Source organism: Bradyrhizobium sp. 139, assembly GCF_023074175.1.
Classification (GTDB): Bacteria; Pseudomonadota; Alphaproteobacteria; order Rhizobiales; family Xanthobacteraceae; genus Bradyrhizobium.
Genome location: NZ_JADPKS010000073.1, coordinates 56575 through 112095 on the forward strand (window position 1 = coordinate 56575; position 55521 = coordinate 112095).

Here is a 55521-nt window from a genome sequence, read left to right on the forward strand (position 1 = left end):
ACGCGCCAGAGCCGCAACTTCTCGATCGGCGGCTCGGTGATCGCCGTGTTCGGCCTGCGCATGGCGGGGTTTGCCTGCTCGGTGATGGCGGTGAAGTCGCCGGTCGCGGCACTGGTCCAATATGCAATGCTGACGGCCGCCATCGGTGCCGGCATGTGGCTGATCGTCGGCGGCGTCGTGGTCGAGCCGCCTGCCCGCCTCATGGAGGCCATCAACAGGTCGAACGCGCGCATCGCGCGGCTGTTCGGACGGCCGGCCACCGCATGAGCATGCTCACCAACACACTCGGGCGCTATTTCGCCGGTCGCTTCGTCGTCGCGGCGCTCGGCGTGTTCGCGAGCATCTTCCTGCTGCTTGTGCTGGTCGACTACATCGAGATGGTGCGCAAGACCTCCGGCCTTGCATCCGCCTCCGCGATCATGGTGGCCGAAACGTCGCTGTTCCGGGTGCCGCAACTGCTGGAGAAGCTGACGCCGTTCTGCATGCTGATCGGCGCCATGACCTGCTATCTCGCCCTCTCACGCCGGCTCGAACTCGTGGTCGCGCGCGCCGCCGGCATCTCGGCATGGCAGTTCATCTCGCCCGCGCTCGGCAGCGCGCTCCTGATCGGGGTGATTGCCACCGCCGCCTACAATCCGATGTCGGCTAATTTGCGCGAGCTGTCCAAGCGCATGGAAGCCGAGCTGTTCGGCTCGGCGCCCGGCGGCGGCATCCAGGACGCCTCCGGCTTCTGGCTCAACCAGGTCACCAATGACGGCCAGGTCATCATCAACGCGGCACGCAGCGAGCAGCAGGGCATCCGGCTGACCGGCCTGACCCTGTTCCGATTCGATACGGACTGGCATTTCAAGGAGCGGATCGAGGCACGCGAGGCGGCGCTGGAGGCCGGCCACTGGCTGTTCAAATCGGTGCGCCGCTTCTCGCTGGATTCGCCGCCGATCGACCAGGCGACGTTGGAGATTCCGACGACGCTGAGCGAGGCCCAGATTCGCAACAGCTTTTCCACACCCGAGACTGTGTCTTTTTGGCAACTACCGAGCTACATCCGCTCCTCCGAAAGCTCGGGCTTCGCGACAGCCGGCTATCGACTCCAGTATCACAAGCTTCTGGCGCAGCCGTTTTTGCTGGCTGCCATGGTGATGCTCGCGGCCTCCGTGTCGTTGCGCTTCTTCCGGATGGGCGGCGTGCAGAAGATGGTTTTGAGTGGCGTGGGCGCAGGCTTTCTGCTCTACGTTTTGTCGAAAGTGACTGAAGACTTGAGCAAGGCTGAGTTGATGCATCCGATCGCTGCGGCGTGGTTGCCCGTGGTGGTGGGCGGCCTCACCGGCTTTTTGGCCTTGCTGTATCAGGAGGACGGTTAGTGACTGCCGTCCATCGAGGGCTCGTGTCTCGTTTGACGCGCCGCATTGTGGTGCGCGCGAACGGGTGCGGCTTGTCTATCCGCAGGCTCCTGCTTGCTGCCGCCGCCGTGGCATCGCTCGGTGGCCTCATGGACGTTGCCGCCGTGGCGCCAGCCTCCGCCCAGAGCTTCACCTACAATCCGCTGCCGCCGCGTCCGAAGCCGCCGAAGGCCGCCAACGACAACCAGATGCTGGTTCAGGCGACCGAGGTCGACTACGACTACAACAATTCGCGCGTCTCCGCGGTCGGTAACGTCCAGCTGTTCTACAACGGCACCAGCGTCGAGGCCGACAAGGTCATCTACGACCAGAAGACCAAGCGGCTGCATGCCGAAGGCAACATCCGCATGACGGATGCCGACGGCAAGATCACCTATGCCGAGATCCTGGATCTCTCCGACGATTACCGCGACGGTTTCGTCGATTCGCTGCGCGTGGACACGGCCGACCAGACCCGCATGGCCGCGAGCCGCGCCGACCGCTCCAGCGGCAACTACACGGTGTTCGAGAACGGCGTCTACACGGCCTGCGCGCCGTGCAAGGACGATCCGAAGAAGCCGCCGCTGTGGCAGGTCAAGGGTGCGCGCATCATCCACGACCAGCAGGAGAAGATGCTGTATTTCGAGACGGCACAGCTCGAGTTCTTCGGCGTGCCGCTCGCCTACATGCCCTATTTCTCGACGCCCGATCCGACCGTGAAGCGCAAGACCGGCTTCCTGATGCCGGGCTTCACGTCCTACACCGCGTTCGGCTACGGCGTCGAAGTCCCCTTCTACTGGGCGATCGCGCCCGACATGGACGCGACCTTCAGCCCGCGCATCACCTCCAAGCAGGGCGTGCTGTTCCAGGCCGAGTTCCGCCAGCGCCTGATGGACGGCGCCTATCAGATCCGCGTCTACGGTATCGACCAGCTCGACCCCGGCCAGTTCGTCGGCCAGCCCGGCGACCGCCAGTTCCGCGGCGGCGTCGAGACCAAGGGCCAGTTCGCGCTGAACGACAAATGGGTCTTCGGCTGGGACGGCGTGCTGCTCTCAGACTACTATTTCATGTCGGACTATCGGCTCGCGCAGTACCGCGACCCGCTCGGCTCGTTCCTGAACCTGCCGACCGACGCGCTGTCGCAGCTCTATCTGACCGGCGTCGGCAATCGCAGCTTCTTCGACGCGCGCACGATGTACTGGCTGAGCTTCTCGGGCAACCAGAGCCAGGTGCCGGTCGTCTATCCCGTGATCGACTATTCGAACGTGCTCAACTATCCGGTGTTCGGCGGCGAGTTCAGCTACAAGACCAATTTCGTGAACCTGTCGCGTGACGCCGCGGTGTTCGACCCGATCACCACGCTCGCCAACACCAACAGCCTGTGCACGACGGCATCCGCCGATCCGCTGGCCCGTACGCCGTCACAGTGCCTGTTGCGCGGCTTCCCCGGCACTTACACCCGCCTCACGGCCGAAGCGCAGTGGCGCAAGTCCTTCACCGATCCGTTCGGCCAGATCTGGACCCCGTTCGCCAGCCTCCGCGCCGACGCGATCAACTCCTCGGTTTCCAACCAGCCGGGCGTGTCGAACTACCTGCCCGTCGGCGACACCCAGGCGTTCCGCCTGATGCCGACCGTCGGCCTCGAATACCGCTATCCCTTCATCAACATTCAGCCCTGGGGCTCAACCACCATCGAGCCGATCGCGCAGATCATCATCCGGCCGAATGAGACCTATGCCGGCAGGTTCCCCAACGAGGACGCCCAGAGCATGGTGTTCGACACCTCGAACCTGTTCAGCGTCGACAAGTTCTCCGGCTACGACCGCGTCGAGGGCGGCGGCCGCGCCAATGTCGGCGTGCAGTCCACCACGCAGTTCGACAAGGGCGGCGCCGTCAAGGTGCTGTTCGGCCAGTCCTACCAGCTGTTCGGGATGAACTCCTACGCGGTCCAGGACTCCATCAATACCGGCCTGGATTCCGGCCTCGACAAGCCGCGCTCGGATTACGTGGCGAGCGCCAGCTACTCGCCCAACAGCACCTACACGTTCAGCGTCCGCTCCCGCATGGACGAGCAGACCTGGAACGTGCAGCGCTTCGAGGCGGAAGGCCGCGCCAATTTCAATCGCTGGTCGGTCAGCATGATGTACGGCAATTACGCGCCGCAGCCGGAGCTCGGCTATCTGACGCGCCGCGAGGGTATCCTGACGTCAGGCTCGCTGAAGGTCGCGGCCAACTGGGTGGTGACGGGCTCGGCGCGCTGGGACCTCGAGGCCAACAAGATCAACCAGTATGTACTCGGCGCCGGCTATGTCGACGATTGCTTCGTGCTGGCGGCGAACTATGTAACTTCGTATAGCTACTCCGCGGGCACAACGCCGCCCGTGCTGAGCCACGCGTTCATGTTCCAGATCGGCCTGCGCACGCTCGCGACCTCGACGGGAGCCAGCTCTTCCGGTCTGCAATGAACCATCCGAAGTGACGGCCGGTCTCCCGATCGCAGGCTCATTTCGGCTGACATGCGAGCGACAATCATGACGACCCAATTGCCTGTCTTCCGCCTCCTCCTTGCCCTCGGCGCCGGGCTGATCCTGACCGGCCTTCCCGCGCCGGCGCGGGCGCAGAACATCGTCGTCATGGTCAACGGCGACCCGATCACCGATTTCGACATCGAGCAGCGCTCCAAGCTCGACCAGCTGACGACGCAGAAGACCCCGAGCCGGCAGGAGGTCATCAACGAGCTGATCGACGACAAGGTGAAGCTCAAGGAAGGCAAGAAGTTCGGCGTCGATCCCGGCGTCTCCGACATCAACCAGTCCTATGAGGGCATGGCGCAGCGCATGCGAATCACGCCGGATCAGCTCACCAAGTCGCTCGAGGTCAAGGGCGTCCGCCCCGAGACGTTGAAGGGGCGCATGAAGGCCGAGATGGTCTGGACCAGCCTCGTGCGCGGCCGCTTCAAGGAGAAGCTGTTGGTCGGCGAACGCGACGTCGCACAGGCCGTGCAGGCCCAGACCGGCGACAAGCTCCAGATCGAGGGCACCGAGTACAAGATGCAGCCGATCGTGCTGATCGTGCCGCGCGGCTCGTCCCAGGCGTTCCTGGAGACGCGGCACAAGGAGGCCGAGACTTATCGCTCGCGCGTCGGAAGCTGCGAAGAAGCCAATTCGCTGTTCCGCTCGACGCCGAACGCCACCATCCGCGACACCGTCACCAAGACCACCGCGGACCTGCCCGAGGCGCTTCGCAAGGTGCTTGACGACACCCCGATCGGCCACCTGACCGCACCCGAGATGACCAAGCAGGGCATCGAGATGGTCGTGCTGTGCGCGCGCAAGCCGACCATGATCGACACCCCGAAAAAGCGCGAGGTCCGCGAGAAGATGTATTCGGAGAAGTACGAGAAGACCCAGAAGGCCTATCTCGAAGATCTCCGCAAGGCGGCGATGATCGAATATCGCAACCGCTGATGGCCAAGTTCCCCATAGAGCCTTCGACCAAGCCTTCGAAGCCCCTCGCCCTGACCCTGGGAGAGCCTGCCGGCATCGGCCCCGACATCACGATCGCAGCCTGGCTCAGGCGCCGCGAACTGAGCTTGCCCGCCTTCTATCTGCTCGGCGACGAGGCGCTGATCGCGCGCCGCGCCAAGACGCTCGGCGCCGATATCAGGATCGCTGCCGTGAGCGCCAGCAAGGCCGAAGCCGCCTTCCCTGATGCCCTGCCCGTGGTTGCAACCGGCGAACGTGCGACGGCCGGGCCCGGCACGCCCGACGCATCGAGCGCACCGGCCGCGCTCGCCTCGATCCGGCAGGCGGTCGCCGATGTCCGTGAAGGCCGCGCCAGCGCCGTCGTCACCAACCCGATCGCCAAGAGCGTGCTCTACCGCTCGGGCTTCCGCCATCCCGGCCACACCGAATTCCTTGCCGAGCTTGCCGCAGAGGACGGCCGCGTGCCGCAGCCGGTGATGATGCTGTGGTCTCCACGCCTCGCCGTGGTGCCCGTGACGATCCACGTCTCCTTGCGCGATGCGCTGGCCCAGCTCACCAGCGAGCTCATCATCTCGACCGTGCGCATCGTCGCCACCGAGCTGAAATCCCGCTTCGGCATCACGAGGCCGCGCATCGCGATCTCCGGCCTCAACCCGCATGCCGGAGAGGACGGTTCGCTCGGCCACGAGGAGCAGACCATCATCGCGCCGGCGCTCAAGGCGCTGCGCAGCGACGGCATCGAGGCGAAAGGCCCGCTGCCCGCCGACACCATGTTTCACGAAGCCGCGCGAAACACCTATGATTGCGCCATCTGCATGTATCACGACCAGGCCCTGATTCCGATCAAGACGATCGCCTTCGACGACGCGGTCAATGTCACGCTCGGCCTGCCCTTCATCCGCACCTCGCCCGACCACGGCACCGCGTTCGACATCGCCGGCAGCGGCAAGGCCAATCCGGCAAGCCTGATCGCCGCCTTGATGCTTGCGCGCCGCATGGCGGCTGCGCAAAACTGATGAGCGCGATCGACGACCTCCCGCCGCTTCGCGAGGTCATTCGCCAGCACGCGCTGTCGGCGCGCAAATCGCTCGGCCAGAATTTTCTGCTCGACCTCAACCTCACCGCGCGCATCGCGCGTGCGGCGGCGCCGCTGGACGACTCCACCATCGTCGAGATCGGTCCGGGCCCGGGCGGGCTGACGCGCGCGTTGCTCGCGCTCGGGGCCAAACGCGTCATCGCCATCGAGCATGACGAGCGCGCGATCCCTGCGTTGGAGGACATTTCCGCGCGCTATCCCGGCCGGCTCGATATCGTGCATGGCGATGCCATGACCTTCGACCCGCGCCCGCTGCTCGACGGCAACAAGGCCAGGATCGTCGCGAACCTGCCCTACAACATCGCGACCCAGCTCCTGATCAACTGGCTTACGACCGAACCCTGGCCGCCCTGGTACGACATGATGGTCCTGATGTTCCAGCGCGAAGTCGGCGAACGCATCGTGGCGCGCGAGGATGAGGAGGCTTATGGCCGTCTCGGCGTGCTCGCCAACTGGCGCTGCGAGACCAAAATCCTGTTCGACATTTCGCCGTCGGCCTTCGTGCCGCCACCGAAGGTCACCTCCTCCGTCGTGCGCCTCAAGCCGCGCGCAGAGCCTCTCCCCTGCGATCGCAAGCTGCTCGAAAAGGTCGCGGCCGCAGCCTTCGGCCAGCGCCGCAAGATGCTGCGCCAGAGCCTGAAAGCGCTCGGCGTCGATCCCGCGCGACTTGCAGCCGCCGCGGGCGTCGATGCGACGCGGCGCGCAGAGACGATTCCGATCGCAGGCTTTGTTGCCATGGCGCGTGAATTGGCGGATATACGCAGCCAAGGCTGATAGAAGCATGATCCGGAAAGGTGTGAAGCGGCTTTCCGAAGAGACCATGCTTGGATAACGAGACCAAAGCGCGATGATCGCGCTCTGGTGCAAATTCCGGAGGAAAGAAAATGGCGTTGATGCGTCGGCAATCCCTGGTCAAGTTTGATGCGCCGCTGTGCGAGACCATCGTCGACACCCCAAAACCGCAAGGACGCGAGGTGCTGGTGCGCATCGAGCGCTGCGGGCTCTGCCATTCCGATCTGCACATCCAGGACGGCTATGCCGATCTCGGCGGCGGCAAGAAGCTCGACACCACGCGCGGCATGACGCTGCCGTTCACGCTCGGCCACGAGATCGCGGGCATCGTTGACGAGGTCGGCCCCGACGCGCCGGCAAGCCTCGTCGGCGCGAAGAAGGCGGTGTTTCCGTGGATTGGCTGCGGCCAGTGCCGCGACTGCGCCAATGGCGACGAGAACCTCTGCGCCAAGCAGCGCTTCCTCGGCGTCTCCATCGACGGCGGCTTCGCCACCCACGTGCTGGTGCCCGACGCGAAATACCTGCTCGACTACGATCCCCTGCCCGTCAACCAGGCCGCGACCCTGATGTGCTCCGGCGTGACGGCCTATGGCGCGCTCAAGCGCCTGGTTGATCGTCCGCGCCAGCGCAACCTCTTGCTGATCGGCCTCGGCGGCGTCGGCATGATGGGCCTGTCGTTCGCGCAAGCCATGTTCAAGCAGCCGATCACGGTCGCCGATCTCAGCGGCGCCGCGCGAGATACTGCGCTGAAGAACGGTGCAGCGGTCGCCTACGATCCGGCCGAGCCCGACGTAATCAAGCGCATCCTCAAGGAGACCGAGGGCGGCTTCGACGAGATCGTCGACTTCGCCGGCAACGAGAAGTCGATGGCGTTTGCGGTGGCCGTCGCCGCGCGCGGCGGCAAGATCGTGGTGTCTGGCCTGATGGGCGGCCAGTTCACGCTGCCAATGGTGCAATGGGTCTACAAGCGCATGACCATCGAGGGCTTCATGGTCGGCACGCTCCCGGAAGCGCAGGAGCTGATGGCACTCGCGCGCGCCGGCAAGATCAAGCCGACGCCGATGCAGGAAGAGCCGATGGGCGACGTCCAGAAATGGATCGACGAGCTGCGCGCCGGCAAGGTGGTCGGCCGCATCGTTCTGAAGAACTGAATTTCGCGAGACAGCGAGACATACCTCTCGCAGCGTCGCTTTCTCCAGCACAATCAGCCCCGAATTGACGCAAGTCCGGTTCCAAACGGGGAACCGGTAGGGCGCGAACCTTTAGCCCCTCGCCAGCTTTCTCTTTCGAATTCTGATGAGACCATGCAGACCATCCGCCGCTTCCCGGCCGACGAATCCGGCGCCGCCGCGATCGCGTACGGCCTGATCGCAGCGGCATCGCGCTTGCGATCGTCGCCGTGGTCGCCAATCGCCGCGCACGGAACGGCGGCGGTCGGACCGAGTTGGCAGCGTATGTCCATTCGCTGCACCGTCGAAAGCGCATTCTTCATCGCCTGGAGCTTCCTGGAGCAGAGCGGCGAACTCGGTCCTGCGGACGAGACCGCGAACATTATTCTGGACGCCATCGAAGCGCAGCTCAGGACCGGCGAGCGCCGGCAGCTGATGCTCGCTAACAAGGCGATTGATGCCTACCGCAAGCAGGTAGGCCAACGCCGCCTCCCGGCCGAACGCCATATCCGTCTCCGATAAGAGCCTGCAGCGCAGACCCCGGGACCACGCGCCTTATGTTCACTCCTGAACAGAAGGCCCGGGCTGATTTCGAAATTACGTCGTTCTCCGGACGTGAACAAAGTGTTCTCCGGACGAGAACAAAGTTCGCAGCGTGCCCCGCGCGCAACACCGGACAGAGCGGTTTCGCTGGAAACCTTCGCGACAGCGCCTTCGCATTGATCACTTCGGACCACCAGTTGGAACGCCGCGAATGTCCCACGCGTTCACATCTCGTTGGGCAACGACGGAATCAGACTCGATGACAAAGCCGCTGACAGGAACGGTGCAGCCCGTTCCCGAAGAGAACAGGAGCCACAAGGGCGCGGGCAGCGCGCCATCGGTTCCGGTGGATACCACCAAGAGCCATCGCGGCGACGAGAAGCAGAACATTCGCGAGCAGGCCGCGCATGGCAACCTCACCCAGAACACCAGCAACAGGCGCATGGGATAGGCGATCGGATAATCAACGGGGGAGACGAAACAGGAGAGACGAGCTTGGCCAATCTCGGCAAATGGTACGATCCGATATCCGAGCGCTGGATCGTACCGCGCGAAACACATCTGGAAGCGACACCTTCTCATGAGAGCGAGAACCACGTCCTCGAACTCCAGAGAACAATTGAAGTCCAGCGCATCTGGCGCGCTCTCGTCGATAGCTGCGCGCGCGACTGATGCTCGTGCGCGGCTGCGGAGGAACCCGCTGTCTACCGCGCTGTTGTAACCCTGCATGAACGATCCCGCATCACCCGCAAGACCGGTTGCAGCCACGATACGCTATCTGTCGATCATCGTCGGCTGCGCCTGCCTGCTGCTCGCCGCCGCCTGCTTCGTCATCGCGGCGCAGGTCTTTATTCAGACCGGCGTCTTCGCGCAATCCTATGCGATGGTGGGTCTCATCAGCGCAGCGTTGGGGAGCTTGGGGCTCACGCTGGCGCGTGTGTGGAAGTAGCCGTTCGCAACTTACCGCCCCCCGCATCACGATGCGGCCCCTCCTTCCGTCGTTCCGGATTGCGTGCGCAGCACGCGGGCCCTGACTCCATCGGGCCGCATGCGAGCGCAGCGACACAATCCAGAATCCCACAGCGGACAGACTCTGGATTTGCTTCGCTGCGCCCGCAATGACGATGTGGTGAGCGCTTGCCCTGCGCGCTCTCACCTGCGCGACCGTCTACGCCGCCGCGCGCTGCCGCGCCACGAGCGCTTCGCCAAAAGCCTCGAACAGCTTGCGGTTGATCGGATTGCGCTGGGGATCGTATTCGGCGTGCCATTGCACGCCGAGCGCAAAGGTCGGGGCTTCCGCAATGCGGATCGCCTCGATGGTGCCGTCCTCGGCGATGCCTTCGATGAACACGCGCTCGCCCGGCTCCAGGATGCCCTGACCATGCAGGGAATTGACGCGGATCTTTTCGCAGCCGAGCAATTTTGCAAAGGCGCCGCCTGGCGTGAGATCGACCTCGTGGCGGTCGGCGAACACGACGGTGGGATCGGGATGGATCTCTCCAGTCTCCAGCCGCGGCATGCGGTGGTTCATGCGACCCGGAATTTCGCGGATCTCCGGATGCAGCGAGCCGCCGAAGGCGACGTTCATCTCCTGGAGGCCGCGGCAGATGCCGAACAGCGGGATGCCGCGGGCAACGCAGGCGACCGAGAGCGCCAGCGCGACCTCGTCGCGGTGGATGTCGTAGGGCTCGTGCTTCTCGCAAGGATCGACGTTGAAACGGGTCGGGTGCACGTTGGCCCGGGCGCCGGTGAGAATGACGCCGTCGACCGTATCGAGCAGCGCCGCGATATCGGTGATGTCGGGCGAGCCCGCGAACATCACCGGCAGGCCGCCGGAGACCTCGGCCACGGCCCGCAAATTGCGCTCGCCGACCATCTGGACCTGAAATCGATTTTCGACGCGATGGGCGTTCCCGATCACGCCGACGACCGGCTTTCTCATCTCCTGTTCCGACCTCCCCCATAAGAAGATTCTCCGAACATGCCCCCCGGATGGAACAAATTCAACAGAAGGGTACGCGGGACGGCAATGCTATTTTCGCGCAAATGCCCGGCCGGGGCGGCCACGACATCCTTTCGCCCCCGCCAGCGTTGCCCGCGCGGCCGTGGACGCGTCAAATCGCGCCAGCGCCCGACTTGATCCGAGGGGGGATTTCGCGAAAGAGTGCCTCACGCTGGCCCCCGAAAAGGACATGATGTGACGATTCCCAGAGATGAACGGACCCGGTCCCGCAGCGACCTCGCTTGGGCGATCTCGGTCGGCGGCATCGGAGTCGTGCTGTTCGCGGCTCTCCTGGCCTTCACTTGGCATTTTGCCGCCACCCTGCTCCTGATCTTCACCGGCATGCTGCTCGGCGTCGGCCTCAATGCCCTGACCAACGCACTCGGCCGCCGCGTGCACCTGCCCCATGCAATGCGGCTCGCGATCGTCTGCATCGCGCTCGCCGTGATGCTCGCAGGCGTCGCCTATCTCGGCGGCGCCACTATTGCCGAACAGACCTCGCTGCTCAGCAAGACCATCAAGTCGCAGATCACCAACGTGAAGTCGTTCCTCGATAGCCACGGCATCGACACCAGCTTTTTCGATCTCGGCAACGCCGCACCCACCGCCTCCACTGACGCGGGGTCGACACCCGCCCCGGCGGCCTCGCACGGCAATTTGCCGGGTGCCGGTGCGCTCGCCTCCAGCGGCGGAGCGATCGTGAGCCAGACTTTCAAGCTGCTGCTCGGCACCGTTAGCGCCGTCGGCAACATTTTCATCGTGCTGTTTCTCGGGCTCGCCTTCGCCGCCCAGCCCAGCCTCTATCACGATGGCCTGTTATTCCTCGCACCGGCCAAACATCGGATCCGCGCGACCCTCATCATCGACCGCATCAGCGAGACGCTGGAGCGTTGGCTGATCGCGCAGATCATCGTCATGCTCGCGGTCGGCGTGGTGACCTGGGTCGGGCTTGCCATCATCGGCATTCCCGGCTCGTTCATCCTGGGGATCCAGGCCGGCCTGCTCGCCTTCATCCCGACCGTCGGCGCCATCATCGCCGGCGTCGTTGTGGTGCTGGCGAGCCTGGCCACGGGATGGATCGCGGCGCTGTCGGCCTTCCTGCTGTTCCTCGGCGTGCACGCGATGGAGAGCTACGTCCTGACACCGCTGCTCCAGCGCCAGGCGCTGGACATCCCGCCGGCCACGCTGTTCGCGTTTCAGATCCTGCTCGGCGTCGTGTTCGGCATCTGGGGTTTGGCGCTGGCGCTGCCACTGGTCGCCATCGCCAAGGTCATGATCGACCATTTCAAGACGTATGAGGCCCCGCCCCTGGCCGAGGCGGCCTGACGCCGCTCAGGTCGTCAGTACGGTCTCGGTGTGCTCGACCTCCGGGGGCGAAGCAAAATACTGGCCGACGAGGCCACGCCATTCGGTGAAATTCACCGAGCCGCGGAAATCGACGGTATGGTTCTCTAGCGTTTCCCATCTCACCATCAGCCGGTAGCGCTGCGGCTTCTCGATCGACTTGTGCAGTTCGAAGCCGTGAAAGCCCTTGGCGCGGCCGAAAGCGGCTTTGGCCTTGGCGACGGCGGCCTCAAAGTCCTTCTCGCTGCCGGGCTTGACGTCGATTTGCGCGATCTCGGTGATCATCTGTTTCCATCCCATTTTGTTCGACGGGCGTATCTACCGCAGCCCGCGACAAAGAAAAAGGCGCCGAAACGGCGCCCTGATCGGCTGAAAATGCGGGGGGTCTCAGGCGAGTGACAGAACGGTGCCTGCCACGATCAACGCGCAACCCGCGAACAGCACGAGCGGCCAGTAGCTACGGCCTTGCGTGTATCGCCCCTGGGCACGGCGCTCGGTAATCAGCGCGCTCTCGTATTCATCCGCGGTGGAGAACAGACAGGCGAAGCCGCCGCGGGCCGAGGCCGCAGCGGCTTCGAGCGACATCAGGGCAGCCTGCGGGTTCTGTCGACGGATCGATTCCATGACCACAATGGTAGGGATCGAATGGTAAACAGGGGATTACCGCACGGCTTGCTCTGGCTCAGGCGGTGGCCGGACGCGCCTGTGGCGCGCCGATCCGCGCAGCGCTCTGGCGGCGCCAGTTTTCCAGCGACAGCGGCATCTCCTCCGCCGCCTCGACGCGGTTACGGCCGCCGCGCTTGGCCTGGTAGAGCGCGGTGTCGGCCGAGGCCAGCAGCACCTCGAGCTCGGTGCCGGCCGGACCGCCGGCGACGCCGATGCTCACGGTGGTATCGACCGGGCCTTCATCGACCACCACGCCGGAGGTCTCGAAGGCCTCGCGCACGCGTTCGGCGACCAGCACGCCCTCCTCCAGCGAACACGGCAGCAAGGCCGCAAACTCCTCGCCGCCGATGCGGCCCGAGAGGTCTGTCATGCGCAGATTATTGACCACGACGGTCGAGAACAGTTTCAGCATCTCGTCGCCGGCGGGATGGCCGAAGCGGTCATTGATCGACTTGAAATGGTCGATGTCGAAGATCATCACGGTCACGGGACGCCCGGCCTTGGCTTCGCGCTCGATCACGCGCGAGCAGGCTTCCGAGAAGCCGCGGCGGTTGAGCATGCCGGTCAGGGGATCGGTGGACGCGGCGGTCCGGTGCGCAGTGACTGTGCGCTCCGACACCAGCATGAAGATCACGAACACCGTGCCGACGGCGTAAAGCACGAGCTCGACCGCGAACACGGTGACCCAGATGCTGCCGGAGAAGCCGGCATCGTTCGGGCGCAGGAAGCTGCCGAGCAGGATCGGCAGCATCAACACGCAGCCGTGCATCACCGGCACCACGAAGGCCGGCCAGCGCCGTTGCAGGCTTTTGCGGCGCTCGACCCAGAGCTCGCTTGCGGTCAGCGCGGCATAGACCGAGACGATGCCGGCGCCGATGATCATGCGCAGCATGGACGCGGCGGGATCAAGCAGCGTGGCGGCAGCGGCCCAGGCGAGCGCGCCGACGAGGAGACCCGGCCAGTTCGGCTTGCGGCCATGGAAGACGCGCGCCGCATTCCACACCATGCCGCAGGCAACGAAGCCGACCGCGTTCAGTGCGAGGTAAAGATGCGGGCCGAGCTTGTCGGCGGCCGCGGTCCACAGCGCGACGGAAGCGGCGCCGAGAAGATACGCGGTGCCCCACCATTTCAGCGCGGGACTGTTCTCCTGCCTTCCGAAAAACACCATCATGGCACCGAGCAGTGCGGCAACCATGGTGGCGACCAAATAGAGCGTGATGCTATCGAGCGACATCATGTCGGCCCCCTTCTAGACATAGCAGTTACGCGATCGGCCCAGCCGACTTGCGCGCCCTTCCAAAATACGACGCTATGTCTCGCGGGTTCCATTCAGGTTGTCATGCAGGCCCAAGTTTTCGGGAAACACGTCATCAATTTGCATACAAACGAACAACAAAAAGGGCGCTGAAATCAGCGCCCTTTTGCATCTCATTGAAGCCGCTTTCGCGGCGAATATGATCGAAGCGATTAACGCTTCGAGAACTGGAAGGACCGGCGGGCCTTGGCCTTGCCGTACTTCTTGCGCTCGACCACGCGGGAGTCGCGGGTGAGGAAGCCGCCCTTCTTGAGCACGGTGCGCAGCTCCGGCTCGAAATAGGTCAGCGCCTTGGAGATGCCATGACGCACCGCGCCGGCCTGGCCGGACAGACCGCCGCCGGCGACCGTGCAGATCACGTCATACTGGCCGGCGCGCGCCGCCACGACGAACGGCTGCTCGATCATCATGCGCAGCACGGGACGGGCGAAATAGACCTCGACCTCGCGCGTGTTGACCGTGACCTTGCCGGCGCCCGGCTTAATCCAGACGCGGGCGACCGCGTCCTTGCGCTTGCCGGTGGCATAGGCGCGGTTGAACTTGTCGACCTTCTTCTCGTGCTTGGGCGCGTCGGGCGCCACCGCCGTCTTGAGCTGCGAGAGCTGGTCGAGCGACTGGATGGATTCGGCCATGGTTATGCGGCCCTCGTGTTCTTGCGGTTCAGTTTGGCGATATCGATCTTCTCGGGCGTCTGGGCCTCGTGCGGATGATCGGCGCCGCCGTAAACACGGAGGTTGCCCATCTGCACGCGACCGAGCGGACCGCGCGGGATCATGCGCTCGACGGCCTTCTCGAGCACGCGCTCGGGATGCTTGCCCTCTAGGATCTGGCGCGCGGTGCGCTCCTTGATGTGGCCGACATAACCGGTGTGCTTGTAGTAGGTCTTCTGCTCGCGCTTGCGACCGGTGAGGACCGCATGCTGGGCGTTGATGATGATGACGTTGTCGCCGCAATCAACGTGCGGGGTGTAGGTCGGGAGGTGCTTGCCGCGCAGGCGCATGGCGACGATGGTGGCGAGACGGCCGACGACCAGACCCTTGGCGTCGATCAGCACCCACTTCTTCGTCACCTCGGCCGGCTTTGCCGAAAAGGTTTTCATCTCAGAATTTCCGTGAGGGAGACATCGGCGCGAACACCGCACCGGACTACGCGGTTTCTAGAGAAGAGACGCGCAACGGTCAATGCCCATCGACGTAAATTAGGCGTGTAAAATCAATGGTTTAAAAATATGGTATTATACTACCCGCCAAAAGCTCAAACATTTGGAATGGAATAGGTCGAGGTGACATGGGCGATCGGATCGGGCGAGGTGCCGGACAGCAGCTTCACCTCGCCGACCGCCAGGCGTCTGCCGAGCTTGAGAAGCCGCGCCTCCGCCAGCACGTCCTGCCCGGGCTGCCCCTTGCGCAGGAAGTTGATGTTGAGATTCGTGGTGACCGCGAGCCCGATCGGCCCGATCGCGGACAGCAGGACGACGTACATCGCGAAATCGGCGAGTGCCATCAGCGTCGGGCCGGACACGGTTCCGCCCGGCCGCAGCATTCTTTCGCTGTAGCGCTGGCGCAACAGGCAGGTCTGGCCGTCCGCGCTCTCGATCATGATGTCGTCGCCGCTGAAGGCCTGGGGAAACTCGTCACGGAGAAACTGCTCGACCTCCGCCACGCTCATTTTCGCTAACGCCATGCTTCGCCTCACCCTCGCTTCACGTCCTCTGTTACATTAAGTTATCTCCGTCATCCAATTGCAATCATCCACCGGAAGTCGCGTCAATGTCCGTCCAGTCCGCCCGCGCCCCCTCCCCGCAACCGCCGATCCTGCTGCGCGAGACGGCGGGCACCATCGCGATCCTGACGTTGAACCGCCCGGCCGCGCGCAACAGCCTGTCTGCGGCGATGATCGCAAGCCTGCATGCCGAGCTCAATGAGATCCGCGACGACAAGGCGGTCCGCGGCGTCGTGATCGCCGCCAACGGCCCTGCCTTCTCCGCCGGCCATGACATGAAGGAGCTGACCGCGCGCCGGGCCGATCCGGATCGCGGCCGCGCCTTCTTTGCCGAGATGATGAGCGCCTGCAGCGCAATGATGCAGGCAATCGTGCACCTGCCGAAGCCCGTGGTCGCTTCCGTCCAGGGCATCGCGACCGCAGCCGGCTGCCAGCTCGTGGCAAGCTGCGATCTTGCGATCGCATCGGAAGCGGCGAGCTTCGCCACGCCCGGCGTCGACATCGGGCTGTTCTGCTCGACGCCGATGGTGGCGTTGTCGCGGAACGTGCCGCGCAAGCAGGCAATGGAGATGCTGCTGACGGGCGAGCCGATCCCAGCCACACGCGCCCGCGAGATCGGGCTCGTCAATCGCGTGGTTGCAGTCGGCGCCGAGCGCGACACCGCGATTGCGCTGGCCGAAAAGGTCGCGCTGAAGTCAGCCTACACGGTCAAGCTCGGCAAAGAAGCGTTCTACCGCCAGGCCGAAATGAGCCTTGCGGACGCCTATCGCTATACGGCAGAGGTGATGACCGAGAACATGATGGCGCGCGACGCCGAGGAAGGCATCGGCGCCTTCATCGAGAAGCGCACGCCGACATGGCGGGATGAATGACCTCGTCATTGCGAGCGAAGCGAAGCAATCCAGAATGCTTCCGCGGAGACGGACTGGATTGCTTCGTCGCTCCGCTCCTCGCAACGACAGCAAGAAGATGAGCCAATGAACCACGACGCCTATCCCGACATTTACATCCGCGGCATCCTCAACAGCGTGAAGTCGATCGCGATGGTCGGCGCCTCGCCGGTCAATGTGCGGCCGAGCTATTTTGCGTTCAAATATCTGGCGCAGCGCGGCTACGACATGATCCCGGTCAATCCCGGCCATGTCGGCAAGGATCTGCTCGGCAAACCATTCGTCGCCTCGCTTTCCGACATCGGCCGCCCCGTCGACATGATCGACATCTTCCGCAACTCCAGCCACATCATGCCGGTGGTGGAAGAAGCGCTCACGCTCGATCCGTTGCCGAAGGTGATCTGGATGCAGCTTGGCGCACGCGATGATGCGGCGGCGGCGAAGGCCGAGGCGGCCGGCATCAAGGTGGTGATGAACCGCTGCCCCAAGATCGAATATGGCCGTTTGTCGTCCGAGATCTCCTGGATGGGTGTCAATTCGCGCACGCTGAGTTCGAAACGCCCGCCGGCGCCGACACAAGGCATGCGGCTATCCCTCAATCGGATGAGTGTCGGTGGCGGCGAAACCGCGGCATCGGATCGCGCCGCCAAAAACAAGAGCGAGCAAAGCTGACGCAATCGAAGGATTCATTTCGCTAACGCGACAATGGGTAGCACGATCGTTGAAGCGGCGCCTTGACGGCGGGCGCGGCGCCGATCAGCATGCCGCGCGATTTCAGATCACAAGAACAGGACGCCTCAATGAGCGATCGCCTTCCGGGATTTTCAACCCTCGCCGTGCATGCTGGTGCACAGCCCGATCCTACCACCGGTGCGCGGGCGACTCCGATTTATCAAACCACATCCTTCGTCTTCAACGATGCCGATCATGCCGCTTCGCTGTTCGGCCTACAGGCGTTCGGCAATATCTATACCCGCATCGGCAATCCGACCAACGCGGTGCTGGAAGAGCGTGTTGCTGCACTCGAGGGTGGCACCGCTGCGCTTGCGGTCGCCTCAGGCCATGCTGCACAGGTCGTGGTGTTGCAGCAATTGCTCCAGCCCGGCGACGAGTTCATCGCCGCCCGAAAGCTCTATGGCGGCTCGATCAACCAGTTCACGCATGCGTTCAAGAGCTTCGGCTGGAACGTGGTGTGGGCCGATCCCGACGATATCGCGAGCTTCGAGCGCGCGGTGACGCCGCGCACGAAAGCCATCTTCATCGAGTCCATCGCCAATCCCGCCGGCAGCATCACCGATATCGAGGCGATCTCGACGGTGGCGCGCAAGGCGGGCGTACCGCTGATCGTCGACAATACGCTGGCCTCGCCCTATCTGATCCGCCCGATCGACCACGGCGCCGACATCGTCGTGCACTCGCTGACGAAATTCCTCGGCGGCCACGGCAATTCGCTCGGCGGCATCATCGTCGATGCCGGCACCTTCGATTGGTCGACCGGCGGCAAATATCCAATGCTGTCCGAGCCGCGGCCCGAATATCACGGCATCCGCCTCCAGGAGACCTTTGGCAATTTCGCCTTCGCGATCGCCTGCCGCGTGCTCGGCCTGCGCGACCTTGGACCCGCGCTGTCGCCGTTCAACGCTTTCATGATCCTCACAGGCATCGAGACATTGCCGCTGCGCATGCAGAAGCACTGCGACAATGCGAAAGCGGTCGCCGAATTCCTCGCCGGCCACCCGGCGGTGGCCTCGGTGAACTATGCGGGCCTTGCAAGCGACAAGTACAACCAGCTCGCGCGCAAATACGCGCCGAGGGGCGCAGGCGCGGTGTTCACCTTCAGCCTGAAGGGCGGCTATGACGCAGGCGTCAGCCTGGTGTCGAAACTACAGCTGTTCTCGCATCTGGCCAATGTCGGCGACACCCGCTCGCTCGTGATCCACCCGGCCTCGACCACGCACAGCCAGCTCGACGACGCCGCCAAGGTCAAGTCAGGAGCCGGCCCCGACGTGGTGCGGCTCTCGGTCGGCATCGAGGACAAGGAAGATTTGATCGCCGATCTGGAACAGGCGCTGGGCGCATAGCTTTCTTGGCCATTCCGGGGCGCTTGCGTGCGCCTCGGACGATCTCGGTTAACAGTCATTAACCATATCTGCCGCATACATCGTCACTGGATCGCCCTTTTGATTCGGAGCCGACGATGCTGCGCTGGATGGTGCCTGCCCTTGCGGCGATGCTGACGGTCTCGGCTGCGATTGCCGCCGACCTGCCGGCCACACCAAAGCGGCGGGCCGCCGCTCCGCCGCAGGAGCCGCCGAAGGTCTATGTCGAGACGGATCCGGATGCGCTGATCTCGCCGGCCTATGGCATCGGCAGCTATATCCGCAATCTGCCGGGCACGCCGCTGCTGCCCGGTTCGCACACACTGCCTGGCTATTACGGCCGCCCCTGGGATTACGATTATCAGGGCTCGTATTACGGCGGGAAGCAGGTCGATTATTTCTGGCGCCTGCCCTATTCGTGCGGCATCTACGGCTATTGCTGATCAGCCGGCCTGACTGACGGGAACCGGCCGCGGCTGCGCTTCAGCTGAACGACGCGAAGCCAGTCGTTCCGTCTGCATCACCGCAAGCGTCAGCACCGCGATCGCGACCGCCTGATGCGCGAGTGCGAGTTCAATCGGCACCTGGTTGAGCAGCGTGAGGATGCCAAGCATCGCTTGTAAGCTCACCGCCGCAAACAGCCAGAGCGCACCGCTTGCCGCTGCACCTGCGCGCGAGCGCGCCGCATCGAACGCATGCAGCGCCGCCAGCACGAGAAGCGCATAGGCCGTCATGCGATGCTCGAACTGCACCGTCAGCACGTTGTCGAACATGTTGCGCCACCACGGCGTCTCGAACCACAGCCGCTCCGCCGACGGAACGAACGCACCGTCGATCTGCGGCCAGGTGTTATAGGCGCGCCCGGCGCGCAGGCCGGCAACCAGCGCACCGAAATAGATCTGCACGAAAGTCAGGGCGAGGAGCAACGCGCTGGTGAAACGCAGCCGCGCGGGAACCGCAATCTGCGGCCGCTGTTTGAGCCGTCGCACCGTCCAGACGATGCCGGCGAAGATCAGCAGTGCGAGCACCAGATGCGTCGCCAGCCGATATTGCGACACCTCGACGCGTTCCGTGAGGCCCGAGGCCACCATCCACCAGCCGACCGCACCCTGGAGTCCGCCGAGCGCGAACAGAAGCCACAGCCGCCGCTTCAATTCATCGGACAGACCGCCGCGCCACAGGAAAAACAGGAACGGCAGCAGATAAGCTGCGCCGATGAAACGGCCGAGCAGCCGATGGCTCCATTCCCACCAGAATATCTCCTTGAACTCGGACAGGCTCATGCCTGCATTCAGTTCGCGATATTGCGGGATCTTCTTGTAGGCATCGAACGCCTCGGCCCACTGCGCTTCCGAGAGCGGCGGCATGCTACCCGTGACAGGTTTCCACTCGACGATCGAGAGCCCGGATTCCGTCAGCCGCGTCGCGCCGCCGACCAGCACCATCAGCGCGATCAGGGCGGCTACGGAGATCAGCCACCAGCGCACGGCGCGATGCGGCTCGGACGGGGCGGAAATCGTCGTCATTTCAGTGGCGAAACTTGAACCAATGAGGCTTGAACCGGACTGCGTGCCCCTTATAGTCCCCCGCTCCCGCAGCGCAAGTTACGCAAGAGACCGCGACATTCCGCCATGACCATCCGAACCCGCAAGTTCCTCGGCGCCATCCTGCTCCTGGTGCTCGCCACCGTCTGGGCCCTGCTCGGCATGGCGCTGGCGCAGATGCCATGGATCGCCGAGTCCGGCTGGCGGCAGGCGATCTACTACGTGGTCGTCGGCATGGGTTGGGTACTGCCGGCGATGCCGATCGTCAGCTGGATGCAGCGGCCCGACCGCGCCAAAATTAGCTCGTAGCTCCGCCCGTCGGTTTCACCGGCGCAAAGACAATTCCCGACACCAGCACGCGCAGCATGCGCAGCGACCGGCGACGCCCGTCCCAGGAAATCCGCGGCAGCGCGCGCAGATTGGTGCGGCCCTCCGCATCCACGATACCCGGAATCGTCGACACGGCGCTGGCAAAGCCGGCCTCCTCAGCCATCACGACGTGGCTGCGCCGGAACGAGGCGCGATCGCCGAACGGAAAGGCCAGATGCCTGATCTCGCGGTCGAAGGCCGCTTCCGCGACCGCCTTGCCCATCGTCATCTCGCGCAACGCGGCGGCGTCCTTCATGTTGGCGAGAACGGGATAGTTCACGGTCGCGCTCCCGACCGTGACCAGCGGATCCGCCGCAAGCTTTGCCAGATCCTCCCAATCCATCGACGCTTCGCGCGAGACCGCAGCGAGATCGATCCGGTAGCGCGTGCAGAGATCGGCGATCGCAGCCGACAAATCTGCCGGCGGCAACGAACGCAGCCACCCCTCGATGAACGAAAACAGCGCCTGCTTCTCGGCATTGCCTGCGACAGTGAAGCGTTGTTCCCTCTCGCCCATCATCAGGCTGATGCGGCTCTCGCGCGCGATCACCTGCTCGAGCCCGAGCCACCAGGCCTCTCCGACACCATCGGGAAACGCGGTGGGCACGTAGATCGTGAAGGGCACTGCATGGCGCGCAAGCACCGGATAGGCAAAGCTGATCAGGTCTTTTGTCGCACCGTCGAAGGTGAGCGCCACGAAGCGCCGCTTCTCCGGCAGCGTGACCGCGCGCCGGCAAACGTCGTCCATGCCGAGGAAGTCATACTGCCACCGCTTCAGCGCGCGGATGGCACGATCGAGAAATTGCGGACTGATCTCGTTTTCACGCAGTGGCTGAAACGCGCCGCGCCGCCGCGGCCGCACGTGCTGAAAGCGCAGGATCGCGCCGGCGCCGCGGCTGCGCAGCACAGCCTGGCCGGTGAACCAGGCCAGTTCAAGCCGCAACCGCTCCAGCCATCTGTCCTCGGATGCCAATATCCACCTACGCGTTCGCCTTATTCTCATTACCCTTTGTTGACATTTCTTTGCAAAGGTCGGCCACAGGCCGAAATACCCAATTTTTCGTTTCTCGACAGGTTTCGCGAATGACCATGGCTGCGGCGATGCAAAGCCGGACGGCAGAATTGCCAGCGCGGTCGAAAGCGAGCCGTATCGCGCATGTCGATATTGTTACCGATCTCGGCGCGGCCGAGGCGGTCTGGCGCGCCTTCGAGGAGCCTGGTCACCTCTTCACGCCCTATCAGCGCTTCGACCTGCTCAGCCCATGGCAACGGCTCGTCGGCAACAGTGAAGGCGCCCGTGCCTTCATCGTCATTGCCCGCGACGCCGAGCGCCGACCGCTGCTGCTGGTGCCGCTCTCGCTGCGGCAAGGCCACGGCGTGCGCACGGCCTGCTTCATGGGCGGCAAGCACACGACCTTCAACATGGGCTTATGGGACGCCGAGTTCGCAGCCCAGGCCGCCATCGCCGATCTCGACACGCTGCTTGCGCCACTGCGCGAGCATGCCGACGTGCTCTCGCTGACGCGGCAGCCGCTGCGCTGGCACGACCAGCACAACCCGTTTGCGCTGCTGCCGCGGCAGAGTGCGATCGACGGCTGCCCCCTCCTGGCGGTGGAGCCGGGCGGGCCGCCCGCATCGCGGATCAGCAACTCCTTCCGCCGCCGCCTCAAGAGCAAGGAAAAGAAGCTCCACGCGCTCGCCGGCTACCGCTATCACCTTGCCACCGCGGACGCGGACGTCACCCGGCTGCTCGACTGGTTCTTCCGCGTCAAGCCGGCGCGGATGGCCGAACAGAAGCTGCCCAACGTCTTTGCCGAGCCCGGCGTCGAACAGTTTATCCGCAGCGCGTGCCTGTCGGCGCGCGGCGAAGGCCGCGTCATCGACATCCATGCGCTCGAATGCGACGACGAGGTGATCGCGATCTTCGCCGGCGTAGCCGACAACCAGCGCTTCTCGATGATGTTCAACACCTACACGTTGTCAGAGCACGCCCGCTACAGCCCCGGGCTGATCCTGATGCGCTACATCATCGACCGCTACGCCGAGCGCGGCTATCGCTCGCTCGATCTCGGCATCGGCTCGGACGATTACAAGCGCATGTTCTGCAAGCACGACGACGACATTTTCGACAGCTTCGTGCCCCTGACCGCGCGCGGAAAACTCGCGGCGATGGCGATGTCCTCGTTGAGCCGCGGCAAGCGCCTGGTGAAGCAGAACCAGATGATGTTCGAGCTGGCACAAAGGCTGCGACGGGCGTTCGGGTAGGAAGTCTCGGCTTGCGGAATTGCGTCCACCTCTCCCAGAAGGGGCGGGGCTATCGCAGATGACCTTTTGGGCTGCCTGAGCGCACGCCTCGTCCTTCCAGGCGTCCGCTTCGCGGTCTCCTCAGGATGAGGCTAATCGGCATCGGTGCCCGTTGAAACTGCCGCCGCGCACTCCGTCCTCATCCTGAGGAGCCCGCCTGAGCGGGCGTCTCGAAGGAGGCCGCAGGGAAACCGCTCTCAAATGCGATTGCCCTCCCACAAGGGGAGCGGGAAGAAGACGCCTACGCCGCCACCACGCGCGGCGCGTCCACCGCGTTCGTCGGCTGCACCGGCCTGCTCAGCATCGTCACTTCGCTGAAGCCAGCCGCCCTCAGCTGTTCGCACATCAGCGTGCGCGCGTCGGAGGCCATGGACACATCGGGCACCACGACGGCGCGGGCATTCGCCGTCAGGAGCTCAGCGGGCAGATCGGAGGCGCTGCCGGCATCCAGCAGCACATGGTCGTAGGCGCGAAGCAGCGCATCGATCGCCAGCGTCACCCGCGGCGATTGCAGCAGGCTGCGGTCGAAGCCGGAACGGCCGGCCATGACCAGGTGCAGCCGCGAGAGCTTGTCCCGGGTGATGATTTGCGCGAACGAGGCCTCGCCCTGCATCAGCTCGGCGAGGCCGGGAGCCGAAGCATCGACGGACACCGCGGCAATGGTCGGCGAGGACGCGGCGAGATCGACCACGACGACGCGTGCATCGCGCGCCAGGTGCCGGGCCAGCGTCAGCGTCGACAGCGTGATGGCTTCGCCCGAGGCGGTGCCGAGCACGGTGACCTTCTTCGCCGCCGGTCCCGCGGCGCGCAGGCTGTCGGCCAGACGCTCGATCTCGGCGAATTCAGTGACGTCGGCATCGGCCGTCATCTCGGGCTGAAGCGGCGTGAGGTCTTCCACAACCGGATCCACCATTGGTTCGACGACCGGCTGGACCTCCGGCTGTTGGCGCACCGGCACCTGCGTTTGCGCTGGCGTGAACACAGCCACCGCGCGCGGCGCGGTCTGGCGCAACAGCTCTCCGGTCACGACGAGGCCGGACGAGAGCAGTAGTGTCGCGATCGTCGCGATCAGCACGATCGGCAGCTTCTTCGGATAGGCCGGCGTGTTCGAGACGATGGCGCGGGAGATGATGCGCCCATCGGTCGGCGCGGTGTCGATGGTCTCGCGGGTGTTGGCCTCACGGTACTTCGCGAGGTAGGTTTCGAGCAGGTCGCGCTGCGCCTTGGCCTCACGCTCGAGGGCACGGAGCTGCACGTCCTGGCCGTTGGTGGAGGCCGCCTGCTTCTTGAGCTGCTCGAGGCTCGCTGACAATTCTTGAACGCGCCCGCCGGCGGCGCGTGCATCGTTTTCGAGCGTGCGGGCAAGCTTGGCGGCCTCGTCCCGGATCTGGGTGTCGAGGTCGGCGAGCTGCGCCTTCAATTCCTTGATGCGCGGATGGTTGCCAAGCAATGTCGACGATTGCTCGGCCAGCTGGGCCCGCAACGCCACGCGCTGCTGGGAGGGCGTGCGCATCGACTCCGAGTTCAGGACTTCCGACGATTCGATCGGTTTTCCGCTCTGGATCATCTCGCGGATCAGCCGCGCCTTGGACTCTGCGTCCGCTTTCAGCGCCCGCGCATTGTTGAGCTGGGTGTTGACCTCGCCCATCTGCTGGTTCGACAGCGTGGTGTTGTTGGTGCCGACGAACAGGCTCGACTTGGAACGAAAATCCTCGGCCTTCGTCTCAGCGTCGGAGACCTTCTTGCGCAGATTCTCGATTTCGCCCGAAAGCCACTGGCTCGCATTGCGCGCCTGGTCCTGGCGCGCGTTCTGCTGCAGCACGAGATAGCCGTCGGCGATCGAATTGGCGACGCGCACGGCAAGCTCGGGATCGGCGGACTGGAATTCAACGACGATCACGCGCGATTTGTCGACGGCGTAGGCCTGGAGGCGCTCGTAATAGGCGTCGAGCACGCGCTCTTCTGGCGTCATCGAGAACGGATCGCGGCCGATGCCGACCAGCGCCGCCAGCGACTTCAGCGGCGAAATCCCTTGCAGCACCGGATCGAACTCGGGTCGCTCCGCAAGCTTGTTCTTCTTGATGATCTCGCGTGCGAGATCGCGCGACAGCACAAGCTGCACCTGGCTGGTAACAGCCTCGGCGTCGAGCGCCTGCCTTTCCTCGGCGCGGTCGCTGCTCGGACGCAGGAACACGTTCTCGCGGCCGTCGACCAGGATGCGCGATTCCGACTTGTAGCGCGGCGTGACGAGATTGACGACGGCGACGGAGGCGACCAGGGCCAGCACCGTCGGCACGACGATCCAGCCGCGCTTGCGCGCCAACGCCGCGCCAAGCGCGTGCAAATCGATGTCGCCGGCTTCGACATGTGCCTGCTTGGCGACAATTGGCGCTTCGGCTTTGGGCTTCGAAATAGCCCGCTCGACCACCGCCTTGTCCTTGCCGGCACGCCAGAACGCTAAACGCATCGAACACTCCCGCAGGGCAACGCTGCGACTCTACCTCAACCGGCGCGATTACACTCCATTAAGGTTGCCGCTGGGTTAATCGCGCCCCGCCGCGACCGGCGCGCACGGCGCGACACCGTTTGTTAACCACGAGGGCTCTTACTCCATCTCGATATTTCGAAGACTGTTCGAGCATTCGCCATCGAGCGCTGGTTCTGATCATGCCCCCCTCTCCCGACCGGCCGCTCCGCATCCTGCACGCCGTGCGCGCTCCCGTCGGCGGCATCATCCGGCACATCCTCGATCTCGCCAACGGCCAGGTCGATCGCGGCCACCACGTCGGGATTCTCGCCGACAGTCTCACCGGCGGCGAGCGCGCGGACAAGGCGCTGGGCGAGCTCGCACCGCGGCTGAAGCTCGGCGTGCACCGGCTGGCGATCCGCCGCGAACCGTCGCCGGACGACCTCCTGGTATGGCTGCGGATGCGACGCCTGATCGGCGGGCTCAAACCCGACGTCGTGCACGGCCACGGGGCCAAGGCCGGCGCCTTCGTCCGCATGCGCCGACGATCCGACGACACCATCCGCATCTACACCCCGCATGGGGGCTCGCTGCACTATCCCCTCAACACCCTCAAGGGCGAGTTTTACGCGCGGCTCGAACGCACGCTGATGGACGCGACGGACCTGTTCCTGTTCGAGAGCGCGTTTGCCCGCGACACCTATCAACGCATCGTCGGGACGCCCAAAGGCGTGGTGCATTGCGTCTTCAATGGCGTGACGCCGGAAGAATTCGAGCCTGTTATCATCGCCGATGACGCCACCGATCTCGCTTATGTCGGCGAATTCAGGCACATCAAGGGCGCGGATTTGCTGGTCGATGCCGTGGCGCTCCTGCACGAGGGCGGCAAGAAGGTCACGCTCACGCTCGGCGGCGACGGCGAGGAGACCGCGGCGCTGAAGGCGCAGGTCGAGAAGCTCGGCCTCTCCAGTGCCATCCGCTTCATCGGCCACGTCAAGGCGCGCCACGGCTTCTCGAAGGGGCGGCTGCTGGTCGTGCCCTCGCGCGGCGATTCCATGCCCTATGTCGTGATCGAGGCCGGCGCGGCCGGCATTCCCATGATCGCGGCCCGCGTCGGCGGCATCCCCGAGATTTTCGGGCGTGAGAGTCCGTCGCTGTTTGCCGCGAGCAACGCCGAGGCCATGTCAGAAGCGATCGCGGCCGCGCTCGACGATCCGAATGGGACCGCGCAATGCGCATCCTCCCTGCGCGAGCGCATCTCCGCACATTTTTCCCAGCAGGCCATGGTTGACGGCGTGCTCGCGGGTTATCGCGACGCATTTGCCAATCATTAACCATCTTAAGGCCGCTTTAGAGAATCTTCCGATTTGTCCGATAATCGAAGCGCCAGGGGATTCTCGCCCGGGGCACAATGCTGCACTGCGGGTATTTGGAATGGACGTGGACGCCCGTGGAACCGCTGAACGCACGCTCGATGCTCGATGCCGCGACAAGCGCCGCGGCCAGACCGGCCGACCAACCCTTTGTGGAGCGTCGCCGCCGCCTGACGCCAGCCGCGCTCGAAGTCGTCAACCAGAAGGTCGCCCGCGCCTATTCGCCGATCGTCATCACCGGCATCGCACGCGCGGCCGACTTCGCGCTGCTGAGCCTCGTCGGGATCGCGCTCTATGTCGGCTACGTCGTGCCGCTTGCCGGCTTCAGCTGGGTTTATCCTGCGCAGATCGTCGCCGTTGCGGTCGCCGCCGTGGTCTGCTTCCAGGCCGCCGACATCTATCAGGTGCAACTGTTCCGCGGGCAGCTCCGGCAGATGACGCGGATGATCTCGTCCTGGTCGTTCGTCTTCCTGCTGTTCATCGGCGTCTCCTTCTTCGCCAAGTTCGGCAGCGAAATGTCGCGGCTGTGGCTCGCGGCCTTCTACTTCCTCGGGCTCGCCGCGCTCATCTCCCAACGTCTGGTGCTGCGCTCGCTGGTGCGCGCCTGGGCACGCCAGGGCCGGCTCGACCGCCGCACCATCATCGTCGGTTCCGACAGCAACGGCGAGCAGCTCGTCGAAGCGCTGAAGGCTCAGGAAGATTCCGACATCCACGTGCTCGGCGTGTTCGACGACCGCAACGACAGTCGTGCGCTCGACACCTGCGCCGGCGCGCGCAAGCTCGGCAAGATCGACGACATCGTCGAATTCGCCCGCCGCACGCGCGTCGATCTCGTGCTGTTCGCGCTGCCGATTTCGGCGGAGACGCGCATCCTGGAGATGCTGAAGAAGCTCTGGGTGCTGCCGGTCGACATCCGCCTCTCCGCGCACACCAACAAGCTGCGTTTCCGTCCCCGCTCGTATTCCTATCTCGGCGAGGTGCCGACGCTGGACGTGTTCGAGGCGCCGATCACCGACTGGGACCTGGTGATGAAATGGCTGTTCGATCGCCTCGTCGGCGGCCTTGCGCTGCTCGCAGCCCTGCCGGTGATGGGACTGGTGGCGCTGGCGGTGAAGTTCGACAGCCCCGGCCCGGTGCTGTTCCGCCAAAAGCGCTTCGGCTTCAACAACGAGCGCATCGATGTCTACAAATTCCGCTCGATGTACCACCATCAGGCCGACCCGACCGCCTCCAAGGTCGTGACCAAGAACGATCCGCGCGTCACCCGCGTCGGCCGCTTCATCCGCAAGACCAGCCTCGACGAGCTGCCGCAGCTCTTCAACGTGGTATTCTCCGGCAACCTCTCCCTGGTCGGCCCGCGTCCGCACGCCGTGCAGGGCAAGCTCCAGAGCCGCCTGTTCGACGAAGCCGTCGACGGCTATTTCGCCCGTCACCGCGTCAAGCCCGGCATCACCGGCTGGGCCCAGATCAACGGCTGGCGCGGCGAGATCGACAATCAAGAGAAGATCCAGAAGCGCGTCGAATTCGACCTCTACTACATCGAGAACTGGTCGGTGCTGTTCGACCTCGTCATTCTCCTGAAGACGCCGATCTCGCTGCTGACCAAGAACGAGAACGCGTATTGAGTTGAGTTTCTCCGTCATGCCCCGCCTTGTGCGCAGTTGCGCACTGGGGCGGGTCATCCAGTACGCCGCGGCGCCGCCATAGAGCCTCGCTGACTCGGAGTACTGGATCGCCCGGTCAAGCCGGGCGATGACAGCGGTGTGTTGGGCGTACGAGTGAGCATGTGATGGCGTATGCGGCGACAGCCGGGGAGATGAATGCAGCGGTTCGCGCTGCACCCGGCGTGCTGGCCATCCAGCGCGCGCTGGTGTGGCTGGTCGGCGCCTCCGGCGCCATCGTCTTCATTGAGCCGAGCCCCTACGAGATCGTGACGCTGCTGGCCGCCATCACCTTCTTCGCCACCGGCCTGCGCCTGCGGCTCGTGCTGATGCCGCTGATTCTGATCCTGGTCCTGCTCAATGTCGGCTACACGATCAGCGCGGTCCCGCTCTTCGAACAGCCCGAGGTGGCGAGCTGGATTGCGACCTCCTGGTACATGGCGGTCACCGTCGTGTTCTTCGCGATGGTCATCTCGGAAGACACCGCGGCCCGGCTCGACATGCTCCGCCGCGGCCTCGTGGTCGGCGCGATGGTCGCCTCGCTGTCGGCGGTCGCCGGCTACTTCCATCTGGTTCCCGGCGGAGACGACCTGCTCACACTCTACGGACGCGCGCGCGGCACGTTCAAGGACCCGAACGTGCTCGGCGCCTTCCTGATCCTTCCGGCGCTGTTCGCGCTCCAGAGCGTGGTCTCCGACAAGCTCGGCACGGCGCTCCGCAACGTCATCGCCTTCGGCATCATGTCGCTGGCGATCCTGCTCGCCTTCTCTCGCGCCGCCTGGGGCGGGCTGGTGCTGACCTCCGCCTTCATGCTGGCGCTGATGGTGCTGACCAGCCGCACCAACGCGCAACGCTCGCGCATCATCATCATGTCGATCGTCGCAGCGGTGCTGGGCCTCGCGCTGATCGCCGTGCTGCTGTCGTTCGACCCCATCGCCGAGATGTTCAAGCAGCGCGCGAGCTTCGACCAGAGCTACGACGAAGGCCGCTTCGGCCGATTCGGCCGCCACATCCTCGGCGCGGAGATGGCGCTCGACCTTCCGTTCGGGATCGGCCCGCTGCAATTCCACCGATTCTTTCCCGAGGACACCCACAACTCCTACCTCAATGCCTTCATGTCCGGCGGCTGGCTCTCCGGCGTGTGCTATCCTGCGCTGGTCTTCACCACTCTCATCATGGGCTTTCGGCACATCTTCATTCGTGTGCCCTGGCAGCGCGCTTATCTGGCGATCTTCTCCGCTTTTGTCGGCACCGTCGGCGAAAGCTTTGTGATCGACACCGACCACTGGCGTCACTTCTGGATGATGCTGGGCGCGATGTGGGGCATGATCGCGGCCGCGCAAATCTACAAGGCTGCGGACGAAGCTTCCTCAGCTTGAGAGCGGCCGCTTGCGCCGAAACGGCAACAGCAAGCGCGAATTCAGCGCCGCCGGCGCATGGATCCGCAATCAGATGATGAAATGGCTGTCGCCGCTGGGATCGAAGGGCATGGAGTTCATGTACGCGTATGACGCGCGGGCGGTGTAACTCAACTGCCGTAGGGTGGGCAAAGGCGCAAAGCGCCGTGCCCACCATCTCTGCGAACTTCGCTTCGCAAGTGGTGGGCACGCTTCGCTTTGCCCACCCTACGACAACTGCTAGCTTTCCACCTTAAACGTCAGCCCCGCATGCTCCTGCAACCGCCTGATCAGCTTGTGCTGCATCGCCGCGCCCGGGGTCCAGAACCCGGCCGGCACGTCCGTCACATCACGCAGCATGCAGATCGCGCATTCGGAGATCATCTTCGAGGTCGAACCGTAGCCGGGATCGCGGTCGCCGGTGACGCCGGCGCGGACCTGGCGACCGTCGGGTGCGATCGCGACATAAAGCAGGTCGAACAGGCCGTTCTCGCGCTCCTCCTTCGAAGGCCCCTCGCCGGGCTTCGGCGCGTTCGGGCCGGTCTTCTCGGCATTCACCGCCATCACGCGCTTCGCATTGGCCTCGCCCTTCTCGCCCGCGCCGGTCAAAACCATCTCGTCGTAGACGAACTCGCGGCCGTAAGGGAATCCCATCAGCATGTTGGAGCGGTGAACATTGCGCGTGTTGATCAGCGCCATCATGAACGGCGCGGCCCAGGATTGCAGGTCCTCCTCAAAGACCGTTTTGTTGCCTTTCGGCTGCTTCGGGCCGGTGAACCCGGGCGTCAGCGCAAAGTGATCGTTGAGGATGGCGACAAGGCTGAGATCCTTGGCCACCGCATCGAAGGTCGCCTTCGCACTCGCGGCGGTGCCGCCTGAGAGCGTGCCGCGCATGTCGCGCACACGCCCCTTCACGCGCAAAGCCGGCGCACCGAATACACCCTTGGCCTCTTCCTGGACGAAGAACGTGCCGAGCTCGAACGGCACGGAATCGTAGCCGCACGAAAACACGATACGCGCACCGCTCGCCCTGGCTTCCGCCTCGTACTTGTCGATCATCTGCCGCATCCAGATCGGCTCGCCGCAGAGATCGAAATAATCCGTGCCCGTTGCCGCGCAGGCCGCGAGCAGTTCCTCGCCATAGAGCTGATACGGGCCGACGGTGGTGATCACCGACATGGTCTGCTCCGCCATCGCCTTCAGCGAGTCCGCGTCCGACGCATCCGCGACGATCAGCGGCGTGTTCCCGGGCGCACCGATCGCATCGCGGGCAGCTTTCAGCTTGCCGAGGCTACGGCCGGCCATGGCCCATTTCAGCGTCTTGTCGCCCTTGTAATGCACCGCCAGATATTCGGCGACGAGTTTGCCGGTGAAACCGGTCGCGCCATAGACGACGATGTCGAATTTCGCAGAGCTCATGGTCGGCCTTTACTTCTTCGCGTAACTCACGCCCATGCCGGCGCGGACGTCGCTTTGAATGCCATAGGGCGGAATCGGATAGCGCAGGCCGTTCTTGGCCAGCGCCTTCATGCCCACAATAGCCTTGGCGAGATGCGAGGGCTTCAAGGCCATCAGCATCTCCTCGTCCGGCACGCCGCCATAGCGCCGTTCGGCATAGCATGGCAAGGACAGGCTGGGCTCCCCGGTCTTGAGCGCCCGCCCCCAGGAATCGGCGCAGGCGGTTTCACCGACGACGCCCCATTCGAACTTCTTGTAGCCGGTATATTGCAGCCCGTTGATCAGGATGATCATCTGCCCCGGCGTTGCATAGACGAGGCAGATGTCGGGCGGATCGAGCCGTCCGCTCGCCAGCGGACTGACCGCAAGCGCCTGATACTGCCCGAATGGAACCACGTCCAGCGCCTCCTGGCGTTTGCGCGCGTCCTCGGCGGTGCCGTGCCAGACCCCGACATAGTTTTCGCCGGCGAGCCATTTTTCGTCCTGCGGCGCAAGCCCGATCACCGCGCGGCACTGCGCACCGACAAGATCGTCGGCGGTGATGCCGACCGTCCAGCCCAGACGTGCGGCCATGCTGACGATCTGGTCGGTGGTATGGACCGCGTTCGGCCGCCGGATTTTCGGGACCGCCTCCATGTCGGCGGCACGCGCGAACAGCTTCATGCCGATCACCGTCGTCTTCAGCCGCAGCAGGCTGTTGAGATCGGCGGCGAGGCCGGCAAGATCGATGCTGTCTGCACTCTGCTGTTGCATGGCGTCCTCCCGGCCGGCGGTCGCGCGCCGGTGCTGTGTTCTTGTTTTGCGGCTCTCGTTTTAGTCCTTGCCCGGCCCCGGAAGCAACTCGCCGGTCCGCCCCATGATGCGGTACGCCAAAAGGCCGATCCATTCGCGCACGGCGACGTCGGTCTTGCCGAGACCATCCGCCCCGTTGCGGGTGAAGGCGAAGAGCTCGTCGCGCCCGCCCATCCGCCAATCCACCGGATAGGCTTCGACATCGAATCCGGCCTTGCGAAAAATCCCCATCGAGCGTGGCATGTGGAAAGCCGACGTGACCAGGAGCCAGCGTTGGCCCGGCTTCGGCGCCACCAGCTGCTTGGTGAAGATCGCGTTCTCCCAGGTGTTGCGGGAGTCGCGCTCGAGGATCAGGCGCTCCTTCGATATGCCCAGGCTTTCCAGGATCGGCGCGGAGTAGTCGGCCTCCCTCGCCTCGGTCGAGACCAGGTTCGCCGTACCGCCGGTGAAGACGATGCGCGCATTCGGATAGCGGCGCGCGAGCTCGGCCGGCGCCAGCATGCGATCGGCCGCGTGCGAGACCACCGGCGTGCGATGCGCCGCCGACAGATCGGTGTCGATCGAGCCGCCGAGCACGATGATGCCGTCGGGCGCGCCCCGCGACGGGTCCCACGCCGGAAAGCGCGATTCCAGCGGATACAGCAGAAGATTACCGAGTGGCGAGAAAGCGGCCAGCGCCAGCAGGACCAGCGTTGTCACGGCGAGCTTGCGGCCGAGCGCGGCAAAGCGCGTTGCCATCAGCAGCAGCGACAGGATTCCGAGCTCGACCAGGAGATTGACCGGCAGCAGCGCGATGCCGAGGGTCTTGGACAGAACGAAATACAGGGGAGCCTCGCTGGAATGATCGTACCGGGCTTGACCGGCCGGTCCATCTTCAGAAATCTTCTTGAAAGAGGATCGATCGCCCGGTCAAGCCCGGGCATAACAGGTTCTCATGACGAGTTCTGATGAAACTGATTGGACGCGGCAAATGACCCATCACCACCTGCATTCCAGCCCAGAGACCTGCCATTGGGGCTTCTTCGAAGCCGCGCTCGAGCCCGTCCTCACCATCCAAAGCGGCGACGAGGTGACGGTCGACACCATCAGCGGCGGGCCGGACATGCTGCCCGACCGCGACAAGTTTCACATTCCGCCGGAGATGGCCGAGGTTCATGCCAAAAACGAGCGCATGCTGCCCGGCCACATTCTCACCGGCCCGATCGCGGTCGAGGGCGCCGAGCCTGGCGACGTGCTCGCGGTCGAGATCCTCGACGTCCAGCTCCGGCAGGATTGGGGCTGGAACATGATCAAGCCGCTGTCGGGCACGCTGCCCGACGATTTCCACGAGACGCGCATCCTCAACATCCCGCTGGACCGGTCGCGGATGGTCGGCCGCATGCCTTGGGGCCTCGATCTTCCGCTCAAGCCGTTCTTCGGCGTGATGGGCGTCTCGCCGCCGCCGGCCTGGGGCCGCATCTCCTCGCTCGTTCCGCGCGCAATGGGCGGCAATCTCGACAACAAGGAACTTGGCGCCGGTGCGACGCTGTATCTGCCCGTGTTCGTCCCGGGCGCGCTGTTCTCCTGCGGCGACGGCCATGGCGTGCAGGGCGACGGCGAGGTCTGCGTCACCGCGATCGAGACCGCGCTCCAGGGCCGCTTCCGCCTGACGCTGCGCAAGGACCTGCGGTTCGACTATCCGCGTGCCGAGACGGCGACGCATTACATGACCATGGCCATGGACCCCGATCTCGACCAGTGCGTGGTGCGCGCGCTGCGCGACATGATTGTCCTGCTCGGCGAAACCCGAAACCTGTCGCGCGAGGACGCCTACACGCTGTGTAGCCTGGCGGCCGATCTGCGGGTGACGCAGACCGTCAACGGCTGCAAGGGCGTCCATTGCATGATCGAAAAGGCGATCGTGCACGGCTGAGCCGGCCGGGCCTTCCCTGACCTGTTGACGCCACGCCGCCGCCCGGTAAGCCGCGCGGCGCGCGGTACCGCGTCTAATTCTTCTACGATTCCAACAGGCTGAGCGATCATCTCAACCTGCATTTGACTTCTGCCCTCGAACTTAAATAGAGTCTTAATCGTTACTTTTATGTACCCGAGTAAGAGGCTAGCGTTCGGGCCATGGCCACCGAAAAAGCCGAGACTGACCGCATTCCCGTAACCTTGGCGCTCTCGACCATCACCTATCTGGAAAAGCTGGTGAGACAGGGCACCCACGGCACCAGCGTTCCCGGCGTCGCACGCACACTGATCGAGGAAGGCATCCGTCTCGCCATCAAGGACGGACTTTTGTCGATCCGCGACAACGGCAGGACGTGAGCGCGCGCTGAACGCGAAGCGGATGGATCTCGAGAGGCGGATGGCCGACATCTGCAACCTGGGACCGTCACAAATGCCTGTTCTCTCACCAACTTCTTCACAGACCTGGACCGACGAACGAATCGCACTTCTGAAGCAGCATTTCGAGGCCGGCCTGTCCTGCCGCGAGATCGCTGCGGACATCGGCGTCAGCCGCAACGCCGTGATCGGCAAGCTGTCCCGGCTGAACCTTACGCGCGGCTGGTCCGTCGACGACCGCAAGGTTCAGGACAGGAGCTTCGGGCCCCGACGCGCGCCGAGGGCGGTGCCGCGGCTGCAATATGAGATGCTGGCCACGATCTATGGCGAGACCGACGCGCCGGTCGTCGCCGGGCCGATCGACGACGCCAATCGCTGCTCACTGCTGGAGCTTTCCGAGAACTGCTGCCGCTGGCCGATCTCGACGCCGGGTGCAGACGACTTCTGCTTCTGCGGCAATACCGCGCCCGACGGCCAGTCCTACTGCGCCGGCCACAGCCGCCTTGCCTACCGGCCGAACTCGCGCGCCCGTGTGATGCGCGGCTGAAGGAGAAATCCCAAAACGAAAAACCTCCGGCGGGGCATCACCGGAGGTTTCTGGAGGCTTAGCGTGAAGCTAAGAGCCGTGACTTTCGTAACCGGCTAAGAAGCAAGATAGCTGATCAACTAAGGTAAGTAAATAAATTTGAGGCGATCGAATCGCATAGCTCGTCTTCGTCGTCTGCACGGGCTACCGGATTTTCCGAAAGCAACTTTCATAAAAAAGCCCCGGCGGTATCCCGCCGGGGCTCTATCAGATCGGTATGGCCTTAAGCTTACCAGTTGCGCTGGGCGCGCAGCAGCAGGCTGTAGGTGTCCTGGTCCTTCAGCTCATAGGTTGCCGCAGGCTTGGCAACGCTCGTGAGCGCCGGGGTCGTGATCACGCCCGAGTACTTCTGGTCGAGATGGCTGTAAGTGAAGTCAGCCGAGAAGGTCAGGTTCTTGACCGGAGTCCAGCGAGTGATGACACCGATCTGGCCGATGTTGAAGTCCGGGTTGCAGGTGCCGGTCAGGGTCGCGAAGGCGGCGCTGCCGCAGATCATGGACTTGGCCGTGCCGCTGTAGTTGACCGCAGCCCACGCACCGTAGAGCGCCGTGTTCCAATACGGGCTCCAGTTGTGGGTGTAGGCGCCACGGAAGCCGTAGGTCTTGGTCAGCTCGAGACTGCCGCCGGGACCGAACACCGCGTCAGACACGCCGGCGAAGCCGAGGCTCTGATACGCGCCGCTGGAGCTGCCGAACATCGAATAACTGGTCGCGGCCAGCTCCTGGAAGTTGTAGCGGCTCGCGCCCTCGGTGTAGACGCCCGAGATGTTGATCACGTCGCCTGCGCCGGTCGGGATGTTCTTGATGCCCAGCGCCAGCTGAACGGCCCAGCCCCACTTGTCCTCGGGGTGACCCGTGGCTTCGCTCGCGCCGTAGTAGGCGACATGGTTGTCGTGCGCAGCAACCGACGCCTGGAACAGGCCCCAGGCCTGGTCGACGCGGACCATGCCGACGAGGTCGGGAGACCGCGTGCCACCGAGGTCGTTCGAGCCGTAGGCACCGCCGAGGACGCTGGCGGTGGTCATGGCCGCGGTGTTCCAGATGTTGGTCTGGAAGACCTGGGTCTGATCCTGCGCCGAGAACGCGGCCGTCACGCCCTGGCCGAAATCGGCCGTGTAGGTGAACTGGGCAACGCCATTGGTGGTGCCGCTGCCGCCGACCAGCTGGTCGAAGTTGTTGCCGGGATAGTTGATCCAGGGCGCGTCGAACTGCGACACCGCCTTACCCATCGTGAAGCCGGCGAACTGGATAAAGGCGTAATAGACGCCGAGCGAACCGCCCGAGAGGCCGCCGTCGGTGCCGTTGACGGCGCCGCCGCTCGAACCTATCAGGCCGGTGCCGGCTGCGTTCAGGCCAAGCGTACCGCTGTACTGGGTAGCACCCGTGCCACTGCCGGCGCCGACATAGTTGCCGGTCGTCCAGGTGAAGACCGCATCGAAATAGGTGCGGACAACGCCGTACTCGGTCGCGGTGCGCGTGTCGATGTTGAGATCTTCACGAGCGCGCATCGAGTAGTAATTGGTCAGGCGGTTGTTCGCCGCGAAGACGTTGTTGTACTGGGCGCTGTAGTTGCCGCCGGCATTGAGCGCCACTTCGGCACGCAGGTAGCCACCCAGCTTGATGCAGGTGTCGCTGCCCGGGATGTAGTAGAAACCCGCCCCGTAGAGCGTGCAGATCTTCACGTACTCGACCGCCTTGGCCTTGACCGGAAGATCGGCCGCCTGGGCTCCACCGACGGCGATCAGACCCGCCGCAGTGCCGAGCAAAAGGCTCTTCACCATTTTCATTTAAAACCTCCAAGTTGCTCATTTTGCGGAGACCGGACCGTGAGGCCCCCCAGATCCCCGTCTCTTCAAATCCGCTCGGCCGCTTCGCGCTTTCGGACACACCCCGCTTGAAACGCGAGGGACGTGAGCGAACCACCTGCAACGGGACGATCGAGTACCCCCCACCGTCACGGTCAATATGCCTGCGCTGTTCCACTAATCAAAATAGTTTATTTGGTAAGCTTTATTCTTTCACTAAACCTGTGCCCCACGCGCAACACTGCGAAGTGAGGCAATATGCTGAGTTGATCATCTTTGTAGTTTTAGTGACGAAATTACCCTGCTCTGCACTTGCGTCAGGGCAGGCTTGCGTGGACTATGGCCTTGCAAGACACCGGCTGGAAAGAATTCAGATCACGGAGTGACGCTGTGTCAGCGACGAGGAAAGAAGGGGCGCGCCTCCGCCCCACCGGCAATCTGGATATCATCAGGCGTTTCACCTGGGAGATATCGTCGATCAACATGTATCTGGAGGAGCTGCGTCAGTTCTGGGCGAGAACGCTGGGCATCAGCGGTCCGCAATGGCTGATCCTGATGGCGATCTCCGACCTCGACAAGGACGACGGCGTGCCTGTCAACATGGTCTCCAAGCTGCTCCACGTCGATCCGTCCTTCGTCACCACCCAGTCCAAGCTGCTGGAGAAGAAGGGCCTGCTGCGCCGGCGGCCCTCGCAGACCGACGCCCGCGTGGTGCGGCTGTCGCTGGTCGAGAAGACGCAGAAGCACATCGCAAGCCTCAACGAGCAGTACAAGTCGATTCGCGAATTCGTCTTCCAGGAGTTCGACGAGAACGAGCTGACCGAATTCACCACCAAGCTCGCGACACTGAAGACCCGGCTCGAAAAAGCCTGCGTCAGGATCTCCCTCGACTACTGAGTGGCCGCGCTCAGATCCGCCGGCCGGCGGCGCCAAGCCGCGATTCCAGCCAGTCGAAGATGTATTCGTTGGCGAGGCTCGGATTGTCCGCATGAGCCTGCGCCGCGCCGGTCTCCGCCGCGGTGAACACCTTCAGCACGATATCGGAGCTGCCGAACCGCGACTTCTGCACGATCTGGCGCGCCCGGTCGGCCTTGAGCCAGCCATCCTCGCCCAGCGTGATCAGCACCGGACAGTCGGCGCTGGAGGCCATCAGCGGTGCATGCGGCACCGGGACGATGCTGAGGTCGCTCATCGCAAAGCGGCTGGCGAAGAAGGATCGTTCGTGCAGGTCCCACAGACCGCCGTCGCAAACGGCCGCGGCGAGCCTCGGCTCCTGCAACACCGCGCGTGCGACGAAGGAAGAGCCCCATCCGTCGGCCAGGATGGCGACGCGATCGAAATCGACATCGCCGCGCGTCTCCAGATAATCCATGACGCTGGCAATTGAGCTCTCGAGGTCGCGGCGCTGCAACAGCGTGTCGGTATAATCGTCGCGCTGGTCGCCGAGCAGGTCCAGCGCGAGCATCGACAATCCGCGTTCGCGCGCATGCGGCGCGAGCTTGAACAGGAATTCTTCCTTGCGGTGTCCGGGCTCGCCGATGCAGATCACGGTCGGAGCCCGCTTGTTCGCCAGGGGCGCAGGCAGGAAGTAGCCCTGCAAAGCGTGTCCGTCGTCGGCCCAGGAAATCGTGACGACCTCGCCGGCCGGACTGCGCGCTGCGAGGAAGCGCCGCGCGCATTCCTGCATCGCCAGCACTGCGACCCAGCGGCGTTCGTCGGCCTGGTCCAGCGGCATCGCGGCCGCGCCGTAGTAGTTCATCGCCCGCAGCCAGTTGCGCTGCGCGGTCGCCATGTGGCCCTCCGCGAACGCCGCCTCGGCACGCTGCCGGTTGGCCTGCGCAAGCCTCTTCCACTCGCGGTGCCAGGACTGCTCGTCGCCGCGCTTGAGTTGCCGCGCGATCATCAGGCATTCCGCGATCGTGGCACCGCCCTCCTGGGCCGCGGTGAGGAGCCGCGTGAATTCAGCGGAGATGTCCTCTCTCTCCGGGCAGAGAGTCCAGTCGTCGGAGAGGCATGCGGGTATCATCGGAGCTACGCTTTATGATGGCGTTACCCCTCATCGAGTAAACTATTTTGGTTCGACGACCAAGCTGCCGTGCGCCGAATGAGACCCGTTTGACATCACCATCGCTTGAACGACGGACCATGTCGCATGTGTGACATTCCAATTCGTCATAAGGCGGCAAACTCTGGCAAGAAACTCTGGCAAGAAACTCTGGCAAGAGGCGGCACGTCAAATTACCTGCGGGCCTCTTGCCATGATGATCATCATACCCATATTCGCGCGCGTTCGTTGACGGTCTCAGCGAAACAGGCTCAGCCGAGCCGCCAGCCGACCTCCTGCGTAAAACTTTCGTAGAAGGCGCGGTCATAGGCTTGCTCGGGCGTCGCGCGCACGCACTCGTCAAGGCGTTTCGCGTCCTCGCCCACAAGAATGCGCCATCGCTCGGCCTTCACGCCGTCGAGAATGATCTTTGCGGCTTGCGCCGCCGTCGTCGGCGCATCCTCGAGGAAGCTGCGGGCGCGCTCGGCGAACACCGCCTGGATGTCCTCGTCCGACATCTTCTCGGCATCCGGCACGCCGGCCGCGACCATGCGCTTGCGGGTCAGCGCGACCTCATCGTCGCTAAGCCGCTCCGCCCCGTCGGCGCTCTGCACCTTGCGCGAATTGGAGACGATCGAGGTGCCGATATGGCCGGGCATCACCACCGAGCATTTGACGTGCGGTGCGTGCAGGCGGAGGTCGTTGATCAGCGCTTCGGTAAATCCCTTCACCGCGAACTTGGCGGAGCTATAGGCGGTGTGCGCCTGGTTCATGCCGATCGAGGCCCAGAAGCCGTTGACGCTGGCGGTGTTGACGATGTGAGCCTCGTCCGCGGCGACGAGCATCGGCAGGAAGGTGCGCACGCCGAGATAGACGCCGCCCCAGCAGATGTTGAAGGTGCGCTCCCATTGCTCGCGCGTGTTGGTGAACAGGCTGCCGCCGCCACCGATGCCGGCATTGTTGAACAGAAGATGGATCCGGTCCGTCTTCTGCTGCTCGGCGAGTTCGTCGCGAAAACACTTGAGATGATCCTCGATCGAGACGTCGGCGACATGCGTCGTGACGCGCAGGCCCTGCGGCAGCTTCTCGATCTCGCAGAGCCGCCTGGTCTCGGCCATCGCGGCCTCCGAGACGTCGCACATCGCGACATTGCAGCCCTCGGCGACGAGCTGCCGCGCGAGCTCGCGTCCCATTCCCGTGCCGCCCCCGGTGATGACGGCGATCTTTCCTGCAAAATCCTTCATGGGACTTTCGGCCCTCCCCTTGTCGGTATGTTTCTTCATCGTTGCGCCGCGCACGGGCGCGCGCAAAATGTAGCAGCGCCGCATCCGCAGGTAAAAGCGGATCGGCGCTGCCATCTTCGCCTCAATTATTTCGGCGGGCGGACTATTCGGCCGCTTCGACGCGCGGCCCGCTCAACGCGCCGAGCGCCTCCAGCGCCTTGCGGATCGCAGCCTGCTGCGCGCTTGAGGCCTCCGGCATCGGCGCGCGCGGCCAGGTTTTCGGCAAGCCCTGGAGCGTCTGCGCATAGCGCGTGCAGGCCGGCAGATTGTCGGCGATAACAGCGTTCCACAGCGTCAGCAGCTTCTTGTGCAGCTCGAGCGCGCGGGGATGATCGCCCGCTTTCACCGCATCCCACAGCGCGACGGACGCATGCGGCGCGGCGGTCAGGATCGCGGCGATCGAGCCATGGGCCCCGAGCGTATAGGACGGATACATCAGGGCATCGACCGCGCTGTAGATCAGCTTGTCTGGCGCCATCATCATGAGATCCGCGAACAGCTTGAGATCGCCCGCGCTCTGCTTGACGCCGATCACCAGCGGCACCTCGGTCATGATCCGGGTCAAGAGCGCCGGCGAAAGGTACGACCACGGCACGACGTTGTAGATGATGATGGGCATGCCGGTCTCATCCGCCATGGCGCGGAAATGCGCGACCATCGCCTCGTCGTCCGGCTTGAACAGATAATGCACCGGCGTGACCTGAAGGGCTGCGACATTCATGTCGCGCACCAGCTTGCCGCGGCGGATCGCATCGCGCGTGGAGTCCACGATGATGCCGGCGATCACGGGAATGCGTCCCTTCACCGCCTCGACTGTCGCGGCCATCAGGTCGCGATATTCCTCGTGATCGAGCGTGTGCCCCTCGCCGGTCGAGCCGCCGGCGGCAACGCCATGGGCGCCGGCGCCGATCATCCAGTCGACCTGGGGCGCCACGAGCCCAAAGTCGATCTCGCCGTCCTTCCGAAACGGCGTCGTCATCGGCGGGATCACGCCGGTCGGTCGTGCCTTCATGGTCTGCCCTCGCGTTTCCATAAGCCTGATGGCGGTCTCGCTCTTTTGGCGAGTATCCTGGCGAGTATCCGCACGCCTGGAAGCGTATCGGCTGTGCAGGCCTTGTGAAGGGCCGCCGACGCGGCGCAGCCCCCACAATCGATCATTCCTGCGGTTATCCCTGCCGGTTCCCCGTATTTGCCCGGCTTCGGTTTATGGGCATTTTTTTTACAAACCGAATCGTCAAATGGAATCCGGACGCTGGGTCGAGTCGGCCAGGCCAGCGTGTTGTTCCCGTCACAGGCTCTGGCACTCCGCTTGCATCCTCTTCGTGGTCTGAAACGACCGATGAGGTGACAGGAATGTTCGTGACCGTCGTTGCCGTGCTCTGCCGGCTGAGCGCAGCCAGCTCAGGCAGTTGCATCGAGGAAATCGTGACCGACAGCAACATGACGCCCGAGATGTCGATGATGCAGTGTGCGATCGGCGCACAGGCCCCGCTTGCGAAATGGATGGGCGAGCATCCGATCTACCACGCCAATTGGCGCCTCGATCGCTACAAATGCGTGCCGGGTCACTATGAGATCAAGGGCCACGCCTGAGGCCTCAAAAGACTACGGATGAGGAAACGCCCTGGAGGCCGCCTGGTCTCTCCGCGCGGGCACCGCTAGCGCCAGACCCTATTGTGGCGGCGCGCCCTGTGACAACGATCACATTCCCCTTAAGCCACCGCACCCAGAATGATCGCCCGCGCCTGTCGCCCTTCCGGCGTCGGCATCGGCGCGAAATTGTGCGGCTGGTCGCGCCACAGATGCAGCTCGACCGGCACGCCCACCGCCCTCGCCCGCTCCGAAAGATCGATGCTATCGGGGTAGAGCAGATCGCGCGTGCCCGAGAAGAGCCGGCATGTTCCATCAGCATCCGAAACAACTCGCCCGTCGCCGGCACGACCTCCTCGGCCGTGACGCGCGGCGCAATCGCCTCGCGCGTCATCCGGCCGACGAAACGCCAATGCGCGGGCACGATCTCTGGCCACGCGGCGCTGACAGAAGTCGCCGACCTTCCGATCGAAACGGCGGTGCGAAAGCTCGTCACCGTCGCGAGTCGAAGCCCATCGCATCGACCCGAAACTGCACCGCGTCCTCGCCGAGCAGATTCCGGGACACCTCAAGACGTCGAAGCCTTCAACCGCGAGATCCACACCCTCGTCCGCGCCTATCTCGAAAGCCGCCGCAAGGAGATGCGCAAAATCGACCCAGGCTTGGCCACCTTCATCTGCGTCAGCGCAATCGAAGCCGTCGCGCACAACACCGTGCTGAACCAGGCCCAGATGCAGTCGGAGAAGACGGTGAGGACGCTGGTGGATGGGACGACGCGGATGGTCGTGGGTTATCTGAGATAATCGGCAGAAGCCGAGAGGAAAGCGGTGGGGCCTCCGGCGAGACGCACCAAGCCGGGAAGACGAATAGCGGTTGCCCGATGTCCGGGCCGCGGCCATACTTGTCGCTTCGATAGACGTTGGTTGCGAGCCCAGTGTCGAAGCGCCCTGTTCTTCCCCCCAGCCGCGGACCTCATCAAGCCGACTTGCTCGAGCGCGCCACGCTCGCGCTACGGATGCAGAATTTCGCGGAGGCGGAGCGGCTTGCAGCCGAAGTGGTGAAGACGAGCCGGACCGACATCGTCGCGATATGGGTTCTCGGCCGCGCCTTGCTCGCTCAGAACCGCGTAGCGGAGGCCATCGTCCCCCTGGATAAGGCGGCGCGCCGCACGAGTGATCCGGGCATCGAGACTCTGCTTGGCGCGGCCTTGGGCGGATCCGGGCGTCGCATGGAAGCCGTCGAACAATTGCGCCGGACCGCGGCGCGACGCCCGCCTTTCCTGCCGGCCTTCCAGGAACTCGCCGGCCAGCTTGCCAAGGACCGGCGCGTCGATGAGGCCATCGCCACGATCGGCAACGCTCTCGCGCTCGCGCCGGAAAGCATCGACCTGCAACTGGATCTTGCGCGCCTGCATCTCGAGTGCAATGCGCGCGGTGAGGCGCGCCCGATCCTCGTCAAAGCCCACAAGGCCGCGCCTGGACGTCCGGATATCTCGACGCTACTTGCACGCGTGCTGCGCCAGGATGGTGATTATGCCGCGGCCGCAGAGATGTACCGGCTCGCGCTGGCGCTGCGCCCCGACCATGCCGTGACGCGGGCCGATCTCGCCGCCTGCCTGTTCGAGTTGGGTCAGCGCGAAGCGGGCGAGGCGAGCCTTCGTTCGGCCTTACGCGGCCGGCCCCGCATGCTGGCACAAGTTGCCTACACGCTCGTCCATTCATCGCGCGGCCGCTTCTTCTTCCGCCCGAGCGCGCTCAAGACGTTTCTGCAAGGCGACATGCCGTGATGCGGCTCACGCACGGAACTGCCGTCGATAGGCGCCGGGCTCCTGCGCAACCGACTTCGTAACCTCGAACACCCGCCGCATCTCCTCCGCAGTCAGTGGCGCGGTCTGAGCGACCCAGGTTTCCCGCTTCACCGCCATGCATTGCGCAATCGGTGTCCCCTTCGGCAGCACGCCATCGAAATTCACATCGTGCCAATGCACTGGGAAATGGATCCAACTGTCGCGATACCGATCGCAATCGACGAGGCCCGTCAGCGTAGTAAAGGGCAGATCGAATCGATTGATCGGATGCATGAACAGCACCGCATAGCCTTCCGGCGCTTCGATCAGCCATGGATTGCGAAACTTGATCAGAAGCCGGTCCGGCTCGAACAACGGCGAGCCCGTGACCTGGCTCGAGTCGTGAAATCCAACGGGCGAACGCGGGAAATCGAGTTCACCACCGGGTGGCAGGTCATTGTCCCAGGAAATCTCCCCGTTCTCAAAGCTGACATCGCACATCAGTGGGATCAGGAAGCCGCTCGTCATGGCGTCGAGGAACGGGGGACACCGCTTGACCGTATCCTCCTCGCGCTGATTGATCGCGTTGAAGGCCTGCGTCGGCATCGCCTTCAGCCAGGCGGGCAGGCCCAAACTCGCGGGGACCGGCGGCGGCAATTTGTCTTCAAGGCCCGGCGGACAGCGGAACTTGAGGGTCATCGGCTCGTCGGGCACTGCTGATGCTCTCATTGTCGCCGGGCGGGCGCCTTGGGCCTCATCGCGGACAGACAAGGCGCGCATCGCGAGATTTTCGCGCGTGTGCTTAGCCAAATCTACGAACAATGGTCGGAGCGAGAGGATTTGAACCTCCGACCCCTAGTCTCCCAGACTAGTGCGCTAACCGGGCTGCGCCACGCTCCGAACGTCGTTCCATTAGCTAGGATCGCTGCTTTACGCAAGGCGAGGTCACACCATTTTGGTGATCGCCCTACCACGGAACTATCCGAAAAGACGACAAGATGCCGCCTCAGCCGTCCTTCAGCGCCTGGTCCAGCATCTCCCGGCAGGCGACGAGGTCGCCCAGCACCCGTCCCAGCCGTTCACGGTCCAGCGCGCTGGGGCCGGCCGACGCGGCGGCGGCGGTGCCGCCTTTGCGGAAGGTGGTGAGGATTTCCTCGTCGTCGGTCTCGGCGAAGCGGAAGTCGATACCTTCCGCCTCCCCGCCCTGGTAGTCGTCATCGTCGATATCGAGGGCGCCGCGGGCGCCTGTCTCTTCTTCGGGCTCCATCAGGCTCTGGCCGATAGCGTCCTCGATGGCCCCGAACGAGACCGCGGCCGCGCTGTCGGCAAGGCCCTGCACCGATTTGACGCCGTGCTCTTTCAGGATCCGCTGCACCCCGCGGATGGTGTAGCCCTCCCCGTAGAGCAGGCGGCGGATGCCCTTGAGCAGGTCGACGTCGTCGGGGCGGTAATAGCGGCGGCCGCCGCTGCGCTTCATCGGCTTGATCTGGGAGAATCGGGTCTCCCAGAACCGCAGCACATGCTGCGGAATGTCGAGTTCCTGCGCTACTTCGCTGATGGTTCGGAACGCATCCGGCGCCTTGTCCAAATGCCAAATCCTTCGCGGAGGCGATTATGCCTCGGGTTGAGCCTTGCTGGCGTCGCCATTGCCGCGATGCTGCGTGTTGATCCGCTGCTTCAGGATCGCCGACGGCTTGAACACCATGACCCGGCGCGGCGAGATCGGCACCTCGGTGCCCGTCTTCGGGTTGCGGCCGATGCGCTGACCCTTCTTGCGGACCATAAAGGAGCCGAACGAGGACAATTTCACCGTCTCGCCCTTCTCGAGGCAGTCGGTGATCTCCTTCAGCACGAGTTCCACGAAGGCGGACGATTCGGTGCGTGACAGGCCCACCTTCTGGTAGACGGCCTCGCAGAGATCGACACGCGTTACGGTTTTACTTTGATCGGTCATCGCCCTGCCCCACATCACGGCGAACAATTATCGTCTGAAATTATGAGGTTACGATACGGCGGTCAACAGCGCTCATCAATGCAGGCGCATCGATAATCAGCGCTGATTCCGGTAAAATTTTATCGATTGTGGCTTTACCAGCGCACCAGCGCGGAGCCCCAGGTGAAGCCGCCGCCCATCGCCTCCAGCAGAATCAGGTCGCCGCGCTTGATGCGGCCGTCCTTGCGCGCCACCGACAGCGCCAGCGGGATCGAGGCCGCCGAGGTGTTGCCGTGACGGTCCACCGTCAACACCACCTTCTCCGGCGCGATATGGAGCTTGTGGGCAGAGGCGTCGATGATTCGCTTGTTGGCTTGGTGCGGCACGAACCAGTCGATGCCGTCGGCATTGAGCCCGGTCGCCTGGAAGGCGTCGACGATCACGTCGGTGATCATGCCGACCGCGTGCTTGAAGACCTCGCGGCCCTCCATGCGCAGATGGCCGACGGTCTGGGTCGAGGACGGTCCGCCGTCGACGAACAGTTTTGCCTTGTGACGGCCGTCGGAGCGCAAGTGAGTGGTCACCACGCCGCGGTCGGTCGCAGCATTGCCCGGCTGCTCCTGCGCCTCCAGCACGACCGCGCCGGCACCGTCGCCGAACAGCACACAGGTGCCGCGATCGTTCCAGTCGAGGATGCGCGAGAAGGTCTCGGCGCCGATCACCAGCGCACGCTTGAAAGCACCGGTGCGCAGGAAATTGTCGGCGGTGGCGAGTGCGAACACGAAGCCGGAGCAGACCGCCTGGAGATCGAACGCCGCGCCATGGTTGATGCCGAGCGCGTGCTGCACGGCGACCGCGGTTGCGGGGAAGGTATTATCAGGCGTCGAGGTCGCCAGCACGATCAACTCGATCGACTGTGCGTCCACGCCGGCGTCCGCGAGCGCAGCCTGCGCCGCCTTGGTCGCCAGATGCGAGGTGAACTCGCCCTCGGCTGCGACACGCCGCTCGCGAATGCCGGTGCGCTGCACGATCCACTCGTCGGACGTGTCGATGCGCGCCGCCAATTGGGCGTTGGTCACCACTTGCTCCGGCAGATAAGAGCCGCAGCCCAGTATGACCGAACGAATTTGAGTCACGAAACAGCCTCCTGCGCGGTCTGCACGGAACTAAGTGCACCACCTTCGCGGTTGAGCATCTGATTGATCTTGTTCAGGAGATCGTAGTGCGCCATCTCATAACCAACATCGATCGCATAGGCAAAGCCTTCGGCGCTGATTCCGCCATGGCTCTTGACCACCAGTCCCCTCAGCCCCAGGAATACGCCGCCGTTGGACTTGTTCGGGTCCATCTTGTCGCGCAGGGCTCGGAAGGCGCTGCGCGCGAAGAGATAGCCGAGCTTGGACAGCCAGCTCCGCTGCATCTCGTTGCGGAGTAATTCCGCCATCTGCCGCGCGGTTCCCTCGGCCGCCTTAAGCGCGATGTTGCCGCTGAAACCTTCGGTGACGATGACGTCGGCCAGCCCCTTGCCGATGCCGTCGCCCTCGACGAAGCCGAGATAATCGAGTTCCGGCAGGTTCATCGCACGCAACGTTTCGCCGGCCTCGCGGATTTCCTCGTGCCCCTTGATCTCCTCGACCCCGATATTGAGCAACCCGACTGTGGGACGCGGCTTGTTGAACAATACGCTCGCCATCGCTGCCCCCATGACCGCGAGCGACACCAGATGATGCGCATCACCGCCAATGGTGGCGCCGAGGTCGAGCACGACGGAATCGCCGCGCTTGGTCGGCCACATTCCGGCAATCGCCGGGCGGTCGATGCCCGGCAGCGTGCGCAGATGGAAACGCGCCATCGCCATCAGCGCACCCGTGTTGCCGGCGGAGATGGCGACGTCCGCCTCGCCCCTCTTCACCGCATCGATGGCGAGCCACATCGAGGAGGTCTTGCGGCCCCGGCGCAGCGCCTGGCTCGGCTTATCCGCCCCGCTGACGGCAACGTCGGTATGGATGATCCTCGATGCGGCCTTGAGGGCAGGATGCTTCTCAAGCTCGGGCTCGATTTTGGCGCGGTCCCCGACCAGCAGGAACTCGATCTCGCGATGCCTATGAAGCGAGATGGCGGCACCTGGAATGATCACGGCGGCGCCGACGTCGCCTCCCATGGCGTCAAGCGCGATGCGAACCTTGCTTGGCATAAAAGTCCTGGAAACCTGGTCTGCTGCGGTCTTGAACGAACGGGGCCGCAAATGGGTTCGCCATGGACATGGCGACCGGCCGAGCGCCACGCCGCGCCCGAACCGGGGCGCGACAATAGCGTTTTGTTATCCCGAAACAACCTCTTGCCCCCAGCCTTTTGCATTCAGGGCAATCCGCAGACGGCAGCTAAAATTCACAAGAAACATATCGAACTCAAATAGATACGAGCGCCTTTCAAACCATCCCGCCAGGCGGCTCACGCGCCGAGCAAAGCGATCCTCAACGGAAATGCCCAGCTATTTGCCTTTCTTTTTGCCCTGCTTCTTCTGCTGGAGCGCCTTCAGCGCCGCAAACGGATGGTCCTCCGGATCGAGGGCGGTGACCGCGGCCTCGAACACGACACCCGGCTTGCGCGGATAAGGATCGATCGCCAGGAACAGCGCATCGGTGGCAAGCCTCCCGAGATCGATGATACCGTTCACGATTGGCTCCGGCGCATCGATGACCTGCGGCGGCTCCGCCGCGTCCTCTCCTTCCTCGATCAGGTCGGCCAGCCGCCGCGCCTCGGCCTCGGGCGCGAACATCAGGTCCACCTCCTCCCCGATCTCGCTCTCGATCGGGTCGAGCGTGACCACGCAGGTCTGGCCGACCCGGGCGCGGACCTGCCCCGTGACCTGGATCCGGCCGCCGCTTTTCGGCACGACGTCAAAGTCAGCCTGGGCAGAGAGGACCTCCCGCAAACCCGCGACCTCGGCCATGGCCTGCCGCTCGGCGACCGAGGCCTCGAGCTTGCGATGCAGGCCGGTGTCGGGAATCTGCGCAACGATCACGGGTATCCGCCAGGGATCGGGCCTGGATTCGGCATTCGGTCGGCTCATGGCGTGATGTCCTTCGTGAGCGCTGGGGGAAACCTGAAAGACGCGCGTAGCAGCGCGGTCTCGTCGGTCCGGCCGAGATCGGCCTCCGTGGCGCCGGCGTAAGCCGCAAGCAGCTGCGCCTGGTCCAGGCCGGTCCCATTCAAGATATTCTTGCAGATGGCCGCTGCCAGGGCCTCGCTGCCGCCTTCGATGGCCTGGTCATAGGCCTGGACGCGGCCGTAAAACGCCTCGCCAAAGGCCCGCATTCGCTTCGGCACGGTCTGGTCGCCTATCCCCATCTCGCGCAAATTGTCGTCCATGTCCTCGCAGAAACGGTCGAATAGCGCCTGCGACAGCTCGGTGGCGCCCTGGACCGTGCGCAGGCGGCGCAGCAGCAGCCAGAGATGCAGCAGCAACAGGTCGAAACGCCCGTTAACCGTGTCGGGCACGCCCAAACCGCGGTAAAACATGGGTTCTCGCGCCTGCGTCACGATCATGCCATAGATGGCTTCAATGGTGCCGCGCGGGGCTTGCCGGGGTTTCCTGAAGTGATTGAACGGCCAAACCATTGTGGGTTCCGCAAGCGGGCGTACGCGTGTTGCATTCAGAGCCTCCGCCCGGTACTTCAGCGCCTCGCGCGACGCAAGGGGACGGAATCAGTTCCACTATGACCATGACGAACCAGACCAGCCTGCGCGCAGACAAGCAGCGCGGCGTTTATGCACGCTGGCGCGGCTTGCGCGTGCTCGCGGCCGTGGCCCTGCTCGGCGCCGCCCTTGCGGGCTGCACCGGCGAGCAGTTCCAGAAGGGTTACATCCTGCCGCCTGGCGCGCTGGAGCAGATTCCGATCGGCGCGAGCCAGGACCAGGTGCTGATCGTGATGGGTACGCCCTCCACGGTCGCGACCCTCGACGGCGAGGTGTTTTACTACATCTCGCAGCGCTCGGAGCGGATCGTCGCCTTCATGAACCAGAAGGTGGTCGATCAGCGCGTCATCGCCGTCTATTTCGACAAGAACCGGCGCGTGCGCCGGCTGGCGAATTACGGCCTCCAGGACGGCAAGATCTTCGACTTCATCAGCCGGACCACGCCCACGTCGGGCCAGGAGATGAGCTACCTCACGCCGATCTTCAAGCTGCTCAGCTTTAACTGAGCTTTCAGCCTGCGGCGTCGTGCGGCTTGCCGTAGCGCGTCGGGTTCCATACGCTCCCTGCAAAACAAGAAGCAGGGAGTGGATTCGTGCCCAATAGATTTCTGTCCCGCCGCCGCGTGCTCGCCGGTGCTGCCGGCATTTCGGCCGCAGCGATCCTGCCGCGATCAAGTCTGGCGGACTGGAAACCCACCGAAAACATCCGCCTCGTCGTGCCGGCTGCGGCCGGCGGCTCGACCGACGTCATGGGCCGGCTGCTGGCCGCCCATCTGCAAGCCGCCTGGGGCCAGTCGGCCGTCGTGGAAAATCGCTCCGGCGGGGGCGGCACGATCGGAACGGCGGAGGTCGTCCGCGCCAAGCCCGATGGCCACACCATCCTGATCGGCAATCCCGGGCCGAATGCGATCGCCTACAGCATCTTCAAGAATCTTACCTACAAGCCGGACCAGCTCCAGCCGGTCTCCAACATGATCCGGATTCCGAACATCGTCTCGGCGCATCCGAAGACCGGCATCAAGTCGATCGCCGAGCTGATCGCGTATCTGAAGGCCAATCCGGACAAGCTCAGCTACGCCTCTTCCGGCGTCGGCCAGAGCCCTCACCTCACCGGCGCCTGGTTCCTCCAGCTCACCGGACTGAAGATGACGCACATCCCGTTTCGCGGCGCGGGCCCCGCGCTCCAGGCCGCGCTTGCCGGCGACATCCAGATCCTGTTCGACAATCTCTATCCGAGCCTGCCGCAGGTGCAGAACGGCACCCTCACCGGGCTGTGCGTCACCACGCCGGAGCGTAGCGACCTCGCGCCGAACCTGCCGACCATGCGCGAGAGCGCGCCGGAGCTGGCGAATTTCGATGTCTCCTCGTGGTTCTCCGTGTTCCTGCCGAAGGGCGTCCCGGCCCCGGTGCTCGAAGCGCTCAATCTCCAGGTGAAGGCGATGCTCGATCGCGAGGACATCAAGAAGAACATCCTCGCCATGGGCGCCCGCGCCGACTACGGCACGCCGCAGCAGTTCGCCGATTTCGTAGACGCCGAGACGAAGAAATTCGCCGGCATCATCCAGAAGGAAGGATTGCAGATGGATGTGCAGTGATGTTCGCGCGAACACCAACCACCACCTCCGTCATTGCGAGCGAAACGAAGCAATCCAGGCTGCCTCCGCGGAAAGATTCTGGATTGCTTCGCTGCGCTCGCAATGACGTGTTGAGAGACCTCGCATCAAAACAAAAAGCCCCGCAACTTGCGCTGCGGGGTTTAATTTTGAATCTATGACGCCGCTCAATGCGCCAAAATTGCCAGCAGCAAGAGCGCCACGATATTGGTGATCTTGATCATCGGGTTCACCGCCGGTCCCGCCGTATCCTTGTAGGGATCGCCGACGGTGTCGCCGGTCACGGCGGCCTTGTGGGCGTCAGAACCCTTGCCGCCGAAATGGCCGTCCTCGATATATTTTTTGGCGTTGTCCCAGGCGCCGCCGCCAGAGGTCATCGAAATCGCGACGAACAGGCCGGTCACGATCACGCCGAGCAGCATTGCGCCGACCGCGGAAAATGCCGCCGACTTGCCGGCGACACCGCCGCCCGCAATCGCGTAGATCACGAAATAGACAACAATCGGCGACAGCACCGGGAGCAGCGAGGGGATGATCATCTCCTTGATCGCCGCTTTCGTCAGCAGGTCGACCGCCTTGCCGTAGTCCGGCTTGTCGGTGCCCTGCATGATGCCCGGCTTCTCGCGGAACTGGCGCCGCACCTCCTCAACGATCGCGCTGGCAGCACGGCCCACGGCCGTCATGCCCATCGCGCCGAACAGAAACGGCAGCAGACCGCCGAACAGCAGGCCCACGACGACGTAGGGATTGTTGAGCGAGAAGTCCGGATGGACCCCGGCGAAATAGGGGTAATGCGCGGTGTCCGCAACGAAGAACTTGAGGTCCTCGTTGTAGGCCGCGAACAGCACCAGCGCACCGAGACCGGCGGAGCCGATCGCGTAGCCCTTGGTGACTGCCTTGGTGGTGTTGCCGACCGCGTCGAGCGCGTCGGTCGACTTGCGCACCTCCTTCGGCAGGCCCGCCATCTCGGCGATGCCGCCGGCGTTGTCGGTGACCGGGCCGAACGCGTCGAGCGCAACGACCATGCCGGCCAGCGCCAGCATGGTGGCCGTCGCGATCGCGATGCCGAACAGGCCGGCGAGGCTGTAGGTGACGAGGATGCCCGCGATGATGACGAGCGCGGGCAACGCGGTCGCCTCCATCGAGATCGCAAGGCCCTGGATCACGTTGGTGCCGTGGCCGGTCACCGACGCTGCGGCAATCGACTTCACCGGACGATAGTCGGTGCCGGTGTAGTATTCGGTGATCCAGATGATCAGCGCGGTGACGACGAGGCCGACGATTCCGCATTCGAACAGCGCCGTGCCGGTGTAGTCGACGCCGTCGAGCTTGCCGAAGCCGATCAGATAGTAGATCACGCCGGCGATGCCGATCAGCGACAGGACGCCGGTTGCGATCAGGCCCTTGTAGAGCGCGCCCATGATCGACTGGCTCGGCCCGAGCTTGACGAAGAAGGTGCCGATGATCGAGGTGATGATGCAGATGCCGCCGATGGCAAGCGGCAACGTCATCATGTTCATGAGGATCGGCGTCTTGGCGAAGAAGATGGCCGCGAGCACCATGGTGGCGACCGCGGTCACCGCATAGGTCTCGAACAGGTCGGCGGCCATACCGGCGCAGTCACCGACATTGTCGCCGACGTTGTCGGCGATGGTGGCCGGGTTGCGCGGATCGTCCTCGGGGATGCCGGCCTCGACCTTGCCGACGAGGTCGCCGCCGACGTCCGCACCCTTGGTGAAGATGCCACCGCCGAGACGGGCGAAGATCGAGATCAGCGAGGCGCCAAAGCCGAGCGCCACCATGGCGTCGACGACGACGCGGCTGTCAGGCGCGAGCTTGAGCGAATAGACCAGGAAGCCAAAGTAGATGGTCACGCCGAGCAGCGCGAGACCCGCCACCAGCATGCCAGTGATGGCGCCCGCCTTGAAGGCGAGTTCGAGGCCGCCCGCAAGCGACGTGGTCGCCGCCTGGGCGGTGCGCACATTGGCGCGAACCGAGACGTTCATGCCGATGAAGCCGGCCGCTCCCGACAGGACGGCGCCGATGGCAAAACCGAACGCGACATAAAGACCCAGGAAATAGACAAGCAGCACGAAGATGACGATGCCGACGAGACCGATCGTGGTGTACTGGCGCCGCAGGTAGGCCTGTGCGCCTTCGCGCACCGCCCCTGCGATCTCCTGCATGCGCGGTGACCCCGCATCCGCGCTTAACACCGAAGACGTCGCCCAAATCGCGTAGACGACGGAAAGCACTCCGCAGAGCACTATCAACCCTAATGCTGTCATGTGATTTTTTGCCTCAGATCCTTGATGTACGTACCCCTGGCGCCTTTTGATTTTTCCGTCATGCGGTGCAGCGCCTTTATGTTGAACAGGGCCGCCCCTTGCCCGAAGGGGCGGCCCTGGTCGGCCACAAGCTTGCCAAAATCAGAATGCCGGTGCAACGCCGCAAGCGGCCGAAAAAGCCGATCTCGGCAAGTATTTAGACCTAATCCTGAGCGCTTGATCGCTGGCGTGGCACAACATCGCGAGGCGGCCTCCGACCCAGGCGAACCTGGCCACGGCCTCGGCTAGGCCGCCGACCTCACCGGATGGCGGGATGAGGAGACCACTTCCAAGGTCTGCCCGTCGGCTGTTGCGCGTCGGTTGAAGATCTTAACCTCATAGACGCCGCCATCGGGGCCGGCCTCCTGCGTCACCGAAACGATCTGCTCGGGGGTCAGAACGCCGAGCTGCACATCCTCATCGGGCAGGATGAGCGTCGCCAACTCGTTGACGAACACCACCACAAGATGGCCTTTCGGCATGTTGTTCTTCGACAACGAGCGCAGCTGGCCGTGATAAGGCTGCCGCGTCCAGGCCGATGGCAGGCCGGGATCAACCACGACCTGGATATTGTTGGTCTCGGGGTGCAAGGTGAGCACCATCTTCGACTGATCGGGCTTCCATTGCATGGACATCGTCGGCATGGTTTTCCACAGACAATTGAACGCCGCGCACTCGTTCGGCAGCTTATCGTGGATCGTGCAGCCCCGGCCCGGCTTGCAATATGAGCACCATTTGCCGGCCGACTTGCCGAGCTCGACGACGTTGTAAACCTTGCAACAGAGCGTCCAGCTTCCGCACTCCCTCCCGGGAACAACCGGCACCTCGCTCAAACTCGAAACGGCCGCCGTCATCGAATCAAATCCATTGCTGCTTTTGCATCAATGGCACTGATACGTCTGTTGGCTGTCGCCGGGGTTGCGATCGAAAAGCCGGAGGACAGATCGGGTTAGAAGCGGACTTGAATTCAGAAGTGGCTGTAGGACAGGCGCTTCAAGGCCAGTTCCTGGCCCTGCCCGTCGAAAAAGCGCGGCCGCTCATGGCCCGCGACGATCGTGCCGATCGCCGTGACGGCAAGGCCCACCGCGCGCCCGGCGGCAATCAGCGCGTCGCTCTGTGCTGGCGGCACCGTGCACAGCACCTCGTAATCGTCGCCCCCGGCAAGCAGCGTCTCAGCGCAAACAGCGTCGCGCGCAATCAGGCCGGCCGCCACGGCTGAGAGGGGTACGCTCGCCACGTCGACAGTGGCCGAGACACCGGATGCCGCGCATAGTTTCGTCAGGTCGCCGGCGAGCCCGTCGGAGACATCCATCGCGGCCGACGCATGGTCGCGCACGGCCTGCGCCAGCACATTGCGCGGCTGCGGCACGCGATAGCGCGAGACCAGAGCTTCCCTTGCGGCGGGATCGGACGCGAGCGCCGCGGTCACCGCGCCGCCGGTGAGCACGTCGAGGCCGAGTGCGGCATCGCCGATCGTCCCCGTTACCAGGATCAGGTCGCCTGGCCTTGCGCCGGTGCGGCCGACCATCCGCCCCTGCGGCACGCGGCCGAAGGCGGTGATCGAGACCATCTGCGGCCCCGGCGTCGACACCGTGTCGCCGCCGAGCAGCGGGCACGCGAAGGTCCTGCTGTCCTCGCCGAGGGCGTCCGCGAACGGCCTGAGCCAGGCATCCTCCTTGCTGCGCAGCGCCAGCGTCAGCACGAAGCCGGCTGGCGTAGCGCCCTTGGCGGCGAGATCGGACAGGTTCACCCGCAGCGCCTTGCGCGCGACGGTGTCGGGCGGATCAGTGGCAAGATAATGCACGCCCTCGACCACGGCGTCGGTGGTGACGACGATGTCGTCACCGAGCGATGGCAGGATGGCGGCGTCGTCGACCAGCCCCAGCGCACCGCGATCGGTCGCCAACGGCTTGAAATAGCGCGCGATGAGGGAGTCTTCGGCGGATACCGATTCTTTGTCCTGCGTCACGGTACTAGACCCGTCATCCTGAGGTGCGAGCCCTTGCGAGCCTCGAAGGATGCGTGGCCGAGATGCACCCTCGGTGGCACGCCGCCATCCTTCGAGGCCTCCGCTTCGCTCCGGCACCTCAGGATGACGGCTACGGCGGAGATCGTCTCAATCTACCCCCGCCCGAACTCGTCACCGCGAAACTGGTGGCCGATCTGGTCGAGCACGGCGTTCACCATGCCGGTCTCCTCACGGTCGACGAACGCATTCGCAACGTCGACATATTCGGACACCACGACGCGGCCCGGCACGTCCTTGCGGTGCTCCAATTCGTAGGCCCCTGCCCGCAGCACCGCGCGCAAGATCGCTTCGATCCGCTTCAACGGCCAGCCTTTGGACAGCGCCTCGTCGATCAGGGGATCGAGCTTCTTCTGGTCACGCACGACGCCGGAGACGACGTCGCGGAAAAAGGCCGCTTCCGCCGGCAGATAGGTATCGCCCTCGACCTCGTTGCCGAGCCAATGGCTTTCGAACTCAGCAAAAATGTCGTTGATGCCGGCACCGGCGATGTCCATCTGATACAGCGCCTGGACGGCTGCGAGCCGCGCCGCACCGCGCCGGTTTGCCTTCTTCTCGGTGCCCGCCGGAGGCTTTTTGCTGTTGTCGACCATGATCAAGCCCGCGCCAGCCGGCGCTTGATGCGCAACATCGCAA

The 55521-nt window shown here is 64.3% G+C and carries 59 protein-coding genes, 1 tRNA gene and 1 pseudogene (2 of these 61 cut by a window edge); 31 read left to right on the forward strand and 30 right to left on the reverse strand.

What is annotated here, in order from left to right; translation table 11 throughout:
- The 11 genes from lptF to IVA80_RS17250 all read left to right on the forward strand — a co-directional run.
- Positions 1–267, forward strand: the 3' end of a protein-coding gene (gene lptF / locus IVA80_RS17200; protein ID WP_247432416.1) for an LPS export ABC transporter permease LptF. It extends 903 nt beyond the left edge of the window; 267 of the gene's 1170 nt are visible here — the last part of the coding sequence; its start codon lies off the left edge, out of view; the stop codon is at positions 265–267.
- Positions 264–1361 carry an LPS export ABC transporter permease LptG gene (gene lptG / locus IVA80_RS17205; protein WP_247432421.1) on the forward strand — a complete coding sequence of 366 codons (1098 nt, stop codon included), beginning with the start codon at positions 264–266 and terminating at the stop codon, positions 1359–1361. The genes lptF and lptG overlap by 4 nt, the downstream gene beginning before the upstream one ends.
- Positions 1361–3844 carry an LPS-assembly protein LptD gene (locus IVA80_RS17210; RefSeq protein ID WP_247432424.1) on the forward strand — a complete coding sequence of 828 codons (2484 nt, stop codon included), beginning with the start codon at positions 1361–1363 and terminating at the stop codon, positions 3842–3844. Before lptG ends, IVA80_RS17210 begins: the two co-directional genes overlap by 1 nt.
- Positions 3845–3910: 66 nt before the next feature.
- Complete coding sequence (locus IVA80_RS17215) at positions 3911–4846, forward strand: peptidylprolyl isomerase (RefSeq protein ID WP_247432430.1); 936 nt, start codon at positions 3911–3913, stop codon at positions 4844–4846.
- Entirely contained in the window at positions 4846–5880 is a 1035-nt protein-coding gene (gene pdxA / locus IVA80_RS17220; protein ID WP_247432433.1) for a 4-hydroxythreonine-4-phosphate dehydrogenase PdxA, read from the forward strand. Before IVA80_RS17215 ends, pdxA begins: the two co-directional genes overlap by 1 nt.
- Complete coding sequence (gene rsmA / locus IVA80_RS17225) at positions 5880–6734, forward strand: 16S rRNA (adenine(1518)-N(6)/adenine(1519)-N(6))-dimethyltransferase RsmA (RefSeq protein WP_247432438.1); 855 nt, start codon at positions 5880–5882, stop codon at positions 6732–6734. The genes pdxA and rsmA overlap by 1 nt, the downstream gene beginning before the upstream one ends.
- Before the next feature lie 110 nt (positions 6735–6844).
- The gene (locus IVA80_RS17230; protein WP_247432441.1) at positions 6845–7903 is read left to right on the forward strand and encodes an alcohol dehydrogenase; all 1059 of its coding nucleotides are present in this window, start codon (positions 6845–6847) and stop codon (positions 7901–7903) included.
- Between the two features lie 303 nt (positions 7904–8206).
- Positions 8207–8443, forward strand: coding sequence for a hypothetical protein (locus IVA80_RS17235; protein WP_247432853.1), 237 nt, complete (start codon positions 8207–8209; stop codon positions 8441–8443).
- Between the two features lie 280 nt (positions 8444–8723).
- Positions 8724–8915 carry a hypothetical protein gene (locus IVA80_RS17240; protein ID WP_247432444.1) on the forward strand — a complete coding sequence of 64 codons (192 nt, stop codon included), beginning with the start codon at positions 8724–8726 and terminating at the stop codon, positions 8913–8915.
- Positions 8916–8959: 44 nt separating this feature from the next.
- Positions 8960–9136 carry a hypothetical protein gene (locus IVA80_RS17245; RefSeq protein ID WP_247432447.1) on the forward strand — a complete coding sequence of 59 codons (177 nt, stop codon included), beginning with the start codon at positions 8960–8962 and terminating at the stop codon, positions 9134–9136.
- Between the two features lie 55 nt (positions 9137–9191).
- A complete protein-coding gene (locus IVA80_RS17250; protein ID WP_247432449.1) occupies positions 9192–9413 on the forward strand; it encodes a hypothetical protein in 222 nt (73 codons plus the stop codon).
- 219 nt (positions 9414–9632) lie between these two features.
- On the opposite strand, the gene IVA80_RS17255 is transcribed toward IVA80_RS17250, so the two are convergent.
- Positions 9633–10406, reverse strand: coding sequence for a gamma-glutamyl-gamma-aminobutyrate hydrolase family protein (locus tag IVA80_RS17255; protein WP_247432452.1), 774 nt, complete (start codon positions 10404–10406; stop codon positions 9633–9635).
- Positions 10407–10661: 255 nt separating this feature from the next.
- Here IVA80_RS17255 and IVA80_RS17260 point away from each other — a divergent pair, with 255 nt between their 5' ends.
- Complete coding sequence (locus IVA80_RS17260; protein ID WP_247432455.1) at positions 10662–11792, forward strand: AI-2E family transporter; 1131 nt, start codon at positions 10662–10664, stop codon at positions 11790–11792.
- Between the two features lie 6 nt (positions 11793–11798).
- On the opposite strand, the gene IVA80_RS17265 is transcribed toward IVA80_RS17260, so the two are convergent.
- From IVA80_RS17265 to IVA80_RS17290, 6 genes are all read right to left on the reverse strand, one after another.
- A complete protein-coding gene (locus IVA80_RS17265) occupies positions 11799–12095 on the reverse strand; it encodes an antibiotic biosynthesis monooxygenase family protein (RefSeq protein WP_247432457.1) in 297 nt (98 codons plus the stop codon).
- 102 nt (positions 12096–12197) lie between these two features.
- Complete coding sequence (locus IVA80_RS17270; RefSeq protein WP_247432460.1) at positions 12198–12434, reverse strand: hypothetical protein; 237 nt, start codon at positions 12432–12434, stop codon at positions 12198–12200.
- A 58-nt stretch (positions 12435–12492) separates the two neighbouring features.
- On the reverse strand, positions 12493–13713 hold the full coding sequence (locus tag IVA80_RS17275) for a GGDEF domain-containing protein (protein WP_247432464.1): 1221 nt from the start codon (positions 13711–13713) through the stop codon (positions 12493–12495).
- A gap of 230 nt (positions 13714–13943) precedes the next feature.
- Positions 13944–14423 carry a 30S ribosomal protein S9 gene (gene rpsI / locus IVA80_RS17280; protein ID WP_247432467.1) on the reverse strand — a complete coding sequence of 160 codons (480 nt, stop codon included), beginning with the start codon at positions 14421–14423 and terminating at the stop codon, positions 13944–13946.
- 2 nt (positions 14424–14425) lie between these two features.
- The gene (rplM, locus tag IVA80_RS17285) at positions 14426–14890 is read right to left on the reverse strand and encodes a 50S ribosomal protein L13 (protein ID WP_091965253.1); all 465 of its coding nucleotides are present in this window, start codon (positions 14888–14890) and stop codon (positions 14426–14428) included.
- 155 nt (positions 14891–15045) lie between these two features.
- Positions 15046–15474: a PaaI family thioesterase gene (locus tag IVA80_RS17290; RefSeq protein ID WP_247432472.1), complete on the reverse strand. Its 429-nt coding sequence runs from the start codon at positions 15472–15474 to the stop codon at positions 15046–15048.
- Between the two features lie 86 nt (positions 15475–15560).
- Here IVA80_RS17290 and IVA80_RS17295 point away from each other — a divergent pair, with 86 nt between their 5' ends.
- From IVA80_RS17295 to IVA80_RS17310, 4 genes are all read left to right on the forward strand, one after another.
- The gene (locus IVA80_RS17295; protein WP_247432475.1) at positions 15561–16385 is read left to right on the forward strand and encodes an enoyl-CoA hydratase; all 825 of its coding nucleotides are present in this window, start codon (positions 15561–15563) and stop codon (positions 16383–16385) included.
- Between the two features lie 105 nt (positions 16386–16490).
- A complete protein-coding gene (locus IVA80_RS17300; protein ID WP_247432478.1) occupies positions 16491–17075 on the forward strand; it encodes a CoA-binding protein in 585 nt (194 codons plus the stop codon).
- A gap of 128 nt (positions 17076–17203) precedes the next feature.
- The gene (locus tag IVA80_RS17305; RefSeq protein WP_247432482.1) at positions 17204–18484 is read left to right on the forward strand and encodes an O-acetylhomoserine aminocarboxypropyltransferase; all 1281 of its coding nucleotides are present in this window, start codon (positions 17204–17206) and stop codon (positions 18482–18484) included.
- A 116-nt stretch (positions 18485–18600) separates the two neighbouring features.
- Positions 18601–18945 carry a hypothetical protein gene (locus IVA80_RS17310; RefSeq protein ID WP_247432485.1) on the forward strand — a complete coding sequence of 115 codons (345 nt, stop codon included), beginning with the start codon at positions 18601–18603 and terminating at the stop codon, positions 18943–18945.
- Here IVA80_RS17310 and IVA80_RS17315 read toward each other — a convergent pair whose 3' ends face one another.
- A complete protein-coding gene (locus IVA80_RS17315; RefSeq protein ID WP_247432488.1) occupies positions 18946–20028 on the reverse strand; it encodes a COX15/CtaA family protein in 1083 nt (360 codons plus the stop codon). It abuts the gene before it with no gap.
- A gap of 105 nt (positions 20029–20133) precedes the next feature.
- On the opposite strand from IVA80_RS17315, the gene IVA80_RS17320 reads away from it, so the two are divergent.
- On the forward strand, positions 20134–20355 hold the full coding sequence (locus IVA80_RS17320) for a DUF2842 domain-containing protein (protein ID WP_247432491.1): 222 nt from the start codon (positions 20134–20136) through the stop codon (positions 20353–20355).
- On the opposite strand, the gene IVA80_RS17325 is transcribed toward IVA80_RS17320, so the two are convergent.
- Positions 20345–21388, reverse strand: coding sequence for a polysaccharide deacetylase family protein (locus IVA80_RS17325; protein WP_247432494.1), 1044 nt, complete (start codon positions 21386–21388; stop codon positions 20345–20347). The genes IVA80_RS17320 and IVA80_RS17325 overlap by 11 nt on opposite strands.
- 110 nt (positions 21389–21498) lie before the next feature.
- On the opposite strand from IVA80_RS17325, the gene IVA80_RS17330 reads away from it, so the two are divergent.
- Entirely contained in the window at positions 21499–22680 is a 1182-nt protein-coding gene (locus IVA80_RS17330) for a GNAT family N-acetyltransferase (protein ID WP_247432497.1), read from the forward strand.
- Positions 22681–22960: 280 nt separating this feature from the next.
- Here IVA80_RS17330 and IVA80_RS17335 read toward each other — a convergent pair whose 3' ends face one another.
- The gene (locus tag IVA80_RS17335; protein ID WP_247432500.1) at positions 22961–25186 is read right to left on the reverse strand and encodes an exopolysaccharide transport family protein; all 2226 of its coding nucleotides are present in this window, start codon (positions 25184–25186) and stop codon (positions 22961–22963) included.
- A gap of 200 nt (positions 25187–25386) precedes the next feature.
- On the opposite strand from IVA80_RS17335, the gene IVA80_RS17340 reads away from it, so the two are divergent.
- From IVA80_RS17340 to IVA80_RS17355, 4 genes and pseudogenes are all read left to right on the forward strand, one after another.
- Positions 25387–26520 (forward strand): glycosyltransferase family 4 protein, encoded by a 1134-nt coding sequence (locus tag IVA80_RS17340; protein ID WP_247432503.1) that lies wholly within the window; start codon positions 25387–25389, stop codon positions 26518–26520.
- A gap of 116 nt (positions 26521–26636) precedes the next feature.
- Positions 26637–28184 (forward strand): undecaprenyl-phosphate glucose phosphotransferase, encoded by a 1548-nt coding sequence (locus IVA80_RS17345; protein ID WP_247432506.1) that lies wholly within the window; start codon positions 26637–26639, stop codon positions 28182–28184.
- 164 nt (positions 28185–28348) lie between these two features.
- Positions 28349–29599 carry an O-antigen ligase family protein gene (locus tag IVA80_RS17350; protein WP_247432509.1) on the forward strand — a complete coding sequence of 417 codons (1251 nt, stop codon included), beginning with the start codon at positions 28349–28351 and terminating at the stop codon, positions 29597–29599.
- A 13-nt stretch (positions 29600–29612) separates the two neighbouring features.
- Positions 29613–29747: pseudogene (locus IVA80_RS17355) on the forward strand (monooxygenase); the annotation flags it as partial.
- Positions 29748–29857: 110 nt separating this feature from the next.
- Here the strand turns inward: IVA80_RS17355 and IVA80_RS17360 are convergent.
- From IVA80_RS17360 to IVA80_RS17370, 3 genes are read right to left on the reverse strand one after another with little or no spacing between them, the layout of a single operon-like run.
- Positions 29858–31036: a saccharopine dehydrogenase NADP-binding domain-containing protein gene (locus IVA80_RS17360; RefSeq protein ID WP_247432515.1), complete on the reverse strand. Its 1179-nt coding sequence runs from the start codon at positions 31034–31036 to the stop codon at positions 29858–29860.
- Positions 31037–31045: 9 nt separating this feature from the next.
- Positions 31046–31828, reverse strand: a complete 783-nt coding sequence (locus tag IVA80_RS17365) for a DUF169 domain-containing protein (RefSeq protein ID WP_247432518.1) — start codon at positions 31826–31828, stop codon at positions 31046–31048.
- Between the two features lie 60 nt (positions 31829–31888).
- The gene (locus IVA80_RS17370; RefSeq protein ID WP_247432521.1) at positions 31889–32605 is read right to left on the reverse strand and encodes a YdcF family protein; all 717 of its coding nucleotides are present in this window, start codon (positions 32603–32605) and stop codon (positions 31889–31891) included.
- A 232-nt stretch (positions 32606–32837) separates the two neighbouring features.
- Between IVA80_RS17370 and IVA80_RS17375 the strand changes: the two genes are divergently transcribed.
- The 3 genes from IVA80_RS17375 to IVA80_RS17385 all read left to right on the forward strand — a co-directional run bounded on the left by IVA80_RS17375 (position 32838) and on the right by IVA80_RS17385 (position 34742).
- Entirely contained in the window at positions 32838–33779 is a 942-nt protein-coding gene (locus tag IVA80_RS17375) for an acetamidase/formamidase family protein (RefSeq protein WP_247432524.1), read from the forward strand.
- Positions 33780–33979: 200 nt separating this feature from the next.
- Positions 33980–34177, forward strand: a complete 198-nt coding sequence (locus IVA80_RS17380) for a hypothetical protein (RefSeq protein WP_007603456.1) — start codon at positions 33980–33982, stop codon at positions 34175–34177.
- 73 nt (positions 34178–34250) lie between these two features.
- On the forward strand, positions 34251–34742 hold the full coding sequence (locus IVA80_RS17385) for a GcrA family cell cycle regulator (RefSeq protein WP_247432527.1): 492 nt from the start codon (positions 34251–34253) through the stop codon (positions 34740–34742).
- Positions 34743–35010: 268 nt separating this feature from the next.
- On the opposite strand, the gene IVA80_RS17390 is transcribed toward IVA80_RS17385, so the two are convergent.
- Complete coding sequence (locus tag IVA80_RS17390) at positions 35011–36567, reverse strand: porin (RefSeq protein ID WP_247432530.1); 1557 nt, start codon at positions 36565–36567, stop codon at positions 35011–35013.
- Between the two features lie 408 nt (positions 36568–36975).
- On the opposite strand from IVA80_RS17390, the gene IVA80_RS17395 reads away from it, so the two are divergent.
- A complete protein-coding gene (locus IVA80_RS17395; protein WP_247432533.1) occupies positions 36976–37482 on the forward strand; it encodes a MarR family transcriptional regulator in 507 nt (168 codons plus the stop codon).
- Between the two features lie 10 nt (positions 37483–37492).
- Here the strand turns inward: IVA80_RS17395 and IVA80_RS17400 are convergent, their stop codons facing one another.
- The 3 genes from IVA80_RS17400 to IVA80_RS17410 form a co-directional block, all read right to left on the reverse strand.
- A complete protein-coding gene (locus tag IVA80_RS17400; protein ID WP_247432536.1) occupies positions 37493–38611 on the reverse strand; it encodes an alpha/beta hydrolase in 1119 nt (372 codons plus the stop codon).
- Positions 38612–38901: 290 nt separating this feature from the next.
- Complete coding sequence (locus tag IVA80_RS17405) at positions 38902–39873, reverse strand: SDR family NAD(P)-dependent oxidoreductase (protein WP_247432855.1); 972 nt, start codon at positions 39871–39873, stop codon at positions 38902–38904.
- A 142-nt stretch (positions 39874–40015) separates the two neighbouring features.
- Positions 40016–40924, reverse strand: a complete 909-nt coding sequence (locus IVA80_RS17410; RefSeq protein ID WP_247432539.1) for a dihydrodipicolinate synthase family protein — start codon at positions 40922–40924, stop codon at positions 40016–40018.
- A 341-nt stretch (positions 40925–41265) separates the two neighbouring features.
- Here IVA80_RS17410 and IVA80_RS17415 point away from each other — a divergent pair, with 341 nt between their 5' ends.
- The 3 genes from IVA80_RS17415 (at position 41266) to IVA80_RS17425 (ending at position 43288) form a co-directional block, all read left to right on the forward strand.
- The gene (locus IVA80_RS17415; protein WP_007611067.1) at positions 41266–41505 is read left to right on the forward strand and encodes a hypothetical protein; all 240 of its coding nucleotides are present in this window, start codon (positions 41266–41268) and stop codon (positions 41503–41505) included.
- Between the two features lie 209 nt (positions 41506–41714).
- A complete protein-coding gene (locus IVA80_RS17420; protein ID WP_247432542.1) occupies positions 41715–42305 on the forward strand; it encodes a TetR/AcrR family transcriptional regulator in 591 nt (196 codons plus the stop codon).
- A gap of 182 nt (positions 42306–42487) precedes the next feature.
- Positions 42488–43288, forward strand: a complete 801-nt coding sequence (locus IVA80_RS17425) for a tetratricopeptide repeat protein (protein ID WP_249809842.1) — start codon at positions 42488–42490, stop codon at positions 43286–43288.
- A gap of 6 nt (positions 43289–43294) precedes the next feature.
- On the opposite strand, the gene IVA80_RS17430 is transcribed toward IVA80_RS17425, so the two are convergent.
- The 8 genes from IVA80_RS17430 to IVA80_RS17465 form a co-directional block, all read right to left on the reverse strand.
- On the reverse strand, positions 43295–43987 hold the full coding sequence (locus IVA80_RS17430; protein ID WP_247432547.1) for a hypothetical protein: 693 nt from the start codon (positions 43985–43987) through the stop codon (positions 43295–43297).
- Between the two features lie 123 nt (positions 43988–44110).
- Positions 44111–44188: transfer RNA gene (locus IVA80_RS17435), tRNA-Pro, on the reverse strand.
- Positions 44189–44294: 106 nt separating this feature from the next.
- Complete coding sequence (locus IVA80_RS17440) at positions 44295–44876, reverse strand: MerR family transcriptional regulator (protein ID WP_247432550.1); 582 nt, start codon at positions 44874–44876, stop codon at positions 44295–44297.
- Positions 44877–44900: 24 nt separating this feature from the next.
- Positions 44901–45242 carry an integration host factor subunit alpha gene (locus tag IVA80_RS17445; protein WP_028152484.1) on the reverse strand — a complete coding sequence of 114 codons (342 nt, stop codon included), beginning with the start codon at positions 45240–45242 and terminating at the stop codon, positions 44901–44903.
- Between the two features lie 134 nt (positions 45243–45376).
- Positions 45377–46357 (reverse strand): beta-ketoacyl-ACP synthase III, encoded by a 981-nt coding sequence (locus tag IVA80_RS17450; protein ID WP_247432553.1) that lies wholly within the window; start codon positions 46355–46357, stop codon positions 45377–45379.
- Positions 46354–47415 carry a phosphate acyltransferase PlsX gene (plsX, locus tag IVA80_RS17455; RefSeq protein ID WP_247432556.1) on the reverse strand — a complete coding sequence of 354 codons (1062 nt, stop codon included), beginning with the start codon at positions 47413–47415 and terminating at the stop codon, positions 46354–46356. The genes IVA80_RS17450 and plsX overlap by 4 nt, the downstream gene beginning before the upstream one ends.
- A gap of 297 nt (positions 47416–47712) precedes the next feature.
- A complete protein-coding gene (locus IVA80_RS17460; protein ID WP_247432559.1) occupies positions 47713–48294 on the reverse strand; it encodes a DUF177 domain-containing protein in 582 nt (193 codons plus the stop codon).
- Positions 48291–48842 (reverse strand): ubiquinol-cytochrome C chaperone family protein, encoded by a 552-nt coding sequence (locus IVA80_RS17465; RefSeq protein WP_247432562.1) that lies wholly within the window; start codon positions 48840–48842, stop codon positions 48291–48293. Before IVA80_RS17465 ends, IVA80_RS17460 begins: the two co-directional genes overlap by 4 nt.
- A 98-nt stretch (positions 48843–48940) precedes the next feature.
- Between IVA80_RS17465 and bamE the strand changes: the two genes are divergently transcribed.
- A complete protein-coding gene (gene bamE, locus IVA80_RS17470) occupies positions 48941–49426 on the forward strand; it encodes an outer membrane protein assembly factor BamE (RefSeq protein WP_247432565.1) in 486 nt (161 codons plus the stop codon).
- An 86-nt stretch (positions 49427–49512) separates the two neighbouring features.
- Positions 49513–50514: a tripartite tricarboxylate transporter substrate binding protein gene (locus IVA80_RS17475; RefSeq protein ID WP_247432568.1), complete on the forward strand. Its 1002-nt coding sequence runs from the start codon at positions 49513–49515 to the stop codon at positions 50512–50514.
- A 185-nt stretch (positions 50515–50699) separates the two neighbouring features.
- On the opposite strand, the gene IVA80_RS17480 is transcribed toward IVA80_RS17475, so the two are convergent.
- The 5 genes from IVA80_RS17480 to ribH all read right to left on the reverse strand — a co-directional run.
- Complete coding sequence (locus tag IVA80_RS17480) at positions 50700–52820, reverse strand: sodium-translocating pyrophosphatase (RefSeq protein WP_247432572.1); 2121 nt, start codon at positions 52818–52820, stop codon at positions 50700–50702.
- 284 nt (positions 52821–53104) lie between these two features.
- Positions 53105–53503, reverse strand: coding sequence for a hypothetical protein (locus IVA80_RS17485; RefSeq protein WP_247432575.1), 399 nt, complete (start codon positions 53501–53503; stop codon positions 53105–53107).
- Positions 53504–53826: 323 nt separating this feature from the next.
- Positions 53827–54828 (reverse strand): thiamine-phosphate kinase, encoded by a 1002-nt coding sequence (gene thiL / locus IVA80_RS17490; protein ID WP_247432578.1) that lies wholly within the window; start codon positions 54826–54828, stop codon positions 53827–53829.
- Between the two features lie 152 nt (positions 54829–54980).
- Positions 54981–55478 carry a transcription antitermination factor NusB gene (gene nusB / locus IVA80_RS17495; protein WP_247432580.1) on the reverse strand — a complete coding sequence of 166 codons (498 nt, stop codon included), beginning with the start codon at positions 55476–55478 and terminating at the stop codon, positions 54981–54983.
- A 2-nt stretch (positions 55479–55480) separates the two neighbouring features.
- A protein-coding gene (gene ribH, locus IVA80_RS17500) for a 6,7-dimethyl-8-ribityllumazine synthase (protein WP_247432583.1) crosses the window boundary here: on the reverse strand, positions 55481–55521 show its 3' end. 451 nt of this gene lie beyond the right edge of the window; the window shows 41 of its 492 coding nt (coding positions 452–492); the start codon falls outside the window, past its right edge; the stop codon is at positions 55481–55483.

Bases quoted from the DNA above. Each gene is read 5' to 3' on its own strand.
- IVA80_RS17365 (WP_247432518.1), bottom strand. From the start codon at position 31,828: ATGCAACAGCAGAGTGCAGACAGCATCGATCTTGCCGGCCTCGCCGCC.
- nusB (WP_247432580.1), bottom strand. From the start codon at position 55,478: ATGGTCGACAACAGCAAAAAGCCTCCGGCGGGCACCGAGAAGAAGGCA.
- IVA80_RS17465 (WP_247432562.1), bottom strand. From the start codon at position 48,842: ATGGTTTGGCCGTTCAATCACTTCAGGAAACCCCGGCAAGCCCCGCGC.
- plsX (WP_247432556.1), bottom strand. From the start codon at position 47,415: ATGCCAAGCAAGGTTCGCATCGCGCTTGACGCCATGGGAGGCGACGTC.
- IVA80_RS17255 (WP_247432452.1), bottom strand. From the start codon at position 10,406: ATGAGAAAGCCGGTCGTCGGCGTGATCGGGAACGCCCATCGCGTCGAA.
- IVA80_RS17410 (WP_247432539.1), bottom strand. From the start codon at position 40,924: ATGAAGGCACGACCGACCGGCGTGATCCCGCCGATGACGACGCCGTTT.
- IVA80_RS17335 (WP_247432500.1), bottom strand. From the start codon at position 25,186: ATGCGTTTAGCGTTCTGGCGTGCCGGCAAGGACAAGGCGGTGGTCGAG.
- IVA80_RS17250 (WP_247432449.1), top strand. From the start codon at position 9,192: ATGAACGATCCCGCATCACCCGCAAGACCGGTTGCAGCCACGATACGC.
- rpsI (WP_247432467.1), bottom strand. From the start codon at position 14,423: ATGGCCGAATCCATCCAGTCGCTCGACCAGCTCTCGCAGCTCAAGACG.
- IVA80_RS17290 (WP_247432472.1), bottom strand. From the start codon at position 15,474: ATGGCGTTAGCGAAAATGAGCGTGGCGGAGGTCGAGCAGTTTCTCCGT.
- pdxA (WP_247432433.1), top strand. From the start codon at position 4,846: ATGGCCAAGTTCCCCATAGAGCCTTCGACCAAGCCTTCGAAGCCCCTC.
- IVA80_RS17380 (WP_007603456.1), top strand. From the start codon at position 33,980: ATGGCCACCGAAAAAGCCGAGACTGACCGCATTCCCGTAACCTTGGCG.
- rsmA (WP_247432438.1), top strand. From the start codon at position 5,880: ATGAGCGCGATCGACGACCTCCCGCCGCTTCGCGAGGTCATTCGCCAG.
- IVA80_RS17295 (WP_247432475.1), top strand. From the start codon at position 15,561: ATGTCCGTCCAGTCCGCCCGCGCCCCCTCCCCGCAACCGCCGATCCTG.
- IVA80_RS17420 (WP_247432542.1), top strand. From the start codon at position 41,715: ATGCAGCTCGACCGGCACGCCCACCGCCCTCGCCCGCTCCGAAAGATC.
- IVA80_RS17370 (WP_247432521.1), bottom strand. From the start codon at position 32,605: ATGGCAACGCGCTTTGCCGCGCTCGGCCGCAAGCTCGCCGTGACAACG.
- IVA80_RS17215 (WP_247432430.1), top strand. From the start codon at position 3,911: ATGACGACCCAATTGCCTGTCTTCCGCCTCCTCCTTGCCCTCGGCGCC.
- IVA80_RS17445 (WP_028152484.1), bottom strand. From the start codon at position 45,242: ATGACCGATCAAAGTAAAACCGTAACGCGTGTCGATCTCTGCGAGGCC.
- IVA80_RS17265 (WP_247432457.1), bottom strand. From the start codon at position 12,095: ATGATCACCGAGATCGCGCAAATCGACGTCAAGCCCGGCAGCGAGAAG.
- IVA80_RS17330 (WP_247432497.1), top strand. From the start codon at position 21,499: ATGACCATGGCTGCGGCGATGCAAAGCCGGACGGCAGAATTGCCAGCG.
- IVA80_RS17375 (WP_247432524.1), top strand. From the start codon at position 32,838: ATGACCCATCACCACCTGCATTCCAGCCCAGAGACCTGCCATTGGGGC.
- IVA80_RS17310 (WP_247432485.1), top strand. From the start codon at position 18,601: ATGCTGCGCTGGATGGTGCCTGCCCTTGCGGCGATGCTGACGGTCTCG.
- IVA80_RS17390 (WP_247432530.1), bottom strand. From the start codon at position 36,567: ATGAAAATGGTGAAGAGCCTTTTGCTCGGCACTGCGGCGGGTCTGATC.
- IVA80_RS17485 (WP_247432575.1), bottom strand. From the start codon at position 53,503: ATGCCGACGATGTCCATGCAATGGAAGCCCGATCAGTCGAAGATGGTG.
- IVA80_RS17480 (WP_247432572.1), bottom strand. From the start codon at position 52,820: ATGACAGCATTAGGGTTGATAGTGCTCTGCGGAGTGCTTTCCGTCGTC.
- lptG (WP_247432421.1), top strand. From the start codon at position 264: ATGAGCATGCTCACCAACACACTCGGGCGCTATTTCGCCGGTCGCTTC.
- bamE (WP_247432565.1), top strand. From the start codon at position 48,941: ATGACCATGACGAACCAGACCAGCCTGCGCGCAGACAAGCAGCGCGGC.
- IVA80_RS17400 (WP_247432536.1), bottom strand. From the start codon at position 38,611: ATGATACCCGCATGCCTCTCCGACGACTGGACTCTCTGCCCGGAGAGA.
- IVA80_RS17405 (WP_247432855.1), bottom strand. From the start codon at position 39,873: ATGAAGGATTTTGCAGGAAAGATCGCCGTCATCACCGGGGGCGGCACG.
- IVA80_RS17360 (WP_247432515.1), bottom strand. From the start codon at position 31,036: ATGAGCTCTGCGAAATTCGACATCGTCGTCTATGGCGCGACCGGTTTC.
- IVA80_RS17350 (WP_247432509.1), top strand. From the start codon at position 28,349: ATGGCGTATGCGGCGACAGCCGGGGAGATGAATGCAGCGGTTCGCGCT.
- IVA80_RS17235 (WP_247432853.1), top strand. From the start codon at position 8,207: ATGTCCATTCGCTGCACCGTCGAAAGCGCATTCTTCATCGCCTGGAGC.
- IVA80_RS17240 (WP_247432444.1), top strand. From the start codon at position 8,724: ATGACAAAGCCGCTGACAGGAACGGTGCAGCCCGTTCCCGAAGAGAAC.
- IVA80_RS17315 (WP_247432488.1), bottom strand. From the start codon at position 20,028: ATGACGACGATTTCCGCCCCGTCCGAGCCGCATCGCGCCGTGCGCTGG.
- IVA80_RS17415 (WP_007611067.1), top strand. From the start codon at position 41,266: ATGTTCGTGACCGTCGTTGCCGTGCTCTGCCGGCTGAGCGCAGCCAGC.
- IVA80_RS17300 (WP_247432478.1), top strand. From the start codon at position 16,491: ATGAACCACGACGCCTATCCCGACATTTACATCCGCGGCATCCTCAAC.
- rplM (WP_091965253.1), bottom strand. From the start codon at position 14,890: ATGAAAACCTTTTCGGCAAAGCCGGCCGAGGTGACGAAGAAGTGGGTG.
- IVA80_RS17275 (WP_247432464.1), bottom strand. From the start codon at position 13,713: ATGATGTCGCTCGATAGCATCACGCTCTATTTGGTCGCCACCATGGTT.
- IVA80_RS17430 (WP_247432547.1), bottom strand. From the start codon at position 43,987: ATGACCCTCAAGTTCCGCTGTCCGCCGGGCCTTGAAGACAAATTGCCG.
- IVA80_RS17460 (WP_247432559.1), bottom strand. From the start codon at position 48,294: ATGAGCCGACCGAATGCCGAATCCAGGCCCGATCCCTGGCGGATACCC.
- IVA80_RS17385 (WP_247432527.1), top strand. From the start codon at position 34,251: ATGCCTGTTCTCTCACCAACTTCTTCACAGACCTGGACCGACGAACGA.
- IVA80_RS17305 (WP_247432482.1), top strand. From the start codon at position 17,204: ATGAGCGATCGCCTTCCGGGATTTTCAACCCTCGCCGTGCATGCTGGT.
- IVA80_RS17270 (WP_247432460.1), bottom strand. From the start codon at position 12,434: ATGGAATCGATCCGTCGACAGAACCCGCAGGCTGCCCTGATGTCGCTC.
- IVA80_RS17340 (WP_247432503.1), top strand. From the start codon at position 25,387: ATGCCCCCCTCTCCCGACCGGCCGCTCCGCATCCTGCACGCCGTGCGC.
- IVA80_RS17320 (WP_247432491.1), top strand. From the start codon at position 20,134: ATGACCATCCGAACCCGCAAGTTCCTCGGCGCCATCCTGCTCCTGGTG.
- IVA80_RS17230 (WP_247432441.1), top strand. From the start codon at position 6,845: ATGGCGTTGATGCGTCGGCAATCCCTGGTCAAGTTTGATGCGCCGCTG.